This window comes from Methylobacterium sp. M6A4_1b (genome assembly GCF_053345175.1).
Genome location: NZ_JBKEZQ010000006.1, coordinates 1 through 55,055 on the forward strand (window position 1 = coordinate 1; position 55,055 = coordinate 55,055).

Genomic DNA, 55,055 nt, shown 5'->3' on the forward strand with positions numbered 1-55,055 from the left:
CAACGCCAAGGCGCCGAGCTTCGACTACGGCCACGATGGCGGCGGCATCGAGCTGTTCGGCACGATGGACAACATCAAGATCCATAACAACTGGATCGAGAACACCGTCGGCTTCATCGAGGCCGGTGGTTACAAGAGCTCGCTGACGAACATCTCCGTCTCGAACAATGTCAGCTTGAACAACAATGGCTTCCTCGTCCTGCACAATGGCGGCGGCAACTTCGCCAGCACGTTCAGGAATGTGGATCTGTCCCACAATACGATCGTCGAGCAGAAAAACAGCACCAAGAGCATAGCGAGCGTTTTCCTGGATGAGGCCTACAAATCGGGACAGCTATCTTTCCATAACAGCATCATCTACCTGAATACTGGCGACTCCTTCTTCAAGCAGTCCGGCGCTTATCACAGCAACAACGTCTTCTATAAACTTTCGAGCGCAACGCATCTCTACAACGATTGGGGCATGACGCTCGGGAGCGGCGAAAAATTCGCGACGCTCGCATCCGCCGGCGCGTCCTCGATCGTCCAGGCCCTCGCGGCGCAGTCGGGCGGTGCCGGGTCGACGCTCGTCGCAGCGACGCAAACGGGGCCGGCCTCCGCCGCATCGCATGCCGCGACGGGGACGACGCTGACAGCCGCCTCGACCCAGATCGCCACGTCTGTCGCCGCCCTCGAGCCCGCTCTCAAACCGGCCGCGGCACCGGCGCCGATCCCGGGCGAACTGGCCCGAACGGAGCATGCGCTCGTCGACGGGGACCGGGTCACCTCCACCTACGACGCCTCCGGCAAACTCGCCAGCAAGGTCGTGCAGCACGCCGATGCGTCCTACGACGTCTATGTCGACAACCTGGCCGGCAAGGCCTACGCCTCGGCCCACACGCGCTACGACGGAGCCAGCAAGATCGTCCTGCAGGAGCAGTTCCGCGACGATGGCAGCCTGATGATGCGCAAGGTCATCGGGACGGACATCACCAGCCAGACCTACGATGCCGACGGTGCGACCATCAGAACGGTGGTCCAGCACCCGGACAAGACCTTCGATGTCTATCGGAGCGGCATCACCGGCAAGGACCATGTCGCCGAACACGCCAGCTACGCGGCCAATGGCAAGATCGGCTTCGTCGATCGGACGAAACCGGACGGTTCGCATAGCCAGACCGCCTATCAGACCGACCAGACGCTGGTTTCCACGCCCGGCGCGAGCGACACCCTCAAGAGCGCCGGCGGCGATACCTTCGTGTTCGCATCCGGCTTCGGACAGGACACGGTCACGGGATTCCATGCGGGCTCGGGCAGCGGACACGACATCCTGCGGCTGGACCGGGCTCAGGTCTCGAGCTTCGCGGCGCTTCAGGATCATATGACGGATGCGGGAGCCGATACCCTGCTGACGCTGAGTGCCCACGACACCATCCTGCTCAAGGGCGTGGAGAAGGCTCTGCTGACGGCCGAGAACGTCCACATCCAGGATCACGGCCTGCTTCACGGCTGAGCCCGGGGGTCGGCAGGCGGGGGCGCGGCCCGCGCCGACTTCGCCGGAGGGTGACGCCGATCCCACCATGGCATCCGGCCTCTGATCCGGTACAGGTTGCGCAGCGGGCCGATCGGCCCGTCAGCGTATCCGACCGTGGGGAGCGACGGGTGAATCTGCAGGAACGGCCCCCGGAGCCGGCCATCCGCCCCGGTTCGGCCGCCGGCCGGACCGCCGAGGTGTTCCGCGTGTTCCTCAAGCTCGGGCTGACGTCCTTCGGCGGTCCGATCGCGCATCTCGGTTACTTCCGGGAGGAGCTGGTGCATCGGCGGCGCTGGATCGACGAGGCGGGCTATGCCGACCTCGTGGCCCTGTGCCAGTTCCTGCCGGGGCCGGCCTCCAGCCAGGTCGGATTCTCCCTCGGGCTGCTGCGGGGCGGCGGCCTCCTCGGCGGACTCGCCGCCTGGACGGCCTTCACGCTGCCCTCCGCCCTGGTGCTCCTCGCCTTCGCCCTCGGGGCCGGTTCCCTGACGGGCCCCGGGGCCGAGGCCGTGCTGCACGGCCTCAAGCTCGTGGCCGTGGCGGTGGTGGCCCAGGCCGTCTGGGGCATGGCCCGCGCGCTCACCCCGGACCGGCCCCGCGCCGGCATCGCCGTCGCGGCGCTGATGGGGGTCGTCTTCCTGCCCGGGGCCATCGGTCAGGTGCTGGTGATCGCCCTCGGCGCGATGGCGGGACTGCTCCTGTGCCGGGCCGAGCCCGCGGCGAGCGGCGGTGGCCGCCTGGCGGTGCCGGTTTCGCGCCGGGCGGGCGCGGCGGCGCTCGTCCTGTTCGCGGGGCTGTTCGTCGCCCCGGCTCTCCTCGCGCCGGCCCTGCTCGCCCAGGGCGGCGGCGCGGGTCCGGCGGGCCAGGGGCTCGCCCTGTTCGACGCCTTCTACCGCTCGGGCGCCCTGGTGTTCGGCGGCGGCCACGTCGTGCTGCCGCTGCTGCAGGCGGAGGTGGTCGGCCCCGGCTGGATCGACCCGGCCCGGTTCCTGGCCGGCTACGGCGCCGCCCAGGCGGTGCCGGGGCCGCTCTTCACCGTGGCGGCCTATCTCGGTGCCGCGGTCGGGCCGGCGCCGCACGGCCTGCCCGGGGCGGCCATCGCCCTCATGGCGATCTTCCTGCCGGGCCTGCTCCTTGTCTACGGCGCCCTGCCCTACTGGAACGGCCTGCGCGCCCGCCCCCTGGCCCAGGCGGCGATGCGCGGCACCAACGCCGCCGTTGTCGGCATCCTCGGAGCCGCCCTCTACGATCCCGTCTGGGTCAGCGCGGTGGGCAATGCCCGCGACTTCGCCCTCGCGGTCCTGGCCTTCGTGCTGCTCACCGCGGGGCGGGCGCCGCCCTGGATCGTCGTCCTCGTCACGGCGGCCGGCGGGCTCGTGCTCGCCCAGCTCCGCTGAGGCTCACGGGCGCACCGCCGGGGTCTCGACCGGCAGGGGCGCGGCCCGGTCCATGAGGTAGCGCTCCAGGGCGACGAAATCCGCCGCGCCGTAGGCGAAGGGCTCGGCCCGCATCCCCGTCATGCAGTTGCGCAGCCGCCGCTGCACCGAGCCGACCCCCTGCCATTCGAGACGGTAGAGCGGGTAGCCGGTGGGATGTCCCTGCGGGATCAGGGCCGCGCCCAGGCGGCGCCCGTGATGGTCGTCGTGGCAGGCGGCGCAGGACAGGCCGAGCTGGCCCATGCGCTGCGTGAACAGCGCCCGGCCGGCCGCCCGGGCGGGGCCGAGGCGGGAATCGTCCGGGACCGTGATCGGCAGGCCCGCGGATTGGGCGGCGACGTAGGCGGTGAGCCCGAGGAGCTCGCGGCTCTCGTACGGGTAGGGCTCCGCGTTCTGGTGGCGCCGGCGGCAGGCATTGATCCGGCCCTGGAGGTCGATCGGGGCCGCGGTCTCGGCGTCCCAGGCCGGGTAGCGGGCGCCGACGCCGCGCATCGCGGTCGCCGCCTCGCCGTGGCAGCCGGCGCAGGCGGGCCGGTCCGGGGCCGGCGGCTTGCCCCACAGGTCGGCGCCGTCCTCGAGCCAGAGCAGGGCCGGGTTCGCCATCCCGTCGCGCTGCATCGCCTGGATGTCCGGGCTCATGGCGTCGAAGCCCGAGCGCCGCTCGGCCCCGGGGATTTCGGCAGCCCGCGCCGGTCCCGCCGCCAGAGCCGCGAGCATGAGGAGCGCGAGCCGCCTCACGTCACCGTCAAGGTCGCGGTCTCGGTCTGCGAGAAACCGTTGTCGCCGTGCCAGGTCAGGGTGAGCGTACCCGTCCGCGTCGCCCACAGGGTGAAGGTCAGGTAGGGGTTGGCGGCGGTCGCGGGAAACAGCTCGGCCCGGAACACCGTCTCGCCGTCGTAGAGGCAGGTGAATTCGGTGATGATGTCCCGCGGGCGGATGCGCCCGTCGGCCCCCGGCCGGAAGCCGGTCTCCATCGGATGCGAGATCAGGGTCTTGATCGTGACGACCTCGCCGGCCCGGGCGGTCTTCGGAACGTTGATCAGGGTGCGGGCCATGGCGTCTCAACCCTCCAGGCAGGCGGCGAGGGTGACGATGGCGTCGGCCGTGGTCGACCAGTAGCGCCCGTCGCTGGTCTCCGCGATGGCGGTGATGCGCTGCGTGTCGGCCAGCCGGATGCGGGTCGTGATCGCGGCGCGACCTCCACGCGACCCCAGGTATACGGTGATGACATTCGGCTGCGGATTCTTGTCGTTGAACACCGCGATGCGGCGGACATGGTCCTCCGGGGTCATCGGGCTGTCCACCGTCACGGTGATCGTCACCGCGTTGCCGTTCTCGACCAGCGGCGGCAGGTCGAGCCGGATGCGTCCCGCGTGGATCTCGGCCTCGCCCGCGAAGCGCCGGATGGCCTCGGCCGTGCTCTCGGTGCGGATGGCGGCCCCGGCCGCCACCGGGCGCAGGGCGAGCGTCGCGGCGAGGCCGGGCCCGAGGGCGAGAAGGCGGCGGCGGCTCGGGGCGTGTGGTGTCTGCGGGCTCACGGCGCCGGCCTTTCCGAAGGGGTGTCGCGCAGGGTCGCCAGGAAGGCGACGACGTCCTCGATCTCCTGAGGTTCCAGCACCGGCTTGCCGCGCCAAACCGCACTGACCCGCGTGGTCCCCGCAAGACTGAAATAGGAGGGCATGATGGTGTCCGGATTCAAGGCCCGGCCATCGACGAGGCGCAGGCGAAGGGCCCCGGGCGCCAGCCGGTCGCCGACGCCCGTGAGATCGGGGCCGAGATTGCCGGGGAAGCGCTCCTCCGGGAACGGTCCGGCATGGCAGAGCAGGCAGAGCCCCTTGGTGCGGTCGACGACGAGGGCGCGGCCTCGCGCGGGATCGCCCGGCATCCCGGTCAGGCTCGCGGGGATGGCGTGGTCGACGATGGCAAGGGACCGCAGGCGCTCCGCGCCCGGCTCGGCCTGCTCCCCGGCCTCCACCCGCACCACCAGGATCGCGCAGCCGATACAGGCCCAATGCAGCCTCCGCCTCACCCGAAGACCTGGCGGGTGATGGTGCGGTACCAGTCGGCGGCGTAGAGCGCTTCCTGCTCGCGCAGGGCCATGGGCGCATCGACCGGACTGATCCCGCCAGCGCCTTCCACATCGGCGAGGACACCGCCGGCCGGGTGGTAGACGCCCGCGATCGAGATCCCGTAGCCGGGCGCCACCAGGCTGTAGCAGGTGTTGATCAGCTTCGGCGTCCCGGGCGCCCGGCCGGCCAGGAGGTCGATCACCGCATCGGCACAGACCTTGGCCTGGGCGTTGGCCGAGAAGGCGGATTTCGGCATCGCCCCGGCGATGGCCGCGTCGCCGATGACGTGGATGCCCGGCACCAGCCGGGATTCGAAGGTGACGGGGTCGATCGGGCACCAGCCGCTGCGGTCGGCGACCCCCGCAACATCCGCGATCCGGCCGGCCCTTTGGGGCGGGATGATGCAGGCCACGTCAGCCTTGTACTCCGAGAAGTCGGTCCGGACGATCATGGCATCCGGGTCGACGGCCGAGACCTGCCCGCCCTCCGCCAGCGGCACGTATTCGAGCTGGGTCGGATAGAGCGTTTTCCAAGCCGACTGGAACAGGCGCTGCTTCGAGAAGGTGTCCTTGGCGTCGAGGAGAATCAGCTTGGCGCGCGGCTTGGTGGTCTTGAGCACATGGGCGATCAGGCTCGCCCGCTCGTAGGGGCCGGGCGGGCAGCGATAGGGATTGCCCGGCACCGACAGCACCACGGTGCCGCCCTCCGGCATCGCCGCGAGCTGCCGGGCGAGGAGCAGCGTCTGCTCCCCCGCCTTCCAGGCATGAGGCATGCGGTCGGCGGCGGCCGCGTCGTAGCCGGGAATGGCGTCGAACCTCAGGTCGATCCCCGGCGAGAGCAAGAGGCGGTCATAGGCGAGCGCGGTGCCGTCAGCGAGGGCGACCTGGCGCGCACCTGCCTCGATTCCGGTGGCAGCGGCGTGCACCACCCGGATACCCGCGCGGGCGAGCCCTTCGTAGCCGAAGCGCTGCGCCGCCATGGGCTGAAGGCTGGCAATCACCTCGTTGCTGAAGGGGCAGGAGACGTAGGTCGGGTTCACCTCCACGAGCGTCACGTCCAGGCCACCACGGTGGAGTGCGCGCGCCGCCGTGGCACCGCCGAAGCCGCCGCCGATCACCACCACCTTCGCGGCGGCCTGGGCCAGAGCCGGCCGCGCCAAGGCGAGGGCTGCCCCGGCGGCGAGAAGCGCACGGCGCGTCGTGGTCATGGCTGCCCCTGCCGCGCGAGATAGGCCGCGATGGCCCGGCTCTCTTCGTCCGAGAAGCCCTTGGCGATGCGGCTCATGACGCTTGCGGGTCGCGCGCCCGAACGGTAATCGGCCAGCGCCGCCGCGATATCGGCCTCGGGACGGCCGTCGATCGCCCCCATCGCGGCGCCCTCGCCATGGCACCCGGCACAGGAGGTCGCCCCCGGTGGCGGGCGCTCCGCCGCCGAGGCCAACCCGACCGGGCCGGCCAGCAGCCAAGCCGCGACGACGGCGACGCGCATCACGCCCGCCGAAGGTCCGTGTTCTTCACGGGCATCTGGCGCACGCGCTTTCCAGTGGCCGCGAAGATGGCGTTCAGCACGGCAGGAGCCGCCACCGCGATGGTGGGTTCTCCGACGCCGCCCCAGAACCCGCCCGACGGCATCACGATGGTTTCGACCACCGGCATTTCTTGGAGGCGCATCACCGGATAGGTGTCGAAGTTCGTCTGTTCGATGCGGCCGTCCTTGACCGTGCATTCCTGGTAGAGGGCCGCCGACAGCCCGTACACGAAGGAACCCGCGATCTGGGCATCGATCTGCTGCGGATTGAGGGCGTGGCCCGGATCGGTCGCCGCGACGATGCGGTGGACCTTGACCGCCCCGTCATCGCCGACCGAGACCTCGGCCACCGCCGCCACGTAAGAGCCGAAGCCCATCATCTGGGCGAGGCCGCGGTGGATGCCTTGCGGAAGCTTTGATCCCCAGCCGACCTTGTCCGCCACCGCCTGCAGCACCGCCCGGTGCTTGGGATGCTTGTCCATCAGCTTCAGCCGGAAAGCCAGGGGATCCTGCCCCGCCGCATGGGCGAGTTCGTCCATAAAGCATTCGAGGTAGATGGCGTTCGGGTTCATGTTCACGCCGCGCCAGAACCCCGGCGGCACGTGCGGATTGCGCATCGCGTGATCGACCAGGATGTTCGGGATGGCATAGCCGATCGCCGCCTCGGCGCCGCCGGGGTTGAGGCCCTGGAACACCACCGGGTCCTTGCCGTCCACCATCCGGTTCGGCGCCACCGAGACCAGGATCGATTGGCCCGAGATGCGCATGTGCAGCCCGGTGAGGTTACCGGCCTCATCGAGGCCGGCGCGCATCCGGCACCGGGTGATGGGATGGTAGCGCCCGTGGGTCATGTCCTCCTCGCGGGTCCAGATCAGCTTGATCGGGGTCCCGGGCATTTCCTTCGCGATGAGGACGGCCTGGCGCAGCCAGTCGTGGGTGGCGCCGCGCCGGCCGAAGCCGCCGCCGAGCAGGAGCTTGTAGACGTCGCACTGGTTCGCCGAGAGGCCGGCGGCCTCAGCGACGGCGGCGAGTGCAGCCTCGCCGTTCTGGGTCGGTGCCCAGGCCTCGCAGCGCTCCGGCGTCCAGCGCACCGTAGCGTTCATCGGCTCCATGGTGGCGTGGTTCTGGAACGGCACGCCGTAGGTCGCCTCCACGACCCGGGCCGCTCCCTTCAAGGCGCTCGCGACGTCCCCACCCTTGTTGCCCACATAGGCTTCCTCGGCGTCGAGGCCCACACGCAGCGTCGCCGCGATGGTCTCGCTCGAGACCTGACCGTTCGGGCCCTCGTCCCAGACGATCGGTAGGGCCTCCACCGCGGTCTTGGCACGCCAAAACGTATCCGCGATCACCGCCACGCCGGAATCGTCCACCGCCACGACCCTCTTCACGCCTGGCATGCCCTCGACCGCCTTGGCGTCGAAGCTCTTCACCGTGCCGCCGAAGACCGGGCAGTCGCGGATCGCCGCGTTCAGGAGGCCGGGCATCGTCAGGTCGATGCCGTAGATCTGGCTGCCATCCGTCTTCTCGACGGTGTCGAGACGCTTCACCGGTTTGCCGGCGATGGTCCAGTCCTTCGGATCCTTGAGGACGATGTCCTTCGGCGGTGTGCCCTTGGCTGCCTCCATCGCAACCGCGCCGAAGGTGGTGGTGCGGCCGGAACCCGTATGGCTGATCACGCCCTTCTCGACTCGGCACTCAGACGGGGCGACGCCCCAGCCCTTGGCAGCGGCCTCGACCAGCATGATGCGGGCGGCCGCGCCTCCCTTGCGGACGTAGTCCTGCGATTCGCGAATGCCGCGGCTGCCGCCGGTGCCGAAATCGCCCCAGACCCGGCCGCGGGCGACGTTCTGGCCCGGCGTCGGGTACTCGGTGACCACCTTCGACCAGTCGCAGCCGAGTTCCTCGGCCACGAGTTGGGCGAGGCCCGTCAGGGTGCCCTGCCCCATCTCGGAGCGGGCGATGCGGATGACTACGGTCTCGTCGGGCTTGATCACCACCCACGCATTGACCTCGGGCGTGAGCGCAGTGGCGGCGGCTTCGGGGAAGGGCACGTGGAAGCCGAGGCTGAGGCCTGCAGCGGCCGTGCCGGCCACGAAAGCGCGGCGGGAGAGGTTCTTCATGGGGGCGTTCATCGCTCTCTCCTCAACCGGCCTGGCCGCCATCGGCGGCGAGCTTGATACCGGCCAGGACGCGGCTGTAGGTGCCGCAGCGGCAGATATTGGTGATCTCGGAGCGGATCTGCGCCTCGCTGGGGTGCGGGTTCTGGGCCAACAGCGCCGCCGACGCCATGATCATCCCGGATTGGCAAAAGCCGCATTGCGGCACATCGAGTTCGGCCCAGGCCTTCTGCACCGGGTGCGAGCGATCCTTCGACAGGCCTTCGATCGTCACGATCTTCTGGTCCGGTGTCACGCTGGACACCGGCATCGAGCAGGAGCGCACCGCCGTGCCATCGATATGCACCGTGCAGGCGCCGCACTGGGCGATGCCGCAGCCGTACTTCGTTCCGGTCAGGCCCGCCTGTTCGCGGATGACCCAGAGAAGCGGGGTGTCAGGCTCGGCCTCGACCTCGCGGACGGTGCCGTTCAGGTTCAACCGGATCATGCGTTTCCTGCCGTTTCGCCTAGTCGTGAGCCGTGCTCCACCAGATCTCCGCGGCGGCGGCTCCGTCATTGGAATGGTTGTACGGTGCCGTGGTCGACCAAGTCCACAGCCATTTCTCGCGACAGGACGCGCGCGGATCGAGCCGTGGTACGGCAACGTTTCCGAACGGCATAAACCTCACCTTCTCCGTCATCCGGATCATCTTCATTAATACTCAAATCCGACAGGTCAGATCTGATATGAAATTCGATGCTGGATCCAGTAACGCAGGCTTCGGCTTCGGCGAAGACTGAATTCTGCGACGCGCCGGTCTCAGTCATGGCCTAGCCTGGCCTCAAGAGCGGTTGAATTCGGCAACCCCGATGCCGACATCCCAGAAGACACCCGGATTTCGCGTGCTCAAGCGTGCGGATCTTCCATTCCCTGATCGAAGTGCCTCCTTCCCAAGGTCAGCGCTCCGATAGGGGCCGGGCGGCTCACGTCTCAACAGCTGCAACGGCCCGGCCCTGCCCTGTTGTCGGAAGCCGGCGCGACGGCACCCGTCGGACTCCCGTGCTCAGCCCGCAGTGATTGGGCGAGGAACGTATGAGCCGCAGACATCCCATCGCCACTCACGCGACCGGAGACATCAAGATCTAGCGCGCCAGCCGAACCTGCAGTGGCAGTGTCGCGTGCCCGCAGGCAGTCTGTCCGAGTTGAACGATCCGGACTCGGACGAAGCGCAGGAGAGGGGTGTGAAGGGAGGACGCGACATCCATTGCAGCCATGAGGCGATCGGCGTTGATCGCCGGCATTGCCCCGGAACCGGGACAAAGGTGTGGTGGGGCGTCCGGTCGCTTCCAAACAGCACCGGTCAGGCCCTCGGGTCCGATGAGGCCGACCTCAATTCAGCCCCCGCCCGCGCCGGTCACGACCAAGGCGTAGCCAGGCCGTGGAAGGCTCGGCTGAAGTCCGGCAAATTCGTCGGATGGCATCCCCTCAAAGATGGCATCCCCCAGGGGACGATTGTGCGCCGAGGCCAGTTGCAGTTCTCCCACCCGCTCCACCCCATCCTCCAACGAGGTCGGGAATCGCTTGCCTGAGCCCGAGACCGATTCACATCCGCGTGACAACTTCCCCTTCATCGACAGGCATCCATTTGTCGTCGCGATTTGCTAAGGCATCGGCTTTCGTGCTGTTAATGCAGGGGCATTCGGGCGCTGCCACCCCGTCGCGCCACGGATCGTACCGCCCACGACGGCGATGGCCAAAGTTCGCGCCTCCCCATCTTTCTTCGTGCTACAAGGTGACGGCGGTACAGCCTGGCCGATCCATGGGGTTCCGATGCGCCGTCCCTGCCCGCTTTGGACGGCCCGAGGCTTAACCTCGAACGGCCGGACTCGCCGGCATCAGACCCGCCAAAGAAAGGCATCTTCGCAATGAGCCTCGCCGCTGGCGCCGATCTCAGCATGCTCATTCGGAAGTTGGAGACGATCATCACCGTCTCCGACGCGGAGCGTCGCGCGATCGAAGGCCTGCCCGTGACGCGCCGACAGCTCGGCGCCCACCAGGACATCGTGCGCGACGGCGACCATCCCAAGCAGTGCTGCCTCCTGCTGGATGGCTGGGCTTTCCGGTACAAGCTTCTCGACGAGGGCAAGCGCCAGATCCTGTCGGTGCACATCCCGGGCGACATCCCCGACCTGCAGAGCCTCCACCTGCCGGTGATGGACCACAGCCTCAGTACCCTGACGGCCTGCACCCTGGCCTTCATTCCGCATGAGGCGCTGCTCGAACTTACCCGCACGCATCCCGGCATCACCGCCGCCCTCTGGCGCGATACCCTGGTGGATGCCGCGATCTTCCGGGAATGGATGACCAATATCGGCCGGCGCTCGACCCTCGGCCGGATCACTCACCTGTTCTGCGAAATCTACCTGAAGCTCCACGCCGTGGAGCTGGCGCGGGACTTCACCTGTGAGATGGCTCTGACGCAGGGCGACATCGCCGACGCGATCGGCGTCTCGAACGTTCACGTCAACCGCGTCCTGCAGGAACTGCGCGGGCAGGGCCTGCTGACGCTCCAGGGGCAGCGCCTCGTCATCCACGACTGGGACGCACTGACGAACCGCGCGGAGTTCGACCCGGCCTATCTGCATCAGAAGAAGCCCGCCGTGCCATGACCCTGAGCCTCCAGCCCGTCCGGATCCGGACCGAGAGCCAGGACGAGGAAGGCCGGCTGGTGCTGGCCGGAGGAAGCCTCGTCGCGATCCTGGTCCGGCTCTCGTCCGACCACGGCGCCGAGGCGGGCTGCTGGTTCCTCGAGGTGGGTTTCGGCAGGCTCGGGTCGCCGCGGCCGGCCCCCTTCCTCGATCTGGCCGAGGCACTGACCTGGATCGCGGCGCAGGACGTACCCTCGACCGGCTAACGGCCACGCGACGGCGTGGGACGCATTGCAGACGAGAGCGAGGGGGACGGCGCGTCCGAGGAGCGTCGCGCCTGATGTCCGGCCAACCGGAGCGGGGCCTCAGGTCAGCCGCAAGCGGTGGCCGTCCGGATCGCGGATCTGGCGGGGCATCGTACCGGTGCCGGCGAAGACCAGGACGGTGGCGGCGATGTCGTGGTCGCCGCAAGCATGGCCGTCGCGAGAAAATTCCCCTGCATAGTCAAGGAGTTCGACGTGCGGCGCCGGCGCCCCCGGCGGGTGCAGGCCCGTCACGGTGACGTGCGGGTCGGGGACGCGATCGAGCCGGGCCTGCTCGGGACCGACATTGATGGAGCACGCGCCGATCGTGAAGCCGAGGCCCGCGTAGAAGACGAGGCTCGCGACGGTGTCCGCCGCCGAGAGGGCCGAGTGGTCGATGCCGAGGCAGGGACCCGCCCCCGCCGGGCGCCGGGCCTCGCTTGCTCCGCCGGCAGGAAACTCAAGGAACTCAAGGGGATGCCCCTCGGGGTCGCGGAACTTGAAGGCGCTCACACCGCCCGAGGCTGCGGGCAGGCGCTCCGGTCCGGCCGTGGAGATCGGGTGCCAGCCGGGGCACGCGGCGAGGCGGGCATGGGCGGCGGCCATGTCGGAGACCACGAGGGCGATGTGCTGGAACAGAGGGCTCCAGCCCGGCACGTCGTCGGGATAGGGCCGGCCCGGCCGGTCGAATCCGACGAGGTCGACGGCCTCGGCGCCTATTCGGAGGGACACGACGGTTTCGCCCGAAGTGGTTCGCCGGTCGACCAGAGGTCGTGTCGAGGTCACACGGGTGAAGCCGAGCGCCGTGGTGAAGAAACCGGCGAGCGCCTCGGGATCGGCACTGACGAGGCGGATGCGGCTGAGGCGAAGGGATCCGGCGCTCACGGCGTCTGCGCGCCGCGCCGGTCGAGGAAGATCGCGTAGAGGGTCTGCGAGCCGCCGATGAACAGGCGGTTCTTCATCCGGCCGCCGAAGGCGAGGTTCGAGACCCGGTGGGGCACGAAGATCTTGCCCATCAGGTGGCCGTCGGGGTCGATGCAGTGGACGCCGTCGGCGGCGCTGCTCCAGACGTTGCCGTCCTCGTCGACCCGCATCCCGTCGCAATAGCCCGGCGAGACGGTGTGGAAGACCCTGCCGCCCGAGAGCGCGAAGTCCGGCCCGACATCGAAGACGCGGATGTGCTGGCGCGGGTTCGGCCGGCTCTGGTCGCCGGTCTCGGCCACGTAGAGCCGGCGCTCGTCGGGGGAGAAGGCGAGCCCGTTCGGCCCGTCGAAATCGGTCGCCATGGCGCGGATCGCGCCCGAAGCCGGGTCCAGGCGATAGAGGGCGGGCGGCTGCTCGGAGGTCTGGCGGCCGCCTTCGTAGTCGTTGGAAATGCCGTAGACCGGATCGGTGAACCAGATCCCTCCATCGGAGGCCACCACCACGTCGTTCGGGGCGTTGAGGCGGCGCCCGGCATGGTGGGTGACCAGGGTGGTGACGGCGCCGTCATACTCGGTGCGCGACAGGCAGCGGTTCCGGTGCGAGCAGGCGATCAGCCGGCCCTGGCGGTCGCGGGTCTGGCCATTGGCGAAGTGCGAGGGCGCCCGGTAGACCGACAGTCCCTCGGCCTCGCTCCAGCGCATGGTGCGGTCGCGGGGCAGGTCCTGGAACAGGAGGCAATCGGCATCCCCGAACCAGACCGGCCCCTCGATCCAGCGGAAGCCGGTGGCGATCTCCTCGAGTTCGGCATTGCCGAGCAGGTACCCGGCAAAGCGCGGATCGACGATCTCGAAGCCCGACACGACGCTACCGGAACCGGCACGGGGTGGCGACGGTCGGCGGCGAATCGAACTGCACCACCATCAGCACGGCGGGCTCGGACCCGACGGTGCCGGAGAGGTGCCCCTGGCGCCCGTCCCGCGGCCTCGTGTTCTGGTCCTCCCCGAAGGAGATCTCGCCGGGTCCCATCTCGACGCGGGTGCCGTCCATGGATTCGACGAACCAGCGGCCCGAGAGCGGGATGATCCATTGGGGCTTCGGGTTCTCGTGCCAGGCGCCGGTCCAGCCCACCGGCTGCACCGTGACCATCACGGTGGCGCCGTCATGGGTCTTGGTGCCCTGCCATTGCGGGTCGGCCGGCGGCTGCATCGACTTCATGTCGAAGTCGGTCAGCGCGCAGCGGGTCTGGTGGCTGACGCCCTCGGCGTCGGTCCAGAGGTGCCAGTAGGGCACGCGGGGTTTCTCAGGGGCAGTCGCGTCACTCTCGGCGTCACTCATGGGATCACTCACGGAATCGCCCGGGCGGGCTCGGGGACGGGGGCGGTGCGGTAGGGCTGCGACGAGGCCAGCGGGTCGGAAAGGAAGAGCCGCACGGTATCGGCCCCGGTGCCGAAGGTGATGAGGAGGAAACCGCCGGCGAGCGCGAAGTTCTTCAGGAAGTCCCAGAACAGGCCCCGGCCCTTGCTGTCGCCGCCGGCCCAGAAATCGCCCGGGCGCCAGAACTGCTTCCACAGGAGGGCGGTGACGCCGCAATAGCCGGCGAGCACGAAGGCGGCGGCCCGGTCGGCGATGCCGGTGAGGATGCCGGCCGACATCACGATCTCGACGAACAGCCCGGCGAGGATGAGCGCCCGGGCGAGCCCGGTGCCGGCGACGCGCTCCCGCGCCTGCCCCACCGCGCCGCGAAAGTTCAGGATCTTGTCGAGCGCGCTGAAGGGCAGGAACAGCAGCACCAGGAGGAGCCGGACCGCGAAGGCGACGACGAGGCTGAATGCGATCACGGAGCGGTCCAGACCTGAGACGGGCGCGAGGAGCGGCCCCGGAGACGCCGGGATCGCCCCGGCGACGGTGACGGCGCCCCGGAGCGGAGGCCGGCCCCCAGCGAAGGCTTCCCAAGCGAACGTGATGCCATCGGCGGTTGAACGCGGCACCTGCGCGCCGGTTCAAACGTTCGAAGCGTCGGAGGCCTCCCGCCGGCGGCCCCCGCCCGGCGGCCGGCACGACGCTGGCATCCGTGGCCCGCCCGGGCCGCGACACGGACTCTCGAAGGACCCGCGAAGGACCCCATGAGCCCAGACCATTACGACGTCGTCATCGTGGGCTCGGGGCCGGGCGGCGGCACCATGGCCTGGCGCCTCGCCCAGACCGGCAAGCGCGTGCTGCTGCTGGAGCGGGGCGGCTACCTGCCGCGCGAGCGCGAGAACTGGGATGCCCGAGCGGTGTTCGTGGATGCGCGCTACCAGGCGGCCGAGACCTGGTACGGCGCCGACGGGCGCACGTTCCGCCCGGGCCTGCACTACTACGTGGGCGGCAACAGCAAGGTCTACGGCTCGGTGCTGCTGCGCCTGCGAAGCCAAGACTTCGAGGTGGTGCGCCATCCCGACGGCGACGCGCCCGAATGGCCGGTGAAGTACGACACCTTCGCGCCCTACTACCAGGCCGCGGAAGACCTCTACCACGTGCACGGCCTGCGCGGGGAAGACCCCACCGAGCCGCCGGCGGACAAGCCCTACGCCTACCCGCCGGTCTCCCACGAGCCGCGCATCCAGGAGCTCTTCGACGGGCTGAAGCGCGAGGGCCACCGGCCCTTCCACCTGCCGGTGGGGGTGCTGCTCGACGAGCGCGACGGGCAGGCCCTGCCGCACTCGGCCTGCATCCGCTGCGATGCCTTCGACGGCTATCCCTGCCTCACCAACGGCAAGGCCGATGCACAGGTCATCTGCGTCGACCCGGCCCTGGCCCGGCACCCGAACCTCACCCTCTGGACCGGCGCCTACGTGGAACGCCTCCTCACCGGCCCGAGCGGGCGCGCGATCACCGGGGTCGAGCTCGTCCGCGACGGGCAGCGCCGCACGGTGACGGGCGACATCGTGGTGGTGGCCTGCGGCGCCCTCTCCTCGGCGCTGCTGATGCTGCGCTCGGCCAACGACGCGCACCGCCAAGGGCTCGCCAACGCCTCGGGCCAGGTCGGGCGCAACTACATGCGCCACAACAACGCCACCGTGCTGGCGGTCTCCAGGACCCCGAACCCGACGAAGTTCCAGAAGACCCTCGGGCTGAACGACTTCTACTTCGGTGCGGACGACTGGGACTTTCCGCTGGGCCACATCCAGATGGTCGGCAAGTCCGACGGCACGCAGGTCCACGGCGAGGGCCTGCCGGGCCTCCTGCAATGGTTTCCCGAAAAGCCCTTCGACTGGATCGCCAAGCATTCCCTCGACTTCTGGCTGACCTCGGAGGACCTGCCCCGGCCGGAGAACCGGATCTTCTACGAGGGCGGCCGGGTCCGGCTCGACCTCACCGAGAGCAACATGGAGGGGCATGCCCGGCTCAAAGCGAAGCTGCGCGACCTCTGCGGCAAGCTCGACGTGCACCCGCACCTGTTCGACCGCTCGCTCTACCTCGGCAAGGACGTGCCCATCGGCGGCACGGCGCATCAGGCCGGCACCCTGCGCTTCGGCGAGGACCCCGCCACGTCGGTGCTCGACCTCGATTGCCGGGCGCATGGCATCGACAACCTCTACGTCACCGATGCGAGCTTCTTTCCCTCGATCGGAGCCGTGAACCCGACGCTGACGATCATCGCCAACGCCCTGCGGGTGGGCGACATCATCGCGGCCCGGCTGTGACCAGCCTGCCCGCGCGCCTCGTCGCCCTGGCGATCCGCCTCACCGGGCGCCGGCGCGGCCTCGCCCGGGCGGACCGTGACCCCGAGGCGACGGTGGCCGAGCGCCCGCGCCCGGCCCGGCCGACGCCCGCCCTGCGCCGGACCCTGACGGTGACCTGGGAGACCCGCGACGGCTTCGAGGTCTTCCATCTCGCGCCGCGCACGGGAGCCCGGGCGGGCCGCGTGATCTACCTGCACGGGGGCGCCTATACGAGCCCGATCACCCGCATCCACTGGCGCTTCGTCGCCCGGCTGGTCGCCGCCACCGGCCTCACGGTCACGGTGCCGCTCTACCCGCTGACGCCGGAGCACGCCTGCGCCGACATCTGTGCCTTCGCGGCGGCGGTCTACCGGGCCTGCGCGCAGGCCGATCCCGCGGCGCCGATCGCCCTGATGGGCGATTCCGCCGGGGGCGGCCTCGCCCTGTCCCTGGCGATGCAGCTCCGCGACGGGGCCGGGCAGACCGGTCCCGCCGGCCTCGTCCTGATCTCGCCCTGGCTCGACGTCACCACCTCCGACCCGTCCCAGGCCCGGATCGAGCCCCTGGACGTGATGCTGATGCGCCCGGGCCTGCGGACCCTCGGGCGCTGGTACGCGGGCGACCGGGACCCCGCGGACGAGCGGGTGAGCCCCCTCTTCGGCACCCTGCGGGGCCTGCCGCCCATCGAACTGTTCTGCGGCACCCACGACATCCTGGTGGCCGATGCCCGCCGCCTCGCCGCCCGCGCGAGGGCGGAGGAGGCCCCCCTCGCCTATCACGAGGAGCCCGGCCTGATGCACGTCTACCCGCTGCTGGGCCTGCCGGAATCCCGCCGGGCCGAGGCGCGGATCCGCGCGTTCCTGCAAGAACGGATGGCGCGGGGGTGACGGTCCGGGGCTGCGCCGAACGGCCCCCCTATGAATCTCTCACCAAACGCCCCTCCCACCGCCGTGCTCAGGGCTGGAACCGGTCGTGGCCGGGCGTTTTTGAAGCACTTCAAGACGCGTCAGCGACGAACCTGATGATGATCGGGTGATCCGTGACCCATAGTGTCAGATGGTCGGTTTCAGCGGCCGTCTCGATGGGCTCGGCCCCGAGGGTGGGGTCATAGATCCGGACCGATTTCATCTTGGATGGCATTCTGATCTGGACATCCTCTCCGCCGGACGTGCGTTCGCCCCAGACGACCAGGAAGAACTCGTTCGGCTTCGCCTGCAGGAGGAGGTCATGGGTCGTCGGGGATGCGTTCTCGATCCGATAGCGGACTGCGCGCGGCGTCTTGATCTCTTCCTTGTCGGACAAGATGGAGGTGAAGTTATGTATGTAATGCGCAGCGCGTTTCGGACTGGAATCGGCATTGTAGACCCCCTGATTTCCGGCTCCGCCCTCCCCATCCCTGAGCATGTATAGGAACGTGTATTTCCAGCCTCTCTTGTATTGAGCCAGATAGGTGTTCAGGAGCACCGTTCCCTGGACCTTTTCGCCGCCGAAGTCCGAATTCGAGTCCCAGCCCGTTTCGGTCGTGACCTTCGGAACGTGAGGCAATTCCGCGTTGCCGTAGCCACGATACCCGTGCCCCCACAATCTGCCGTGGTTCCCGAAGAGACCATCCCAGCCTGCATTCAGCAGCGGATCGGCGGCGTTCCATGCCTGATTGTCGACGTATCGTTTCTGGGTCCCGATGACATAGTTGTGGACATTCAGGTAATCGGCAAATCTCGTGCCCGCGGGAAAGACCGTCTCCGCGCCCGGCGGGATCTCCAGGAATTGAAGGCCGAGGTTCGGGCTCTGTGCGCCGACCTCCGAAACATTGAAGACGGGATACTTCGCAAGCAGAGCATCGGTCTTGACCGCATGGTAGAGATCCCTCTGGAAGCTTGCGACGGCGGTCCAGTCCGCCGGCTTCCCGAACAGCCTTTGAAAGCCGCCACCCGTCTTTCCCTGATAGATTATCGGGAAGTTATTCGGCTCGTTTGGCCCCTCGATCGAGAGCAGCGCATCGTCGCGGGCGACGTATTTCAAGCCTTCGATCGTGACGCCGAGATCCTTCGAGCTTGCAATGAGGTTCGCTTTCACGCCGGTCTGTTTGTTCAGGTAGACGTAGCCCTGGGGTTTTCCAAAATCGTCTCGAATGTTTCGAACGCCGAGATACTTCAAGGGCGCGACATAGGATTGCGCATCGACGCCCTGCGCGTGGTGGATGCAGATCCCGAGAGAATTCAGAAAATCATCGGCCGGAACCGCGACGATTCCCGTCGTTGCCTCGGCTTGTTCGACCGCTCGCGCGATCGAGGTATTCGAGACGAAAATTCCCAGCGCCACGATCGCGAGGATCGGTGTTTTTCCTGCGATGGAGCGCAACCGTGAGGATTCACAAGCGGACATACCGGCTCCATCGTTGAGACAATCCTCGGCAGGAATTCCGACCGAGCCTTCGAATACCCATGGTTTCCGGCGCCGGTCCGGACGGCGATGGAGAAAGCGGCCCTCGATCGCGCAATGCTGGTTCATCAGGTGTGTCACGCCGAGGCCATGAGAAGGATCGGAATCGCATCGATTCTCGCAGCGCTGTATCCGTCTCGTCGGTCGGCGTGCGGGCAAGGATCGCCCCGATCCGCTCGGACGGTCCGTATCGCACGGGGTCGCGTATCCCGAGACCGAATCGGCGCGCGCCCGGGCTGCCGGGAAGCGGGGCGACCGGGCGTCCGCCGACGGGTGCGCGAGCGGCCGGGCCGGATGGCTTCCTGCCGATCCGCCGGCGGGACCCGGGAGCGGACCCCCGTGGCGCGCCGGGATCGCGCCCCTAGGCCGCGGCGGGCCAGTCGCGGGGAGCCGCGGCCTCGATGCGGTTCCGGCCGAGGAGCTTCGCCTGGTAGAGTGCGCCGTCTGCGCTCGCGAGCAGTTCGGCGAGGTCGCCGCCGTCCGGGGCGGCGAGGCCGATGCTGACCGTGGCGGGGATTCCGGGGCCGTCCGTCCGCGCGGCCGCGGCGGCGAACCGGCTCGCGATCGCCGTGCCGCGGCTGAGCGCCTGCTGGCGGTCGCATCCGGGCAGGAGCGCGGCGAATTCCTCGCCCCCCAGCCGGACCAGGAGCGCGTCGGGTCCCGCCCCGTCGCGGGCGGTCTCGGCGAACAGCTTCAGGATCGCGTCGCCGGCCGGATGGCCGTAGCGGTCGTTGATCGCCTTGAAGTGGTCGAGGTCGAAGGCGAGGAGCGAGACGGGGCGGCCGGGCCGCCCGGCGAGCATCCGGGCGCCCTGCGCGAAGAAGGCGTGACGGTTCGCGAGCCCCGTCAGATGGTCGGTGTGCGACAGGCGCAGGAGGTGCCGCTTCTCCTCCTCGCGGACCAGGGCCAGGAAGGACATCGGCATCGCCACCGAGTAGAGGACCGCCTCGTACATCGTCGCCTTTGCGACGACCAGGAGCATGTCCGGCCCGTAGCGCTGCACCAGGATGGGGGCGATGAAGGCCCGGCCGAGGTAGAACACGGCGTGGACGGCCGAGATCGCCGCCGCGACCGGCCGGGATCGCAGGCCCCGCACCGTGCGGCTGCGCAGCAGACTCCACGCCGCCAGCCCGCAGGCCAGCGCGATGGGCAGGGCCGAGACATGGTTCCAGAAGGCGGCCGGGAACTGCGTGCCGGCGACCGCCCAGACGAGGGCCAGGACGCCCAGCGCCGCGACGGAGGACCGGACATGCCGCCGGCCGTCGAACCCGGCCATGGCGTTGAGGACCAGGAGGTAGCCCGTCACCATCAGGAGGTTGGTCGCCCCCATGCCGAGGGCGACGGGGAAGCGGCTGCGGTTCATCGCGACGAGGCAGCCGAGGACGAAGGCGAAGAGCCCCGCGGCCAGGAGGCCGAGGAGGCCGGCCCGAGCCGGATGGGCCTGCCGCTCCCAGAGGAGAAGCGAAGCCGACACCAGCAGCGTCCCGACCGTCAGGTACCAGAGGGTTTGAAGATCGATCTGCATAGCTCTGCCTGTCTCGGCTCAGAGCTTACCGGCCGGCGGTTGCAAGATCTCCTACGGTTCCATCCGAGTCTTCGACATGGTTGGCGCAACGTTAAGCGTCTCTCGTCCGCCCGTCCTCGGCCCGCCGCAGGCGTGCCGCGGCAACGGAGCGTCAACGCCTCTCGGGCTTCAGTGGCGGGATGGCATACCCCGCACCCGGCCCGTCCCCGCTGCCCGCCGACGCCCTGGCCTTTCCGGGGGATGCGGCCCTGCGCGCCGAGGCCCTGGCCTGGCGGGACGAGCTCGCGCGGGAGCGGCGCCTCTCGCCCAACACCGTCGAGGCCTATGCCCGGGACCTGCGCCAGTTCCTGGCCCATCGCGCCGGGCGGCACGGCCCCCCCGGCATCGGCCAGCTCGTCGCCCTCAAGCCCCGGGACGTGCGCGCCTTCATGGCCGCGCGCCGAGCGGACGGGGTCGGCGGGCGCTCGCTGATGCGGGCCCTGGCGGGCCTGCGCTCCTTCGCCCGCCACCTCGAGCGCCAGGGCCACGGCACCGTGGCGGCCCTGGGCGCCGTGCGCTCGCCCAAGGTGGAGCGGCGCCTGCCGCGCCCGATCCCCATCGCCGCCGCCCGGGCGATGACCGGGCCGGAGCTGCGGGCCGGCGAGGCCCGCGAGCCCTGGATCCTGGCCCGCGACGCGGCCGTGCTGGCCCTGCTCTACGGCTCGGGCCTGCGCATCTCGGAAGCCCTCGGGCTCAGCGCCCGGGACGCGCCGGTGCCGGGGGTCGATGCCGTCACGGTGCTGGGCAAGGGCGGCAAGATGCGGATGGTCCCGGTGCTGCCCGTGGTCGCCGCGGCGGTGGCCGCCTACCGCGCGGAATGTCCCTACGATCTGGCGCCGGACGGCCCGCTCTTCGTCGGCGCCAAGGGCGGCCCGCTCTCCCCGCGCATCATCCAGTACGCGGTGGCGGCGATGCGGGGCGGCCTCGGCCTGCCCGAGAGCGCGACGCCGCACGCCCTGCGCCACTCCTTCGCCACCCACCTGCTGGCGCGCCAGGGCGAGTTGCGGGCGATCCAGGAGCTTCTGGGCCACGCCTCGCTGGCCACGACGCAGCTCTACACGAAGATCGACGCCGCCCGCCTGATGGAGGCCTTCGACGCCGCCCATCCGCGCGCCGGCACCGGCCCCGTCCGGGCGGCCCTGCGCGAGAAAAGCCGTGCGCCGGAGCCGGTGCCCGCGCTAGGACCGGCGGCATGACCCGACGCTCCGCCGCCCCGCGATGACCCGAGACCTGCTGGCCGCCCTGCGCCGGGGCGACTGCGCCGGCGCCCGGGTGCTGCGCTTTCCCCCCGGCCTCGCCGAGTTCCCGCGCGAGATCCTCGGGCTCGCCGACACCCTCGAACTCCTGGACCTGAGCGGCAGCCACCTCGATGCGCTGCCGGCGGAGTTCGGGCGCCTCCGGCACCTGCGCGTGCTGTTCTGCTCGGGCAGCCGCTTCACCCGCCTGCCGCCGGTGCTCGGCGAATGCCCGGCCCTGAGCCAGGTCGGCTTCCGCGGCACCGGGCTCGTGGAGGTGCCGGGCGAGGCCCTGCCCCCCGCCCTGCGCTGGCTCACGCTCACGGACAACCGCATCGCGACCCTGCCCGACGCCCTCGGGGCGCGCCCGCGCCTGCAGAAGCTCATGCTCTCGGGCAACGCCCTGGCGGCTCTGCCCGAGAGCCTGGCGGGGGCGCCGAACCTCGAACTGGTGCGCCTGGCCGCCAACCGCCTGGAGGCGCTGCCGCCCTGGCTGACCGGCCTGCCCGCCCTGGCCTGGACCTCCTTCGCCGGCAATCCCCTCGACGACGCGCCCGGGCAGCGCGACGTGCCGGGCGTCCCCTGGCGCGATCTCGAACCCGGCGCCCTCCTCGGCGAGGGCGCCTCGGGGCGCGTGCACCGGGCGCTCTGGCGCCGCGACGGAGCCCCGGCCGAGGCCGTCGCCCTGAAGCTGTTCAAGGGCGCCATGACCAGCGACGGCCTGCCCGAGCGCGAGATGGCCGCCTGCCTCGCGGCGGGGGCGCACCCGCACCTCACCGGCGCCCTCGGGCGGATCGTCGATCACCCGGAGGGCATGGAGGGGCTGCTGATGCCGCTGCTGCCGGCGGATTGGCGGGTGCTCGCCGGCCCGCCGAGCCTGGAGAGCTGCAGCCGCGACGTCTACGCGCCCGGCCTCGCCCTGTCGCCCGCGACGGCCCTGCGCATCGCCCGCGGCGCCGCGGAGGCCTGCGCCCATCTTCACGCCCGCGGCATCCTGCACGGCGACCTCTACGGCCACAACATCCTGTGGGACGGCACGGACGGGCGGGCCGTCGTCAGCGATTTCGGCGCCGCCTCGATCCTGCCCGGGGGCTCGGCCGGCGCGGCCCTGCGCCGGGTCGAGGTGCGGGCCTGGGGGCTGCTGCTGGGCGAACTCCTCGGCCTCGCGAACATCGGTTCCGGCCCCTGGCGCGACCTGGAGCGGGCCTGCACCGGGCCTCGGATCGAGGCGCGTCCGGAATTTCCGGACATCCTCGCCCTTCTCCCGACGATCGCGGCGAAGGGCCAGCGCGCCGGGCAAGACGAGTGATGCACGCAAAGCACAGACCCGGCGTGTCGTGAGCATCCGATCCGCCGAAACCCCGCCCGCGCCGGGTGCGGCCCCGATTTCGTCACGGTGGACCGCCAGGGACCACGGCCGGAATCAAGGGGTTACGGGTACCATGAAGGGATTCACCTCCGCGCTGCTGCTCATCGGCGTCCTCGCGGCGCCGCAGGCGGCGATGGCCGCGAGCAAGACCACGGTGGGCGTCGGCACCGGCGCGGTGGCGGGCGCCCTGGTCGGCGGCCCGGTGGGCGCGGTCGTGGGCGGCATCGTCGGCGGCTATATCGGCGCCACCTCCGAGAGCCCGCGTCCGCGCCGCCGCCGGGTCCGCGCCGCCCGGCGGGCCGCGGTCGCGCCGCGCAAGCTGCGGATGGCGGAGGAGCGCGCCGCGCCGGTTCGCCCGGCCGCCCCGGTCGCCACCGGCAGCCTCGCCCCGGTCACGACGGCCCCCGCCGCGACCACCTGGCAGAACCCGCGCTAGAAGGCGCCGCCCGCCCCGCGCCGGCCGTCGGCCGCGGGTCGCGGCGGGATCGTCCGCCGAGATCGGCACAGGCAGGGGCAGCGCGTGCGTGCCAGGCCGACACGCCGCGCCGTAATCACGGGCGCCCGTGCGGCCCCTCGCGCCTCAGGTGATGACGCTCGGCTCGGAGCGGCCGGTGAGCGCGGCGATGTCGGCGAGGGCGTTGGCGACCGCCACCACCGGGGCCAGCACCTCCGCCACCGGCAATTCGAGGCGGTCGGGCGCGGCTTCGTAGCGCTCGACATAGACCCGCAGGGTCGCGCCCGCGGTGCCGGTGCCGGAGAGGCGGTAGACCACCCGGGCATCCTCCGCGAAGGTGACGCGCACGCCCTGCTGCTCGGTGACGGAGCCGTCGACGGGATCGACGTAGCGGAAGTCGTCCGCGGCCGCGACGGTGAGGTCGCCGAGCCTCTGGCCCGGCAGGCCGGCGAGCTTGGCGCGCAGACCCTCCATCAGGCGCTTTGCGGCCTCCGAATCGATCTCCTCGTAATCGTGCCGGGTGTAGTAGTCGCGCCCGAACGTCGCCCAATGGCCCCGCACCACGGCGTCGGCCGGCTTGCCCGTGACCGCCAGGATGTTGAGCCAGATCAGCACGGCCCAGAGCCCGTCCTTCTCGCGGACGTGGTTCGAGCCGGTGCCGGCGCTCTCCTCGCCGCAGAGGGTGATCAGGCCGGCATCGAGCAGGTTGCCGAAGAACTTCCAGCCGGTGGGTGTCTCGTAGGCCTTGATGCCCAGCGACGCCGCCACGCGGTCGAGGGCCCGGCTCGTCGGCATGGAGCGGGCGACGCCCGCGAGGCCCTTGGCGTAGCCCGGGGCGAGGTGGGCATGCGCCGCGAGGATCGCGAGGCTGTCGCTCGGCGTCACGAACAGGCCGGGCGCCACGATCATGTTGCGGTCGCCGTCGCCGTCCGAGGCCGCGCCGAGATTCGGTGCCTGCGCGCTCAGCATCAGTTCGTAGAGGTCGTGGGCGTGGACGGGGTTCGGGTCCGGATGGTGCCCGCCGAAATCCTCCCGCGGCGTGCCGTTGAGGACGGTGCCGGGCTCGGCGCCGAACACGCCCTCGAGGATGGCGTGGGCGTAGGGACCCGTGACCGCGCTCATGGCGTCGAAGCGCATGCGGAAGCCGCTCGCGAACAGGCGCGTGATCGCGTCGAAGTCGATGAGCTCGCGCATCAGCGCGAGGTAGTCCGCGACGGGGTCGATCACCGCGACGGTCATGTCGCCGATCCGGGTCTCGCCGATCGTGTCGAGGTCGAGATCGGGACCCGCGACGATCCGGTATTCGGTCAGCGCCCTGGTGCGGGCGTAGATCGCCGCCGTGACGGTCTCGGGGGCCGGGCCGCCATTGGCGGTGTTGAACTTGATGCCGAAATCGCCCTCCGGCCCGCCCGGGTTGTGGCTCGCCGACAGGATGATGCCGCCGATGGCGCCGTGCTTGCGGATGACGCAGGAGGCGGCCGGGGTCGAGAGCAGGCCGCCCCGGCCCACCAGCACGCGGGCGAAGCCGTTGGCGGCGGCGATCTTCAGGGTGGTCTGCACCACCTGGCGGTTCAGGAAGCGCCCGTCGCCGCCGAGGACCAGGGTCGTGCCGGCCCGGTCGGGGATGCAGTCGATGATCGCCTGGACGAAGTTCTCGACGTAGCGCGCCTGCCGGAAGACCGGCACCTTCTTGCGCAGGCCGGACGTGCCCGGCTTCTGGTCGTCATAGGGCGTCGTCGGGACGGACGTTACGGACATCGGTCGAGCACTCCTGAATCGCCGCGCTCAAGAACGCGGTTTGCCCGCGCGGGTCAATCGGCCACGGCCCGCGGGGATGGCGGTCGAGGCACCGGCAGGGATCAGCCGGCCGCCGCCGGGGGTCGGGCGAAGCATCGCGCCGACGGGCGTGGGGATCGCACAGCATAGCGGCGCGGCACGGACCGGATTGATCTTCATCCTCCGCTAACGGACTTGGCACGCCCAAGATATCACCCGCTTGATTCACCGCGAGATCCATGCTTGTTGGTTTTCGGCCAGGTGGGTGAGTGTAAAGCCAGGATCCCTGCAAGGATTCGCACGTCCGGTTCAAATCCGGACCCCGGCCTCCACTCCGCGATGCGGCCGATCATCCTCGTGGTCGATCGGATCGTTGCAGGGCGGCGCAGCGTCCACGGTCACGACATCTCCGGTGACGGGTGCGAACGACTTTCGGCCGGGATGAACGCCGGCGCTGAGACGTGTTGCCCCGGGAACGATCGCAAACGGTCAAGATTTGTCCTTCACGAATTCGCGTGTGAGGACCGTGCATGGACTGCCCCCAGGATGTCGGCCTTCGCGTCGACGAGTCGAGCGTGACCGAGATCCGGCAGGAGGCCGAGGACATCCTGCTGGCGCCGCTCGCCGACATCCCGCGCATCAACCTGCGCGAGGCGGGCGAGCCCTGGGACAGGCGCCGGCACGCCGGCAAGGCCCTGCGCGCGGTCGTTCCCCACGCGGCCCACGCCGCCTGGACGCCGCCCGGCGACCGGCCGGACCCCGTCTCCCTGATCGAGGCGGCGCATCGCGGACGCCAGGAGCAGCTGATTCCCCTGCGGGTCGCCCGCATGGCGAGCTCGCCCTTCGCCTTCCTGCGCGGGGCCGCCCACGTCATGGCCTGGGACCTCGCCCACACGCCGCGCAGCGGCATCGCGGTGGTGATGAACGGTGACGCGCATCTGGCCAATTTCGGCCTGTTCGGCACGCCCCAGCGCGACATCGTCCTCGACCTCAACGACTTCGACGAGGTCACGATCGGCCCCTGGGAATGGGACCTGAAGCGGCTCGTCGCCAGCATCGAGGTGGCGGCGCGCACCGACGGGGTCGACAAGGCCGAGCGCCGCGAGGCCACCCGCGCGGCGGTGGCGGGCTACCAGCACACCATGACCGAGCTGTCGCCGCAGGGACCCCTCGACGTCTGGCACCAGGCGGCCCGGGCCGACCAGCTCGACTTCGCCGGCCTCACCATCGACGCCCATTCCGAGGCGGTCATCGCCAAGGCGGTGGAGAAGGCGCGCCGGAAGCACAACAAGAGCCTGCTCGCCCGGGTCGGCGAGCGCCGCACCGACGGCGGCTGGCGCTTCAAGGAGGAACCCCCGATCCTCACCGGCGTCGATGCGGAGACCCGCGAGGCGGTGATCGGCGGCCTGGAGCACTATGCCGAGACCCTGCCGCGCGAGCGCCGGTTCATGCTCAGCCGCTACCACGTGGTGGACGTCGCCCACCGGGTCGTCGGGGTCGGCAGCGTGGGCACCCGCGCCTATGTCGCCCTCCTGTGCGGGAATTCCGACCAGGACGTGCTCTTCCTCCAGGTCAAGGAGGCGGTGACGCCGGCCCACGCCCCCTACCTCGCCGGCATGCCCGACGCCTACGGCGACCACGAGGGCGAGCGGGTGATCTACGGCCAGCGCCTGCTCCAGGCGGTGGGCGACCCGCTGCTGGGCTGGACCACCATCGCCGATCGCCCGTTCTACGTGCGCCAGATGAAGAACATGAAGGGCGACATCCCCGTCGCCGGGCTCACGGGGCAGCCGCTGATCACCTTCTCCTGGGCCTACGGCGCCCTGCTGGCGCGGGCCCACGCCCGCACGGGGGATGCGGCCGCCATCGCGGGCTATTGCGGTCGCGACCGGCATTGCGACCTGCGCGAGGCCCTGGCGGACTGGGCCTTCGCCTACGGCGACCAGAACGAGGCCGACTTCGTCGCCTTCCAGGCCGCCATCGCCCAGGGCCGCCTTGAGGCGGCGCCCGACCCGGAGATGTGATCCACAGGCCTGCGACAAACTGGGGACGGACGGCGAAAGCGCGGAGCCGGGGAGGCGTCGGCCGCGTTTCCGGAATCCCATCCTCGAGCCGGGCAGCGCACACCCCATATGGCAAAACGCAGGACTGCGTCGTCTCCCGCTCCGACCGCGACGGCCAAGGAGCCGGCCAAGGGCAAGGCCAAGCCACCCGCTGAGGCCAAGCCTCCTGCCAAGGCCAAGCCTCCTGCCAAGGCCAAGCCTCCTGCCAAGGCCAAGCCGCCTGCCAAGGCCAAGCCGCCTGCCAAGGTCAAGCCTCCTGCCAAGGTCAAGCTCTTTGCCGGGGCGGCGCCGAAGCCGGCATCCGCGCAGGTATCCGCGAAGGCATCCGCGAACGCCCCCCGCCCCGTCGTCGCGCCGGCCCCCACCCCGGAGATCGTCGCTCCGCTCGTGCCCACCGGCGCCCTCGCGGTCGCTCTCCTGGACCTGACGCAGACCGGCAGGCCCCTGGTCCACATGGCCCGCGAGAGCCACCGGCTCGACCGGATCGCGAAGATCCTGCGGGCGCTCTCGCCGGAGCGCAGCGTCGCGATCTACCCGGAATGGGACTGCCTGCCCTACGACCGCGCCTCGCCGTCGCGCGGGGTGATGGGCGCGCGCGCCGGCGTGCTGCGCTGGCTCACCGACACGGCGGCCCTGCCCGACATCGTGCTCACCACCGCCCCGGCCCTGATCCAGCGCGTGCCCCCGGCCGGGACCTGGGCGCAGGCGCGGCTGGAGCTTCGCGTCGGCGACGCCCTCGATCCCTCCGCCGTCTCCGCCTTCCTGCAGCGCCTCGGCTACATCCTCGACGACCGGGTCGACGAGCCCGGCGAGGTGGCGGTCTGGGGCCGCACCGTCGACGTCTTCCCGGCCGCCGCCGACCGGCCCTGCCGCATCGAGTACGAGGAGGGCCGGGTCACCGCGATCCGCTCCTACGACCCGGTCTCGCAGCGCTCCCTGGCCGATGCCGACGTGCTGGTGATCGATCCCGCCACCGAGATCGTGCTGCCCGAGGGCTCGGAGAGCCGGCTCGTGCCCTTCACCGGCCAGGAACACGGCCTCGCCCGGTACTACCCGTCCCTCGTCACCGTCCTCGATCAGGTGCCCGCCGCGCGCCTCGTCGTCGAGGACGGGGCGGAGGAGCGGGCGCAGGCCTTCTTCGAGCAGATCGCGGAAGGCCGCGAGGCCGCGGCCCGGTCCCGGCGCGGCGGGGCCGACGATGGCGGGCTCTACCTCAGCCCCGAGGACTGGGCGGCGCAGCTGGCCGCGCGCCGGGTCGCCGAGGCGCAAGGTGGCGGCGGCGCGGACCTCACCATGCCGGTCTTCGTGCGCAAGGCCCGGCCGAACACGGCTTTGGCCGAGACCCTGCGCGAGCGCCTGAAGGCGGGCGACCGCATCCTCCTCACGGGGCCGGTCGAGCCGCTGGCGCGGCTGGTCCGCATCGCCGAGCGGGCGCTGGGACGCAAGGCGCGGCCGGTGCGGGCCTGGGCCGAGGCCGTCGCGGCCAAGCCCGGCGCGCTCCTCGCCCTGGAGGCCCCGATCGAGGCGGGCTTCCGGGTGCCCGGCGCGGGGATGGCGGTGATCGCCGCCGCCGACCTCTTCGGCGGGAACGTCGCCACCGCGCCGGCCGGAGGCCCGAGCGCCATCCTGCCCATCGGCGAGGTCGAGCTGCGCATCGGCGACGTCGCCGTCGATCGCGACAACGGGCTCTGCGTCTTCGAAGGCCTCGCGGCGGTCGGGACCGGCGACGGCGGGACCGAGGACGCCCTGCGCCTGCGCTTTGCCGGCGACGGCATCCTGATGGTGCCGGTCTCGCAGGCCGACCGGATCTGGCGCTACGGCTCCGAGGTCGAGGCCGTGACCCTCGACAAGCTGGAGGGCGGAAGCTGGGGGCGCCGCCGCCTCGAGGCGGAGGCCTGCATGGCCCGGGCCGCCCGGGTGATGCTGGCCGATGCCGAGAAGCGCCGGGCGATCCGGGCACCGGTGCTGGTGCCGCCCGACCGCGCGATGGAGCGCTTCGCCGCCGGCTTCGGCTTCGCGCTGACCGCCGACCAGGCGAGCGCCGTCACCGGCGTGATGGCGGACCTCGCCTCGGGCCGTCCGATGGACCGCCTCGTCTGCGGCGATGTCGGCTTCGGCAAGACCGAGGTGGCCCTGCGGGCCGCCGCCGCGGCCGTGTTCGCCGGAAAGCAGGTGGCGATCGTCGCCCCGACCACGGTGCTGGCGCGCCAGCACGTGCAGACCTTCGCCCGGCGCTTCGCCCGCTTCGGCATCGCGGTCGCCCACCTCTCCCGGCTCGTCTCGGCCCCCGAGGCCAAGCGGGTGAAGGCGGGGCTGGCCGACGGGTCGATCCGCCTCGTGGTCGGCACCCACTGCCTCGCGGCCAAGGGCGTGGGCTTCGCCGATCTCGGCCTGATGGTCATCGACGAGGAGCAGCGCTTCGGCGCCAGGATCAAGCAGGGGCTGCGGGAGGCGGCCGGCGACGGCCACGTGCTCACGCTGACCGCGACCCCGATTCCCCGCACCCTGCAGAGCGCGCTGGTCGGGCTCCAGAGCCTCAGCGTCATCGCGACGCCGCCCTCCGTGCGCCAGCCCATCCGCACCGTGATCGCGCCCTTCGAGGAGGAGGCGATGCGCGACGCCCTCACGCGCGAGCACCGTCGCGGCGGCCAGAGCTTCGTGGTCTGCCCGCGCATCGAGGACATCGCCCCGATGGCGGCCCGCCTCGCCAAGCTCGTCCCGGACCTGCAGACCCGGGTGGCCCATGGCGACCTCAACGCCGCCGAGATGGACGACGTGATGGTGCGCTTCGCCGACGGCGAGGGCGACGTGCTGCTCGCCACCAGCATCATCGAGAGCGGGCTCGACGTGCCGCGCGCCAACACCATGCTGGTGTGGGACGCCGAGCGCTTCGGCCTGTCGCAGCTGCACCAGCTGCGCGGCCGGGTCGGGCGCGGCCAGCGCCGCGGCGTGGTCTACCTCCTCAGCCGCCCCGACCGCCCGCTGACGCCCGCCACCGAGAAGCGCCTGCGGACGCTGGAGGCCCTCGACCGCCTCGGCGCGGGCTTCGCCATCAGCGCCCGGGACCTCGATCTGCGCGGGGCGGGCGACCTCGTGGGCGAGAACCAGGCCGGCCACGTCAAGCTGATCGGCCTCGGGCTCTACCAGCACCTGCTGCACCTGGCGCTGCGCGCCGCCAAGGGCGAGCCCGCCGAGGACTGGAACCCGGAGATCCGTCTCGGCCTCTCCGGCGCGGTGCCGGCCGATTACGTGCCCGAGCCGGAGGTCCGCTTGAGCCTCTACACCCGCACCCTGCGCCTCACGAACCCGGAGGAGGTCGAGGCCCTGCGCAGCGAGGTGGTCGACCGCTTCGGCCCGCCGCCGGCCCCCTTCGAGGACCTGATCGCGCTGGCCCGCCTCCGGGTCGGCTGCCTGGCGCTGGGCATCCACCGCCTCAGCGGCGGGCCGCAGGGTCTGGCCGCCGACCTGCGGCCGAACGCGCCGCCGCTGCAGGTGCCCGTCCACGCCCATATCCTGCGCAAGGACAACCGGGTGCTGCTGCGCCAGGGCAGCGACGACCCGGCGACGCGCGGCCGACTCGCCGCCGCCTTCCTGGAGCGGCTTCGGGCACAGGGGGAGCGCGCGGCAACGGCTTCGATCACCGCTTGCCCTTGAACGCATGATTCGGCGTGATGTGATTGGGAGGCGTCGGATCGCGAAGGCGCGTGACCAGAACGACGGCGAGCGCGCCGGTCACCGCAATCACGGCGACCGTCGTAAGTCTGTCGGACCGGCCGCGCTTCACAGGCAGGTCGCGCCCTGGTCTCCCGTCGCCGTGACGAGATGGCCGTCCCGCGCCTGCCAGCGCACGCGCCACGTGACGACGCAGGCCGACATCGGCAACCGGACAAAGGCCCATCGCGTCTCGGGCGTGTCCGAAGCCCCGGTGGAGTGCTGGGCGAAGCCCTCGGCGCTTAGACGCCGGATCAGGTCGGCCTCGGGAAACCCGGGCGGAAAGATGTCGGCGACGCGCGCCCGGAAGGCGATGTCGGCCTCGGCGAAACGATCCGGCAGCCCTTGGACGAGGGGTGGCTTCGTGATCGCCGGCGCGGCGGCCTGGAGCGCCCATAACGGTACAGCGATCAGGGTGTCGAGCGTGACCAAGACCACTCCCACGAACAGGAGGACGAATGTCCGACCCTTCACGTGCCCCCCGTGGATTGGATGCCGTCGGTTCACGTCGGAACCGACGGCACGGTAGCGCTCGACCCACGAAATCTCAATCCAGAGATGTGCCGCCCGACGTGGCCGGAACCACGCCGCTCTAGCTCCCGGGCTTCCTCACCGCCGAGGCCACGTCCACGGGCTTCGGCAGCAGGCCGAGGCGGTGGAAGGTGTCGGCGACCTTCTGCTGGTCGGCGGTGGTCTCGGCGTTCAGGGGCGTGACCCCGTAGGTGAGGCGGCGCAGGGCCACCGTGAGGATCGGCGCCGGGATGCCGACGGAGGGGGCGAGCTCGGCCGCCACCGCGTCGGTGTTCTCCTTGGCCCAGGCGTCGATCTCGCCGATCGCCGCGAGCGTGGCGTCGAGGGCCGGGCCGTTGGCCGCCGCGTAGGCGCGGGTCGAGAGGTAGAACTGTCGGTTCGGCACGAGGTCGGTGCCGTCGACGAGGATGCGCCCGCCGGTGCTGCGCTCGCCCGAGGCGAGGTAGGGGTCCCAGATCGCCCAGGCATCGACGGCCCCCCGCGCGAAGGCGGCGGCCCCGTCGGCCGGCGCCAGGAAGGTCGGGGTCACCGCCTCGTAGGGCACGCCCGCCTGCTCCAGGGCCCGGACCAGGAAGTAGTGGACGTTGGAGCCCTTGTTGAGGGCGATCTTCTTGCCGCGCAGGTCGGCGACCGTCCGGATCGGGCCGTCCTTCGCCACCAGGATCGCCTCGCCCTTGGGGGCGGCCGGCTCGTGGCCGACATAGAGCAGGTCCGGGTTGGCGGCCTGGGCGAAGATCGGGGGCGCCTCGCCGGCCGAGCCGAGATCGACGGCCCCGGCGTTCAGCGCCTCCATCAGGGGCGGCCCCGAGGGGAACTCGGCCCAGGTGACGCGGTAGCCGAGCGGCTTCAGGCGCTGCTCCAGCAGGCCCTTGCCCTTGAGGAGGACCAGGGTGCCGTATTTCTGGTAGCCGATCCGGATCACCTTCTCGTCCGCGCGGGCGTGGAGCGCGCCGACGGTCAGGAGCGCCAGGGTGGTGAGGAGGATCCAGGCGCGGCGGGTGCCGTCGGAGCGCAGGGACAGAACGCGGGTGGCGGCGGGCATGGGGGAAATCCTCCTCGTGTCGGGACCCTCCTCCCCCCTGTGGGGAGGCGTTGGAGGTGGGGGTGGTCGGGTGACGCTCGAGGGGCGGAGGCCAGCGGCGGCGCCCCCACCCTCGGTCCCTCCCCACGAGGGGGAGGGAAGGCGGCTCGTTCTGCGAGGAGAGGGCTCGCTCAATGCGCCGCGATGCGGCGGCTGGGCACGATGTCGTTGGCGATGACCTCGCCGAACGGACCGTTGTTGCGGGCGTTGCTCGGGCCGACGCCGGTGGTGGCGCGCAGGGGGAGCTTGGGGAAGACCAGCTCGGCGAAGCGGTAGGCCTCCTCCAGGTGCGGGTAGCCCGAGAGGATGAAGCGGTCGATGCCGAGGTCGATGTACTCCTTCATCCGGTCGGCGACCTGATCGGCCGAGCCGACCAGGGCGGTGCCGGCGCCGCCGCGCACGAGGCCGACGCCGGCCCAGAGATTCGGCGAGACCTCGAGCTTGGTGCGGTCGCCCCCGTGCAGGGCCATCATGCGGCTCTGGCCCACGGAATCCTGGCGCTTCAGGGTCGCCTGGGCCTTGGCGATGGTCTCGTCGTCGAGGCGCGAGATCAGGTTCTCGGCAGCGGCCCAGGCCTCCCCTTCCGTCTCGCGCACGATGACGTGCAGGCGGATGCCGTAGGAGAAGGTCTTGCCCCTGCGGTCGGCGGCCTCCCGCGCCTTGGCGATCTTCTCGGCCACACCCGCCGGGGGCTCGCCCCAGGTCAGGTAGACCTCGCAATGCTCGGCCGCGACCTCGATGCCGGCCGGCGAGGAGCCGCCGAAGTACAGCGGCGGATAGGGCGTCTGCACGGGCGGGAAGATCACCCGGCCCTCCTGCACCTTGAGGTGCTTGCCTTCGTAGGACACCGTCTCGCCGGACATCAGCCCGCGCCAGATGTGCAGGAACTCGTCCGTCACGACGTAGCGCTCGTCGTGGTCGAGGAAGACGCCGTCGCCGCGCAGCTCGACGGGGTCGCCGCCCGTGACGACGTTGATGAGCAGGCGCCCGTCCGAGATCCGGTCGAGGGTCGCGGCCATGCGGGCGGCCATGGACGGCTCCTGCAGGCCGGGGCGGACGGCGACGAGGAAGCGCAGGCGCTTCGTGAGCGGCGCCAGGGCCGAGGCCACCACCCAGGAATCCTCGCAGGAGCGGCCGGTGGGCAGGAGCACGCCGTAATAGCCGAGCTCGTCGGCCGCCTGGGCGATCTGGCGGAGATACGAGATCGAGACGTCGCGGGCGCCTTCCTGGGCGCCGAGATAGCGGCCGTCGCCGTGGGTCGGGAGGAACCAGAGTACGTCGGTCTGTCCGGTCATGGGAAAACTCTCTTGCGGTTAGAGGCGGCGCTCAGGACGGCGCGCGCTCGGACAACAGGTGGTCGAGGATGCGGCCTTCCAGGGCCGCGAGGTCGGCATCGCCCCGCCGGCGGGGGCGCGGCACGTCCACGGCGACGTCGAGGGCGATGCGGCCGGCCTCCACCACGAGGATGCGGTCGGCCATCGCCACGGCTTCGGCGACGTCGTGGGTGACGAGGATCGCGGTGAAGCCCTGCGCCTGCCAGATGCGCTCGATCATCGCCTGCATGTCGATGCGGGTCAGGGCGTCCAGCGCGCCGAGGGGTTCGTCGAGGGCGAGGAGCCCCGGGTGGCTGACGAGGGCGCGGGCCAGCGCCACCCGCTGGCGCTGGCCGCCCGACAGGGTCGCGGGCCAGTTGCCGGCCTTCTCGGTGAGGCCGACCTCGGCCAGCGCCGCCTCGGCCCGGGCGCGGCGCTCCGCCCTGGGGCCGCCCTCGCCGAGGCCCACCGCCACGTTGTCGACGACCCGGGCCCAGGGCAGCAGGCGCGGCTCCTGGAACATGATCCGCTTCGGCGGCGTGCGCACCGCGCGCGATTCGAGGGCGATGCGGCCGGCGCTCGGCTGCTCCAGGCCGAGGATCAGGCGCAGCAGGGTGCTCTTGCCGCAGCCCGAGCGCCCGACCACGGCCACGAACTGCCCGGCCGGGATGTGCAGGTCGAGTCCCTCGATCACCGTGTGGCCGTCGAAGGCCTTCCTGAGGTCCCGGATGGTGACGCCGATGCCGGTCGAGGACGGCGCGGGCGGCGCCGCGGCGCGGGTCGCCTTCGGCGCGGCGACGGCGCGGGCGTCCGGCTCACGGGTCCGGGTGTCCTCGAGGACGCGATGGGCGGTGGCGAGCATGGAGGGGACCGTCGGATCTGGAGATGGGATCTGGGAGAGGGGGGTGCGGGCTCCCGGCGCGGCGCCGCCGGCGCCTCACGCGTTCCGGTAGGCCGGGTTCCAGGCCAGGAACCGCCGCTCCAGCAGCCGGGTCACGGCGTCGGCGGCCTTGCCGAGGCCGGCATAGATCACGATGGCCAGCACCACGACGTCCACCAGCATGAACTCGCGGGCCTGCATGGCCATGTAGCCGAGGCCGGAGGAGGCCGAGATCGTCTCGGCGACGATCAGCGTCAGCCACATGATGCCGAGCGCGTAGCGCAGGCCCACGAAGATCGACGGCAGCGCGCCGGGCAGGACCACGCGCCGGAACAGGGTGGTGGGCGACATGCCGTAGACCCGGCCCATCTCGACGAGCTGCGGGTCCACCGAGCGGATGCCGTGCAGGGTGTTGGCGTAGACGGGGAAGAACACCCCGATGGCCACGAGGAAGAGCTTGGCCTCCTCGTCGATGCCGAACCACAGGATCACGAGCGGGATCAGCGACAGGTGCGGGATGTTGCGGATCATCTGCAGCGTCGTGTCGGTGAGGCGCTCGGAGAGCCGCGACAGCCCGTTGGCGAGGCCGAGCGCGAAGCCGATGCCGCCGCCGATGAGGAAGCCGACGGCCGCCCGGGCGAAGCTGATCGAGAGGTTGGTCCAGAGCTCGCCGCTGCGCGCGGCCTGCCAGCCCGCCGCAAGGACGCCGGAGGGCGCCGGCATGAACCGGGTGGAGACGAGGCCGGTGGAGGCGGCGACCTGCCAGCCGAGCAGGATCGCGGCCGGCACCAGCCAGGGCGTCAGGCGCTCGAGGGTGCGGATGCCGAGGGATGGGGTCATGGCAGGGTCAGCCCTTGCTCGCCGGGGGAGCCGGCGGGGTCCACACGGCATCGCGGACGCGGATGGGATTGGCGATCAGGCCCAGGGCCTGGAAGCGGTCGGCCACGCGCTGCTGGCCGGCGATGACCGGCTCGGAGAGCGGCGCGATCACGTAGACGCTGCGGTCGACGGCCCGCCGGGTCGCGTCGAGGGGCACGCCGGTGCCCTTCGAGAGCAGGGCGGCGACCTCCGGGCGATGCGCCTCGCACCAGGCCGCGACCTCGGCCAGGGCGGAGACCGCCGCCTGGACCACGGGGGCGTTCGCCTGCGTGAAGTCCCGGTTGCCGAGGAAGAAGTTGGTGGGCTTCTCGATCTCGGCGGCGCTGGCCAGGATGCGGGTGCCGGGCTGGCGCTCGGCGATGGCGAAGTAGGGGTCCCAGATCGCCCAGGCGTCGACGGCGCCGCGCGCGAAGGCGGCCGCCGCATCGGCGGGCGCCAGGGTCACGGGCTCGATGTCCGCGTAGGTCAGCCCGGCCTTCTCGAGCGCGCGGACGACGAGGTAATGCGCGCTCGACCCCTTGGCGAAGGCGACGCGCTTCCCCTTGAGATCGGCGAGCGCCGTCAGGGACGAGCCCTGCGGCACCAGGATGGCCTCGCCGGAGCCGCCGGCATCCTGGGCCGCCACGTAGAGCAGGGTGTTGCCCGCGGCCTGGGCGAAGACCGGGGGCGGCGCGCCGGTCTGGCCGAAATCGATGGCGCCCATGCCCAGAGCCTCGAGGACGGGAGGTCCGAACGAGAACTCGGTCCAGCGCACGGACACGCCGAGCGGCTTGAGCGCCTGCTCGATGGTGCCCTGCTGCTTGGCGACGACGAGGATGCCGTTCTTCTGGTAGCCGATCCGGAAGGTGCCGCCCTCGGCGGCCCGGGCCGCCCGGATCGCCGGTCCGGGCAGGGCGGCCGCCGCGAGGGCGCCGGCGACGAGGTGGCGTCGGGAGAGCATCGCCGGACCGCCTTCAGCCGGCGCTGGCGAAGGCGGCGACGGGGGCCGCGGCCTCCGGCGTCCCGGCGCGGGCGGCCCGCGCCTGGAGCAGGTCCGCGAGTTGGCCCGCCGCGTCGCCGATGCGGGCCTTCACGCCCGGGTCGACGAGGACGCCGTCGCGAAAATCCGCGTCCGAGCCGTAGACCGCGCTCGGGATGGTGTGGGCGCTGAAGAACCCGAAGAGCGGGCGCAGGGAATGCTCGACCACGAGGGCGTGGCGCGGACCGCCGCCGGTGGCCGACAGGATCACGGGCTTGCCCACCAGGGCCGCCGGGTCGACGAAGTCGAACAGGTGCTTGAACAGGCCCGTATAGGCGCCCTTGTAGACCGGCGAACCCACGATGAGCGCGTCGGCGCCCTCGATGGCCTCGACGATGCGGCGGGCCGGGAGCGGCAGCAGGTCCCGCGACCAGGCCGCGCCGAGCCCGGTGCCGGCATCCAGCATGTCGAACAGGCGGATGTCGGCCCGCAGATGCGCGCCGACCGCCTTGGCCAGGGATTCGGCGAGCGCACGGGTCTTGGAGGGGCGCTGGAGATTGGCGGTGAAGCCGACGATGCGGGGCAGCGACATGGGACGACTCTCGTAAGCGCCAAGACATCCGGACGTGCCTGCACCACCGCTCAAGACGAGCGTCGGTCGGCACTGGACATTCCGAAGATCTTCGCTCTGGAAAAACAGGTTGGGCCACGGATTTCCCGTGGCTCCGATCTGTCGAAAACGTGCCCGTTGCACGCCCGAGAATCAATGAAACGTTCTTTTGAATGCGCGGCACCCGGGAGAGGATCTCTCCGGTCTGCACCGCATCGGGAGATGATCCCGTTCGACAGGCATTATGATGCCAGGATTTTCACCGCCCGGCTCGATCCGGACCGCGGACCGGTCCCGGGGCGCGGGCCTCAGGCGACGGCGTCGTCGAGCACGCCCTGGAGCACCATGCGCCGGAACGCCCCCAGGAGGTCGGCGTCGAGCTTGGGCAGCATGCCCTGCATCAGGGCATAGGCCTCCGCGTGGGGCAGCGGATCGCGGTAGGGGCGCCGCTCGGTCAGGGCCGAGTGGATGTCGCAGATCGTGACGAGGCGCACGAGGTCGGGGATCGCCGCCCCCTTCAGACCGTCGGGATAGCCGCTGCCGTCGAGCATCTCGTGGTGGTAGCGCACCACCCCGAGGGTCGCCTCGTCGAAGCCGCCCTGGGCCGCGAGGAGGTCGGCGCCGATCACTGGATGCGTGCGCATCACCGTCATCTCTTCGTCCGTGAGGCGGCCGGGCTTGTTCAGGATCGCCAGGGGGATCTTCGCCTTGCCGACGTCGTGCAGCAGGGCGGCGCGCGCCAGGCGCTTCTGGTCGGCGCGGGCGAGGCGCAGGCCGGCCCCGAAGGCGGCGGCATAGCCGGCGACGCTGAGGGAGTGCTGGTAGAGATGCTGGTCGTGGCTCTGGATGACGTCGAGCCAGGTGCGGATGCCGGAATCCGAGACGGCCTCCAGGATCAGCTCCGTCCCGGTATCGATCTCCTCGGGGCTGAGGGGGCGTCCGGTTCCGGCGGCCTGGAACGCGCCCGCCACCAGGCCAACGGCGGCCCGCGCCCGTTCGGCGATGTCGCGGACCTTCCGGACCGGGGCGGCGACGGCGTTCCGGCGAGCCGCCTGCCAGGTGTCCACGAGGGCGAACAGGGTGGCGAGGACCGTCGTGCGGGGCGCGTCCGCCGGCAGGGTGCGCGTGGCCGCGGCGGCCCGGCCGCGGGTGGCGGGCGCCTGGTTGGTCAGTTGCAGGCTGGCGATTCGGAAGCCGTGGAAGCGGGCGATCCAGGTGGCGGCGAGGCGCGGGTCACCGTTGACGTCGACCACCGCGACGAGGGGCAGCGTCGCCGGCAGGGCCTCGCGCGGCTCGATGCAGCGGCAGGCGATCACGTTCTCGACGGCGCGGCAGAGCAGGGCCGCGAGCTGGGGCCTGTCCGAGACGATGAGAACGGAATTGTCCTGGGTCACGTGAGGGTCCGTCAACGTGGTGTGCGGTCCGGCTCCCGAGCCCGACCCTCAACATTTGACACCAATTCATTATCGAACAATTCACGACAAATCATCAGCCAGTCGGAATGCACTATCTACGTGGTCTCTGCGGAGGGGCGAAGACCGCGGCCCTCTCGAAAACCCTTTTTGGCACAGACCAGTCCGCCGGGGCGGCGAGAAACATTGTAAACAGCCTCGAATCGCGCGCCGGCTCGGGTTCGGAGGCGAGCCCGCCTGCCGACCGGGCGGCGCCGCGCGGGTCCGATCGGCGGGCGTGGACTTTTCCGGCGTCGTCGCGCACCCCGTGGCCGAGCGGTGCGGGCGGAGGATGGCGCGGATGAGAGACGGGCGATGAACCGGCGGGAAGCCGTGACGGCGGTCCTGGCGCGGCTCGCCCCGCGCCTGCCCGAATTCGAGACGGAGGCCGTGGTCGACCGCGCCCTGGCGAGTCCCGGCCTGCGCAACGCGCGTCCGGACAACGCGGCCTGGCTCGCCCTCGTGGCCTATGCGCGCCACGTCTTCACCGAATACGACACCCTGCTGGACGAGGGCTACGACCGCGACAGCGCCCGCCACTTCGTGCTCGACGACCTCAATGCGGTCCTCGCCGAATGGGGTTCGCGCCGCCGGGTCTCGGAGGAGGAGAGCGCGCCGGAGGCGGACGAGGCTCCGTGAGCCGATCACGGTCGCGTGGGCTCCGGTGCTGGGTTGCATCCGGACGGCTTGCACCGCGCCGGCCCGGACGGCATCGTCCCGCCGCGCCGGCCCCATTCGTCCGGGCCGGGACCAAGAACAGGGAATCCGTCGCCATGAAGATCAGCGCACGCAACGTCCTCAAGGGCAAGGTCGTCTCGGTCGAGAAGGGCGCCACCACGGCCCACGTGAAGATCGAGATCGCCGGCGGCCAGCTGGTCACCGCCTCGATCACCAACGAATCCGTCGACAGCCTGAAGCTGAGCGTCGGCGGCGAGGCCTATGCCGTGGTGAAGTCCTCCGACGTGCTGGTCGCGGTGGATTGAGGACGATGCGCCGTCTCACCGCGATCGCGCTCCTCACCCTGTCCGCCCCCGTGGCCTGGGCGCAGGAGCCGCCATCCCGCGAGCCCGGCGCCCTGCCGGCCGCGGACCCGACGGCCTGCACCCGGTTCGACTGGTCGCTCCTGCGTGAACAGGCCTGGTTCTCGGCCGCGAGCCTGCCGCGGGTCGAGGCCGGCGGCACCTTGCCGGCCGCGATGCCGGCCGCGATCCTCGTCCTGAAGCCGCAGGGCGAGGTCGCCCCGCCCTTCGCGCCCTCGCGGGAGCCGATGCCCGGCTCCTACGGCGGCGCGCTGCACCTCGAGGCGCCGCTCGCCCCCGGCGCGTATCAGATCACCCTGTCGGACCGGGCCTGGATCGATGTCAGCCAGGACGGCCAGACCACGCGCCCCGCGACTGCCAGCACGATGCGCCCCGGCTGCCCGATGCTCGCCAAGAGCGTGCGGTTCCAGCTCGGCACCGCGCCGATCACCCTCCTGGTCAGCGGCGCGCCCGCCGACACGATCCGGATCGCCGTGGCGCCGGTGGAGTAGGGCGGCGCCGCGGACCCTCGACGGGGCGATCCCCGATGGACTAGCGTGGGCGCGAGACTTCGACTCCTCGCCTGTCCTCGATCCCTCGCCTGTCAAAGATCCCTCGCCTGTCAAAGATCCTCGCCTGTCAAAGATCCTCGGCGCCCCGCCCGGCGGGGACGCGATCCCGGGAGCCCTCCGCTGACCCTTCGCCTTCGCCTCGCGACGTTCCTGCTTCTCGGCCTCTGCCTGCCCGCCCAGGCCCAGGACCGGGGCAGCGTCAACCCGAAGCCCCTGCCGCCGCTCGCCAACCCGGACGCGCCGGACACGCCGGCGAAAGCCCTGTTCGGCCGCGCCTCCACCCCGGCGCCGGGCCCCGCCCACGCCTACGGTTCCTATGCCAAGGGCTGCTTCTCCGGCGGCGAGGCGCTGGCCGTCGACGGGCCGAACTGGCAGGTGATGCGCCTGTCGCGCAACCGGATGTGGGGCACCCCGCCCCTCGTGGAGTTCCTGGAACGCCTGGCCGCCAAGGCGCCCCGCATCGGCTGGAACGGCCTCCTCGTCGGCGACATGTCGCAGCCCCGCGGCGGCCCGATGCTCACCGGCCACGCCTCCCACCAGCTCGGCCTCGACGCCGACATCTGGCTGACCCCGATGCCCGACCACCGCATGAGCCGGGCCGAGCGCGAGGAGACCTCCGCCACCAACGTGGTCCGTCCCGACCGCCTCGACATCGACCCGCAGGTCTGGACCCCCGAGCACCTCAAGCTGATCCGGATGACGGCGCAGGAGCGCGAGGTGGCGCGCATCTTCGTCAACCCGGCGATCAAGAAGGCCCTGTGCCGCGAGGCCGGCGGCGACCGCGCCTGGCTCTCGAAGGTCCGGCCGATGTACGGGCACAACTACCACTATCACATCCGCCTCGCCTGCCCGGCGGGCCAGGACCAGTGCGGCGACCAGGCGCCGCCGCCCTCCGGCGACGGTTGCGGCGAGGAGCTGGCCTACTGGTTCAGCGACGCGATCATGAACCCGAAGCCCGCGACGAAGCCGCCGCGCCCGAGGCCGCCGATGACGATGGCGGCGCTTCCCGCCGCCTGCCGGGCGGTACTGAAGGCACGCTGAGGACCTCATCCCGCCGCCCTCGCGCTGGGGGCGGCCAGCCGGACGACAGGACGCAGATGGGCGAACGGATCACGATCACGGCCGGCGACGGCACGCGGGCGGTCATCGACGCCGACGGGGCCGAGCCCGTCTCCTGGCAGGTCGGAGGCCGCGAGTATCTCTGGAGCGGCGACCCCGCGCACTGGAACCGGCACGCGCCCTGGCTCTTCCCGGTGGTCGGCGCCTCGACCGACGGCGCGGTCCATGTGGGCGACGCGGCCTACCCGATGCCCCAGCACGGTTTCGCCCGCGACCTGCCCTTCACGGTGATCGAGCGCTCCGAGGATGGCGTGAGCCTGCGCCTCACTGACAGCGAAGAGACCCGGGTGCACTACCCTTACGCCTTCCGCCTCGACATCACCGCGCGGGTCGGCCCCGGGCTCCTCGATTTCGAGATCTGGATCGAGAACACCGACACGGTGCCCCTGCCCTACGGGCTCGGGTTCCACCCGGCCTTCCCCTGGCCCTTCGCCGGCGGCACCCGCGCGGCCGGAGGCGGCTACGCGGTCCGCTTCGAGCACCCGGAGCGCCCCTTCGCACCGGAGGTCGGGCCGGGCGGCCTGCTCCTGCGCGACGAGCGGCCGATTCCCCTCGAGGGCGACACCCTGCCCCTCGATCCGGCGCTCTTCAGCGAGGCCCTGGTCCTCCGGGATGCGGCCAGCGCCTGGATGCGCTTCACCGGACCCGACGGCACGGCGATCCGCCTCGCGGTGTCGGACTTCCCCCACCTCGCGATCTGGACCAAGCCGACGGCCCCGTTCCTCTCGCTGGAATGCTGGACCGGGCACGCCGACTGGGCGGGCTTTGCCGGCGACCTCAAGGATCGGGATTCGCAGCGCCTGCTGGCGCCGGGAGCCCGCGTCCGCCACGGCGTCGCCCTGTCCTTCGAGCGGGAGAGCCGGACATGACGACGTTCTCGTCCGAAGCCTGGACGCGCAACGCGGAGGCCTACGAGGCGATCCGCACCATGCCCTTCAACGCCGAGCTCGCCGCCGGCACCCTGACCCGGGCGCGCTTCATCCACTACATCGTGCAGGACGCGCACTACCTCGTGGGCTTCGGCCGCGCCCTGGCGCTGGCCGCCGCGAAGGCGCCGAACCCGGACCGGATGGTGCAGTTCGCCCGGGCGGCCGAGACCGCCATCGTGGTGGAGCGCTCGCTCCACGGCGGCTTCTTCCGCGATTACGGCATCGACGCCGAGACCTTCGCCAAGACCCCGCTCTCGCCGCCCTGCGACCACTACGTCTCCTACCTCGTCGCCACCGCCTATGCGGAGCCCTACGAAGTGGTGCTCGGCGCGCTGCTACCGTGCTTCTGGATCTATGCCGAGATCGGCCGGGACATCGTCTCCCGGGCGCGGGCCGACAACCCGTACCGCGCCTGGATCGACACCTATGCGGGCGAGGACTTCGCCCAGGCGGTGGCCGCCATGATCGCGGCCACCGACGAAGCGGCCCGGGGCGCCTCGTCGGAGGTCCGGGCGCGCATGCACCACGCCTACGCCCAGGCCACCCGCCTCGAATACCTGTTCTGGGACGGGGCCTACCGCGACGCGGCCTGGCCGGTCTAAGGCGGGCGGCCCGACCCCGTCAGACCGCCTGGAACCGGGGCGCCCGCCCGCCGGCGGCGGGACGGGTCCGGCTGCGGAACCGGTCCCGGGCGGCGCGGGCCGCCTGCTCGACGCTGCGGAAGACCGTGCCGTCGAGGGGGGCGAAGTCGCGGCTCGACGAGAAGAAGCGCACGCCGCCGGGTTCCGGGACGGCGATCCCGGCGGTGACCTCGCCGACCTCGATGATCCGGGCCGGGGCGGGCTCGGCATGGAGGCGGTTGCGGGCGCGCTCCGCCCGGTGATCCACGAAGCTGGGGACCGCGTGCAGGCGATTCAGCGCCCGCTCGGCCTCGATCTGAAGATGGGGCATGACAAGGACTCCGGTGGCCGGCGCGGAGCCGGCGAAAGACGAACGGTGGGACGCGACGGGGCGGTCAGCCTCGACAGCAGCCGCGTTGGGACCGGAGATCCGAGGTTCGGAGGAGCACGACATCGCTCCACAGCAAGGGTGCGTTGCAGACAGTCACGGCAAGTCATCCTTTCCAAGAAGGACCACGAGGCGCGAGCGCATCGCGGTGCTTTAGCGTTTGATGACGCGGCGCAAGCTACACAGTTCAAATCACCGCGGCCCGGCGACGCGAACTGGCGTCACCGAACGTCTCAAAGATGCTCATCCCGCTGCGTTTCGTCAACGGATCGATCTTCCGAATGCAGCACAGTCCGTGGCAGAAACGGCCCCGCTCGGTTCCCGGCGCGCGCGCTTCCTTCGCAACCCTCTTCAGGCAGCCGCGATGACGGCGGCGAGGTCCCGGTAATCGCGAAAGATCCGGGCCGCGCCGGCCCGGGTCAGGTCCGCGGCGGCCGGGTCGTGCGTCCAGTGGCCGCCGCCGCTGAAGCCGACGACGCGCATGCCGGCGGCGCGGGCCGCCGTGACTCCGGGCACGCTGTCCTCGATGACGAGGCAGGCCTCGGGCGCCATGCCCATCGTGGCGGCGGCGTGCAGGAACAGGTCCGGCGCCGGCTTGCCCCGCGCCACCATGGTCGAGGAGAAGATCCGTCCCTCGAACAGGGGCAGCAGCCCGGTGAGCCCGAGGGAATGGCGCAGGCGCACGGGGTCGCTGCTGGAGGCGACGCAGGTGGGCAGGCGGAGGGCGGACACCGCCGCGGCGACGCCCGCGACGGCGCGCAGTTCCGTGTCGAAGGCGCGCAGGGTGTCCGCCTTCACCGCCTCGACGAAGCCTTCCGGCGCCGTGATCCCGTAATCCTGCGCGATGTGCCCCATGATCGAGGCCATCGAGGTGCCGGCGAAGCGCGCCCGCACGGTCTCGACGTCGATGGGGACGCCGATGCGGTTGAGACCGGCCGTCAGGCGCGCCAGGCTGATCGGCTCGCTGTCGACGAGCACCCCGTCGCAATCGAAGATCACCAGACCGAGGGGCGGTGCGGTCTCGCCGGGTGCCGGCAAGGGATCGACGGAACTGGGGTCGAAGGAATCGGGGTCGAAGGAATTGGGGAGCGTGGAGGCGTCGCGCATGGGCTCGGGTCGGGTCTCGGGTTGCGGCCGGACCCCGCCTGCCGCGCGGCCCCCTGCCCGCATATGGCGCGATCGCGAGCCGGCGCAAACCGCGCGGCCGGCAGGCCCGGCCAGCGGGGCACCCGCGGCCTGGAGATCGGTGGCTTGCGCCCGTCGGCGCGCCCTCCTACTCAGCCCTTCAGCCGGCGCGGATGCCGGCGGGTGCGATCGGGTGCGATGGTCCGTTTCCTCAGCCGCTTCCTCGGCCTCGTCTTCCTCGCGGCGGGCTTCGTCTGCCTCGTCTACGACGGAGCCCGCTCCATCGCGAACAACAGCCTGCGGGTCACCAGCGTCAGCGACCTCGCCTTCACCCTGTTCAAGGACCGGGCGAACGCGCTCCAGGGCACGGTGGAAAGCGTCGCCCCCTGGCTGTGGAAGATCCTGGTCCTGCCCCTGACCCTGGCGCCGGCCGCCCTGATCGCCCTCGTGATCGGCGCCGCCCTGCTCTGGCTCGGCCAGCCGGCGCGGGAGCGGATCGGCTTCCTCAGCGGACCGTGATCACGGTCCGATCCGATGTCGCCCGGGGCGGGTGCCATTTCGCACGCGCTGCCCGGCCCGTCCTTCGCGCCGTGCGGCCGAGATGCCATAATCCTGAGCGGTCCCCGTCGTAGACGCATGGGATCAGCGGGTCGCGGGACTCGTCACGTTCGGTCGTCCCGGCACCGCGTCACCTGTCAGGGATTCCCCGCCATCATGTCCCGCATCGTCGCCGCCTCCGTCCTGGCCCTCGTCCTCGGCGCCGCACCGGTCCTGGCTCAGCCGTCCTCGGGCACGCCCCAGCGCAACGTCGCCCCGACCGGCGTGACCAAGCCGCCGGGCCGCGCGGATTCGGGCAAGGCCCCCTATACCCGCGCCTCCACCGAGGGCGACATGGCCAAGGCGCAGCGCGCCTCCGCCGCCCGCGACAAGGCCTGGGACACCAAGATGCGCACCACCATGGGCTCGATCTGCAAGGGCTGCTGAGTGCAAGGGCTGCTGAGGGGCCGGCCGCCGGACCGCGCGCCGGCCAGGGCCCCGTGATCCGCCTGGAAGGTGTCAGCAAGCGGTTTCCCGGCGCCGAGCGCCCCGCGGTCGACGCCCTCGATCTCGCCGTCGCCGAGGGCAGCGTCTGCGCCCTGATCGGCCCGTCCGGCTGCGGCAAGTCCACGACGCTCCGCATGGTCAACCGGCTGGTCGAGCCGGATGCCGGCCGCGTCCTGGTCGCCGGCCAGGACGTGATGCAGGGCGATCCCGTCGCCCTGCGCCGGCGCATCGGCTACGTGCTCCAGGGCGTCGGCCTGTTTCCCCACCGCAGCGTCGCCGACAACGTCGGCACCGTGCCGGGCCTGCTCGGCTGGACCCGCACCCGGATCGCCGAGCGGGTCGACGCGATGCTCGACCTCGTCGGTCTCGATCCGGCGCAGTACCGGGGGCGCCGCCCGCACGAACTGTCCGGCGGCCAGCGCCAGCGCGTCGGCGTCGCGCGGGCCTTGGCGGCCGACCCGCCGGTCCTTCTCATGGACGAGCCCTTCGGTGCGGTGGACCCCGTCGCCCGCGATCGCCTGCAGGCCGAGATCGGGGCCATCCTGCGCCGCCTCGGCAAGACCGTGCTGATCGTCACCCACGACATCGACGAAGCGATGCGGATGGGCGACCGCGTCGTGCTCATGCGCGCGGGCCGCATCGTCCAGGCCGACCGCCCCGAACGCCTCCTCGCCGCCCCGGCCGACGCCTTCGCCGCCGGCTTCGTCGGGCAGGACCGGGCGCTGCGCCGCCTCGCCCTCCTCGCCGCCGGGAGCCTGGCGAGCCCCGGCGCCCTGGCGGACGCCCCCGCGATCGCGTCCGGGGCCTCGCTGCGGGAAGCGCTGTCGCTCCTCCTCGCCACCGGGGCCGACGGGCTGAACCTCGCCGGCGACGGCCCGCCGGCCCATCTCACCCTCGCGGCGATCCGGGCCGAGGCGGCCCGGGCGGTGACGTAGTCCCCTTTACTTGCACTCCTCGCGGGCGCGCTTCATCGCGTCGCCGAACCCCGCCAGGGCGTAGTCGTCCTGGGTGGGATTGCCGCGCAGCGAGGTGGCCTTGATCTGGAGCTTCGGCGTGCGCGTCATCTCGGTGACCACGCGGGTCTCCTCCGCCGGGTTCTGGAGCCAGGCGTTGTTGTCCTTGGTGACGAGGCCGTAGCGGGTGGCGCCGAGGTTCAGGGTCGGGTCGGTGGGCGCCGGGCCCGCATTGGCCTTGGCCTGGCTGCCGGCGGGCTTGGCGGGGAAGCCCAGCATCACCGCGACCTCGTTGGCGACGTTCTCGGCCTTGCGCACGGTGACGAAGAGGTAGGCCGTGTCGCGCTTCAGGGTCTTGGGCGAGCGCGTCTGCGGCTGGGCGATGGCGTAGCAGACGCGGGTCTTGCCCTGGCCGTTGGCGAAGACGTTCCAGTCGCCGAAGATCGCCACCGGCGTCGCCTGCTGCATGCCGGGCGCCGTCACGGCAGCCTTCGACGCCCGCTCGCGCCCCCGGCGCGATTTCTTGCGTCCCGGAGCCTCCGCCTCCTCGGGGGCGGCCTCCTGGGCCTGTGCCTGGGTCTGTGCCCGGGCCTGGCCGAGCGCGAGGGGATGGGGGGCGCCGACGAGGGCGGCGGAACCGGACAGGACGAGGAGGGCGGCCCCGAGCCGGAGGCCGTGTCGCAGAACAGGAATCATGGAAGACCCTTCGGGACATCGCCGGGCCGGGAGACCCGGCCGGCCGTCCGGATGTGCGGCGCCGCGGGGCGCCGGTTTCAGGATTGCGCGTCCCGCAGCCCTCAGGCGGCGTGGGGCTCGGCGGAGAAGACGCCCGGCAGCGCCGCCATCACGCTCGCGAGGGCGGGGGCGGCCAGCGTCGACAGGGAAGGACCCACCGTGGGGGCTGGACCCGCCGCCTCGGTCGCTTCGGACACCTGCAGGCGCGGCAGCGCGCGGGGCTTCGGGTCGTTGTAGGGCGTGTTGTAGCACTTGCGCACCGAGGCCCAGAACGCGGCCCGGTCGGCTTCGGGCAGGCGGCTCAGGGCCGCGTCGATCAGGGCCGTGGCCTCGGCCGCGAGGGCGGGCACGTCATCCGGCGCAATCCAGCATTCAGACGGCATGGGAAGATCTCCGAGGGGCTCGGGTCAGGGTCCTACACAGCATCACATAGCTGAGCCGTGAACGCACCTGCCCCGAGCCCGGTTCTTTTCGCCTCAGGCCTGCCCGAGCGCCGCGATCCAGCTTCTCGCCTGCGAGCGCACGTTGTCCGGCGCGGTGCCGCCGTAGCTGGTGCGGCTCGAGACCGAGTTCTCGACGCCGAGCACGGCGTAGACCGCCTGCGTGATCCGCGGCTCGGCCGCCTGCATCTCGGGCAGCGAGAGCTCCTCCAGCCCGACATTGCGGGCGGAGGCCGCGCCGACGAGGCGGCCGGTGACGTGGTGCGCCTCGCGGAACGGCAGGCCGAGCTCGCGCACCAGCCAGTCGGCCAGATCCGTCGCCGTGGCGTAACCGGAGCCGGCGGCGCGGGCGAGCACGGGAGCGTTGGGCTCGAGGTCGCGCACCATGCCGGTCATGGCGGCCAGACACAGGGAGAGCGCCTGGAGGGCGTCGAAGGTGCCCTCCTTGTCCTCCTGCATGTCCTTCGAATAGGCGAGCGGCAGGCCCTTCATCACGATGAGCAGGCCCGTGAGCGCGCCGATGACCCGGCCGGATTTCGCCCGCACCAGCTCCGCCGCGTCCGGGTTGCGCTTCTGGGGCATGATCGACGAGCCGGTGGTGTAGCCGTCGGAGAGCTTCACGAAGTTGAACTGGGCCGAGGTCCAGACCACGAGCTCCTCGGCGAAGCGCGAGAGATGGACGGCACAGATCGAGGCGGCGGCGAGCGATTCCAGGGCGAAGTCGCGGTCGGCCACGGAATCGAGGGAGTTCGCGGTCGGCCGGTCGAAGCCCAAGGCCGCGGCCGTGGCGTGCCGGTCGATGGGGAAGGAGGTGCCGGCGAGCGCCGCGGCGCCGAGCGGGCACTCGTTCAGACGGGCGCGGGCATCGCGGAACCGGCCGCGGTCGCGGGCCAGCATCTCCACGTAGGCGAGACAATGGTGCCCGAAGGTGACGGGCTGGGCCGATTGCAGGTGGGTGAAGCCCGGCATCACCGTGCCGGCATGGGCCAGGGCCTTCTCGGCGAGCGCCCGCTGCAGATCGGCCGCCTGCGCGTCGAGGCCGTCCAGGGTGTCGCGCACCCACAGCTTCATGTCGGTGGCGACCTGGTCGTTGCGCGAGCGCGCCGTGTGCAGGCGCCCGGCCGCCGGGCCGACGATCTCGGTGAGGCGGCTCTCGACGGACATGTGGATGTCCTCGAGTTCGCGCCTGAACACGAAGCCGCCCGACTCGATTTCCGCGCGCACGGCCTTGAGACCGTCCTGAATCGCGGCCACATCGGCGGTTGGCAGGATGCCGGCCTCGCCCAGCATCGCCACATGCGCCAGCGAGCCGCGGATGTCCTGGGGCGCGAGGCGCTTGTCGAACCCGATGGAGGCGTTGATCTCCTCCATGATCTCGGCGGGACCGCTCGCGAAGCGCCCGCCCCACATCCGGTTGCTCATGTTCTCAAACGTCCTTCCAGCCGCCCTGCCCGCCCGTCCCCGGACGCAACGATGATGCCCGGCCGCCGATCCGCGCTGATCGCCGGGGCCGTCCTCGTCGCCGCATCCGCGGCGGGGCTTGCCGTATACGGGACCGGCTCGACCGGCGGCAACTCCGCCGGCCCCTGCGCGGACTCGGCCGCCGCGGCGGCCCGGATCGCGCCCCTGGCGCGGGGGGAGGTCGCCGCCCTCCAGGTCGCGGCCCCGCCGGTGCCCGCGCCCGCCCTCGCCTTCCGGGGACCGGAGGGCGCCGAGGCCACCCTGGCGGGCGTGACCGGCCTGCGCCTCGTGAACCTGTGGGCGACCTGGTGCGCGCCCTGCAAGGCCGAGATGCCGGCCCTCGACCGGCTCCAGGCCCGCCTCGGCGGACCGGATTTCGCGGTGGTGGCGATCAACGTCGACACCCGCAACCTCGACGCGCCGCCCGCCTGGCTCAAGCAGAACGGCATCGCGCGGCTCGCCTACTACGCCGATCCGGGCGGGCGCGTCCTGCCGGCGGTCCAGAAGGCCACAGGGTCGCTGGGCCTGCCCACGACCCTGCTGGTCGACGGGCGGGGCTGCACCCTCGGGGTGATGAAGGGACCGGCCGAGTGGGACAGCGCCGACGGCGTCCGGCTGATCGAGGCCGCCCTCGGCCGATCCTGACCCACGGAACGGTCCGGCCGAATCCCGCAAAGATTGCCGCTAGGACAGAACACCCGCTGCGCGCTCATCGACAGTGTCGAGCAGGGAGATAAACCTGTTTTCGAGTACAGGATCCGAACTTTTCAGTTGTCATGTATTTCCATCGCGATCATGATCGCTCGACATCGAATCGATGCGAGTGTCTCTGCGCCTGTTCTCAGACGGAGGCTTGATCAACATGTCACGACATCGGGTCTTTTTGTCCGCGGCCGTGCTGGCCGCGCCCTTGCTGGCCGCGCCCTTCGCGCATGCCGCCGAATTGCCACGCAGTGGCACCGACAGCTACTCGACCACCTACGTCACCTCCTCCTTCGTCACGATGAAGCTCGGGGAGCGCACGGTGACGACCTACGACAGCTCCGGAATCACCCGGAACGACGCCGGTGGCCCGATGTTCGACAACATGGGCACCCGCTGCATCGGGATGCGCGAGGTCGTTGGCAGCGAGGCGCTCAACCGCGGCTCCTGCATCGACAGCGACGCCGACGGCGATCAGATCTTCTCCACCTACGAGGCCAAGGGCACCAAGGGCGCGCATGTCTTCATCGGCGGAACGGGCAAGTACGCCGGGATTTCAGGGACGGCGGATTATACGAGCCAGTCGGTGAAGAGCCCGGACGGCCGTGGAATGACGCTGGTCATCCATCAGTCGAACTGGAGACTATCACCCTGACTATTCAATCTAAAACGCCCGTGAAGGATGGTCACTCGCGGTGAACTTCGCTCTTGTCAGGCGGATTCGGGGAAATTTTTAACGCCTGTGCAGAATGATGCGAGGCCTTCCTCCAGTCGGGCTCCTCGCCGCATGTCCCTCCGCGCGCTCTCCATACGTACCAAGCTGTTCCTCAGCTTCGGCCTCGTCTTCGGTCTCGTGGCGGTGATCGGAGGATCGGCGCTGATGCAGCTGCGGGCCGTGAACGCGGTGGCGCGGGAGATGCGCGACGAACGCCTCCCGAACGTGCAGCTGCTGGGCAAGATGCAGGTGCTGGTGCTGCGCACCCGGACCAACGGCGCGCGGCTGATCACCGCCGATACGCCGGAGCTGCGCAACGAGGTCTCGGCGACCCTCGCCAAGCGCGAAGCCGAGATGAACGGCGTCCAGAGCGCGTTCGCCGCGCGGCCGAAATCGCCGGAGGCCGCCGCCCTCTATGACGGCTTCCGGACGAACTGGACCGCCTACAAGGCGCTGCAGGAATCGGTGATGGCGCTGGTGAAGGCCGGCGACGGCCCGGCGGGCCAGCGCATCTACAACATCGAGATGTCGACGGGCGTGAACGCGGTGCTCGGCCCGCTCCAGAAGCTCGTCGAATACGAGGAGCGCAAGGCCGCCGCCAGCGGCGCGCAGGCTCAGGACACCTACGACACGGCCCTCCTCACCACCGCGATCCTGGTCGGCGTCGCCCTGCTGATCGCGGCCGGCGCCGCCGTCGGCCTCGCCCTCGGCGTCAGCCGCCCCTTGCGCCGCATGACCGACGCCATGGGCCGCCTCGCCGACGGCGACGCGACGATCACCGTGCCGGGCACCGGAAGCCGCGATGAGATCGGCGCGATGGCGGGGGCCGTCCAGGTCTTCAAGGACAACATCATCCGCACCCGCGCGCTCGAAGCCGAGACCGAGGCGGCCCGGGCCGGGGCCGAGACCCTGCGCCGGCGGACCATGCACGACCTCGCCGACCGGTTCGAGGCGGCGGTGGGCGGTGTCGTGGCCCAGGTGGGCACGGCGGCGACGCAGCTGCAGGCCACCGCCGGCAGCATGTCGGCCAATGCCGGCGAGACCGCTCACCGCTCCGTCACGGTGGCGGCGGCGGCCGAGGAAGCCTCCTCCAACGTCACCACGGTGGCGGCGGCGGCCGAGGAGCTCGGCTCCTCGGTGGACGAGATCGGCCGCCAGGTCCAGGGCTCGGCCACCCTCGCCCGCGAGGCGGTGTCCGAGGCCGGCCAGACCGCGACCTTCGTGCGCGACCTCAGCGAGGCGGCCCAGCGCATCGGCGACGTCGTCGCGATGATCAGCACGATCGCCGGCCAGACCAACCTGCTCGCCCTCAACGCCACCATCGAGGCCGCGCGCGCCGGCGAGGCGGGCCGGGGCTTCGCCGTGGTGGCGGCGGAAGTGAAGGAACTCGCCAACCAGACGGCCCGGGCCACCGACGAGATCACGGGCCAGATCGCCCGCATCCAGGCCTCCACGGGCCAGGCGGTGGAGGCGATCGGCGGCATCACCGGACGCATCCGCGAGATCAGCGACGTGGCGACCTCGATCGCGGCGGCCGTCGAGGAGCAGGGCGCGGCCACACAGGAGATCGTGCGCAACGTCGCCCAGGCCTCGATCGGGACCGGCGAGGTCACCCAGAACGTCGCGGGCGTCGCCGGGGCCGCCGAGCAGACGGGGACGGCCGCCGCCCAGGTGCTGGCCTCGGCCTCCGCCCTCGCGCGCCAGTCCGACGCCCTCGGCGGGCAGGTTGCGCAGTTCCTCGCGACCATCCGGGCGGCCTGAACGCCGCGATCCGGGCGGCCCGAACGCCGCCCGCGGCACCTCCTCAGGGCAGGGCCGCGAGGTTTGCGACCACCCGCCCGGGTGGATGATCGGGGTACTCCTCGGGCAGGCCCTTGCGGTTGACCCAGACGGGCCGGAAGCCGAAGGCGGCCGCGCCGGCCACGTCCCAGCGGTTCGAGGAGCAGAACAGCACGGCGCCGGGCTCGACCCCGAACCGGTCCGTGGCGATGCGGTAGGCGGCCGGGGCGGTCTTGAAGGTGCGGGCCGTCTCCACCGAGAGCACCGCGTCGAGCCGGTCCGCCAGCCCCGCGGAGGCCACCGCCCGCTCGAGCATCGCTGCGTCGCCGTTGGAGAGGATCGCGGTCCGCCAGCCCGCCGCGCGCAGGGCCCGGAGCGTGCCGGGCACCTCCGGATAGGCGTCGAGATCGCGATAGGCGTCGAGGAGCCGGGGCCGCAGCGCCCGGTCGACGTCCGGATGGCGCGCCAGGGCGTAGTCCAGGGCCTGCTCGGTCAGGTCCCAGAACGGGGCATGCCGCCCCATCAGCCCCAGCACCCAGGAATATTCCAGCTGCTTGGACCGCCAGGTCTCGGACAGGGCCGCGGCGTCCGGCCCGATCGCGGCCGCATGGCGCGCCACCGCCGCATGGACGTCGAACAGGGTGCCGTAGGCGTCGAAGACGGCGATGCGGGGGGATTCGGCCATGCGGGCTCCTCAGGCGCGCCGCAGGCGGACCCCGAACAGGCGCAGCGTCGCCAACAACAGTCCCGCGTAGACCAGCGTTCCGGCGAGCCCGAGCAGGCCCAGCACCGCGATCTCGCGCAGGTGCGGCAGGGCCGGCACCACGGCCTCGGCCAGGGGCAGGCCGTAGCGGGCGGTGGCGGCGAGGGCCAGGCAGGCCACCACCACGCCGAGGGCGGTGACCCCGAGGGTGCGCCCCGGCGCCATCCAGCCCCGCCCCCAGGCCAGGGCCACGAGGATGCCGAGATTGACCCACTGGCCGATGGCGGTGGCCATCGCGAGGCCGGTGACGCCGTAGGGTCCGGTCAGCACCACCTTGAGGACGACGTTGATGGCGATGGCGGTGAGAGAGGCGACGAGCGGGGTCATCGTGTCCTGCCGGGCGTAGAAGCTCGGGAGCGCGCTGCGCAGGAGCACCACGGCGGGCAGCGCCAGACCGTAGGCGGTCAGGACCGAGGCCGCGCGCGCCGCATCCTCGGCCCCGAAGGCGCCGCGCTGGAACAGCGCCGTCATGACCAGGGCCGGCAGGGTGAGGAAGGCCACCGTGAAGGGCGCCGAGAGGGCGAGGGAGAAGCCCGCCGCCCGGTTCTGGGCCGCGTGCGCCCCGGCGACGTCGCCCCCGGCGATGCGCCGGCTCATCTCCGGCAGGAGCACCGTGCCGGCCGCGATGGCGATGACGCCGAAGGGCAGCTGGTAGAGCCGGTCGGCGTAGTACAGGGCCGAGACCGCGCCGATGGGCAGGAAGCTCGCGATGATGGTGTCGGCGAAGGAGGCGATCTGGAAGCCGGCCGAGCCGATCACCGCCGGCCCGAGCACCGTGAAGAAGCGCCGCATCGCCGGGTCGCGAAGGGTCGGGGACGTCAGGGTCGGGGCGATGCCCGCCCGCCGGCAATCCCACCAGACCAGGGCGAACTGCAGCACGCCCGAGACGGTGACGCCCCAGGCGGCGGCGTAGGCGGCGTTGGGAAAGAGCGCGGCGAGCCCCAGGGCGACCAGCATCGACAGGTTCAGCAGCACCGGCGCGCCGGCCGCCACCGCGAAGCGCCGGTGGGCGTTGAGCATGCCGGAGAACAGGGTCACCAGCGTCATGAACAGGAGGTAGGGGAAGGTGATCCGGGTCAGCGACACGGCGAGCGCGAAGCGTTCCGGGTCCTCGGAGAAGCCGGGGGCCAGGACCCGCACCACCCAGGGCATCGCCGGCATGGCGAGCGCCAGGAAGGCGATCTGGACGAGGAGCATCAGGGTGAAGATGCGGTCCGCGAAGCGCCGGGCCACACCGGCCTCGGCCGCTTCCCGCTCCGAGAGGCTCGCATAGCTCGGCACGAAGGCGGTGTTGAAGGCGCCCTCGCCGAAGATCGCCCGGAAGTGGTTCGGAAGGCGGAACGCCACCACGAAGGCGTCCGCGAGCGGCCCCGCCCCCAGGATCGCGGCCATGACCACGTCCCGGGCAAAGCCGGTGACGCGGGAGACCAGCGTCCAGCCGCCGACGGAGAGGATGCTGCGGATCATGAAATTCGGATGATCATGGGGTTGGGATCAGGCGCTCGCTCGACGGGCATCGCGCCCCCTTCCCCCCTCCGCGGGGGAGAGTGGCCCTCGCGTGAGCGGGGGTCGGGCGAGGGGAGCGCGCGATCCGAAGAGGTCGGCCCCGCTCCCGGTCGCTCCGCGCCCCCCTCCCCCGCAGAGGGGGGAGGGTCACGCGCGGGCCGCGATGACGACTTGAGAGGAAACTGCCCGGATCCTCGCATCGGATCCGGTCGGCCCGGCATGGCGACGCCGCGAGCCGGACGACCCGCGGCGCGAACGTCTGCGTCTTCGATCTTACTTGGTGGCTTCGCCGTACATCGTCTCGACGTGCTCCCAGTTCACCAGGTTCTCGATGAACGCCTTGAGGTAGTCGGGCCGGCGATTGCGGTAGTCGATGTAGTAGGAGTGCTCCCAGACGTCGACGCCGAGGATCGGCTTGGCGCCGTGCACGAGGGGGTTCTCGCCGTTCGGGGTCTTCATGATGGCGAGCTTGCCGTCCTTGACCGCGAGCCAGGCCCAGCCCGAGCCGAACTGGCCGATACCGGCCTGAATGAAGTCGGCCTTGAACTTCTCGAAGCCGCCGAGGTCCTCGTCGATCTTCTTGGCCAGCGCGCCGGGGGCGGCGCCGCCGCCATTGGGCTTCATCCACTGCCAGAAGTGGATGTGGTT

The 55,055-nt window shown here is 71.4% G+C and carries 54 protein-coding genes, 1 tRNA gene and 1 pseudogene (1 of these 56 running past the window's edge); 24 read left to right on the top strand and 32 right to left on the bottom strand.

Annotation, left to right across the window (positions count from 1 at the left end):
* Both ACLBWX_RS08010 and chrA read left to right on the top strand, forming a co-directional pair.
* Positions 1-1,492, top strand: a pseudogene (locus tag ACLBWX_RS08010) (hypothetical protein); the annotation flags it as partial.
* 155 nt (positions 1,493-1,647) lie between these two features.
* On the top strand, positions 1,648-2,910 hold the full coding sequence (gene chrA, locus ACLBWX_RS08015) for a chromate efflux transporter (RefSeq protein ID WP_447676743.1): 1,263 nt from the start codon (positions 1,648-1,650) through the stop codon (positions 2,908-2,910).
* 3 nt (positions 2,911-2,913) lie between these two features.
* On the opposite strand, the gene soxA is transcribed toward chrA, so the two are convergent.
* The 9 genes from soxA to ACLBWX_RS08060 all read right to left on the bottom strand — a co-directional run bounded on the left by soxA (position 2,914) and on the right by ACLBWX_RS08060 (position 9,469).
* Entirely contained in the window at positions 2,914-3,666 is a 753-nt protein-coding gene (gene soxA / locus ACLBWX_RS08020) for a sulfur oxidation c-type cytochrome SoxA (RefSeq protein ID WP_447676744.1), read from the bottom strand.
* Between the two features lie 17 nt (positions 3,667-3,683).
* Positions 3,684-4,004: a thiosulfate oxidation carrier complex protein SoxZ gene (gene soxZ, locus ACLBWX_RS08025; RefSeq protein ID WP_447676545.1), complete on the bottom strand. Its 321-nt coding sequence runs from the start codon at positions 4,002-4,004 to the stop codon at positions 3,684-3,686.
* 6 nt (positions 4,005-4,010) lie between these two features.
* On the bottom strand, positions 4,011-4,487 hold the full coding sequence (locus ACLBWX_RS08030; protein ID WP_447676546.1) for a SoxY-related AACIE arm protein: 477 nt from the start codon (positions 4,485-4,487) through the stop codon (positions 4,011-4,013).
* Positions 4,484-4,978 (bottom strand): sulfur oxidation c-type cytochrome SoxX, encoded by a 495-nt coding sequence (gene soxX / locus ACLBWX_RS08035; RefSeq protein WP_447676547.1) that lies wholly within the window; start codon positions 4,976-4,978, stop codon positions 4,484-4,486. Before soxX ends, ACLBWX_RS08030 begins: the two co-directional genes overlap by 4 nt.
* Positions 4,975-6,225, bottom strand: coding sequence for an FCSD flavin-binding domain-containing protein (locus ACLBWX_RS08040; RefSeq protein WP_447676548.1), 1,251 nt, complete (start codon positions 6,223-6,225; stop codon positions 4,975-4,977). The genes soxX and ACLBWX_RS08040 overlap by 4 nt, the downstream gene beginning before the upstream one ends.
* On the bottom strand, positions 6,222-6,506 hold the full coding sequence (locus tag ACLBWX_RS08045) for a c-type cytochrome (RefSeq protein WP_447676745.1): 285 nt from the start codon (positions 6,504-6,506) through the stop codon (positions 6,222-6,224). The genes ACLBWX_RS08040 and ACLBWX_RS08045 overlap by 4 nt, the downstream gene beginning before the upstream one ends.
* Entirely contained in the window at positions 6,506-8,677 is a 2,172-nt protein-coding gene (locus tag ACLBWX_RS08050) for a molybdopterin cofactor-binding domain-containing protein (protein WP_447676549.1), read from the bottom strand. Before ACLBWX_RS08050 ends, ACLBWX_RS08045 begins: the two co-directional genes overlap by 1 nt.
* A gap of 10 nt (positions 8,678-8,687) precedes the next feature.
* Entirely contained in the window at positions 8,688-9,149 is a 462-nt protein-coding gene (locus tag ACLBWX_RS08055; RefSeq protein WP_447676550.1) for a (2Fe-2S)-binding protein, read from the bottom strand.
* A 65-nt stretch (positions 9,150-9,214) separates the two neighbouring features.
* Positions 9,215-9,469 (bottom strand): hypothetical protein, encoded by a 255-nt coding sequence (locus ACLBWX_RS08060; protein WP_447676551.1) that lies wholly within the window; start codon positions 9,467-9,469, stop codon positions 9,215-9,217.
* A gap of 1,128 nt (positions 9,470-10,597) precedes the next feature.
* Here ACLBWX_RS08060 and ACLBWX_RS08065 point away from each other — a divergent pair.
* Positions 10,598-11,311: a Crp/Fnr family transcriptional regulator gene (locus ACLBWX_RS08065; protein ID WP_447676552.1), complete on the top strand. Its 714-nt coding sequence runs from the start codon at positions 10,598-10,600 to the stop codon at positions 11,309-11,311.
* Positions 11,308-11,556 carry a hypothetical protein gene (locus ACLBWX_RS08070; protein WP_447676553.1) on the top strand — a complete coding sequence of 83 codons (249 nt, stop codon included), beginning with the start codon at positions 11,308-11,310 and terminating at the stop codon, positions 11,554-11,556. The genes ACLBWX_RS08065 and ACLBWX_RS08070 overlap by 4 nt, the downstream gene beginning before the upstream one ends.
* 99 nt (positions 11,557-11,655) lie before the next feature.
* On the opposite strand, the gene ACLBWX_RS08075 is transcribed toward ACLBWX_RS08070, so the two are convergent.
* From ACLBWX_RS08075 to ACLBWX_RS08090, 4 genes are read right to left on the bottom strand one after another with little or no spacing between them, the layout of a single operon-like run.
* Positions 11,656-12,477, bottom strand: coding sequence for a VOC family protein (locus ACLBWX_RS08075; RefSeq protein ID WP_447676554.1), 822 nt, complete (start codon positions 12,475-12,477; stop codon positions 11,656-11,658).
* Positions 12,474-13,376, bottom strand: a complete 903-nt coding sequence (locus tag ACLBWX_RS08080) for an SMP-30/gluconolactonase/LRE family protein (RefSeq protein ID WP_447676555.1) — start codon at positions 13,374-13,376, stop codon at positions 12,474-12,476. Before ACLBWX_RS08080 ends, ACLBWX_RS08075 begins: the two co-directional genes overlap by 4 nt.
* Positions 13,377-13,380: 4 nt before the next feature.
* Positions 13,381-13,806, bottom strand: coding sequence for a cupin domain-containing protein (locus ACLBWX_RS08085; protein ID WP_447676556.1), 426 nt, complete (start codon positions 13,804-13,806; stop codon positions 13,381-13,383).
* 53 nt (positions 13,807-13,859) lie between these two features.
* Positions 13,860-14,354 carry a DoxX family protein gene (locus ACLBWX_RS08090; RefSeq protein ID WP_447676557.1) on the bottom strand — a complete coding sequence of 165 codons (495 nt, stop codon included), beginning with the start codon at positions 14,352-14,354 and terminating at the stop codon, positions 13,860-13,862.
* Positions 14,355-14,639: 285 nt separating this feature from the next.
* Here ACLBWX_RS08090 and ACLBWX_RS08095 point away from each other — a divergent pair, with 285 nt between their 5' ends.
* Both ACLBWX_RS08095 and ACLBWX_RS08100 read left to right on the top strand, forming a co-directional pair.
* Positions 14,640-16,202, top strand: a complete 1,563-nt coding sequence (locus ACLBWX_RS08095; RefSeq protein ID WP_447676558.1) for a GMC family oxidoreductase — start codon at positions 14,640-14,642, stop codon at positions 16,200-16,202.
* A complete protein-coding gene (locus tag ACLBWX_RS08100; protein WP_447676559.1) occupies positions 16,199-17,107 on the top strand; it encodes an alpha/beta hydrolase fold domain-containing protein in 909 nt (302 codons plus the stop codon). The genes ACLBWX_RS08095 and ACLBWX_RS08100 overlap by 4 nt, the downstream gene beginning before the upstream one ends.
* 109 nt (positions 17,108-17,216) lie before the next feature.
* On the opposite strand, the gene ACLBWX_RS08105 is transcribed toward ACLBWX_RS08100, so the two are convergent.
* Positions 17,217-18,731: a glycosyl hydrolase gene (locus ACLBWX_RS08105; RefSeq protein WP_447676560.1), complete on the bottom strand. Its 1,515-nt coding sequence runs from the start codon at positions 18,729-18,731 to the stop codon at positions 17,217-17,219.
* Between the two features lie 292 nt (positions 18,732-19,023).
* Complete coding sequence (locus ACLBWX_RS08110) at positions 19,024-20,187, bottom strand: GGDEF domain-containing protein (RefSeq protein WP_447676561.1); 1,164 nt, start codon at positions 20,185-20,187, stop codon at positions 19,024-19,026.
* Positions 20,188-20,366: 179 nt separating this feature from the next.
* On the opposite strand from ACLBWX_RS08110, the gene ACLBWX_RS08115 reads away from it, so the two are divergent.
* From ACLBWX_RS08115 to ACLBWX_RS08125, 3 genes are all read left to right on the top strand, one after another.
* Entirely contained in the window at positions 20,367-21,422 is a 1,056-nt protein-coding gene (locus ACLBWX_RS08115) for a tyrosine recombinase XerC (protein ID WP_447676562.1), read from the top strand.
* 22 nt (positions 21,423-21,444) lie between these two features.
* Positions 21,445-22,770: a leucine-rich repeat-containing protein kinase family protein gene (locus ACLBWX_RS08120; RefSeq protein ID WP_447676563.1), complete on the top strand. Its 1,326-nt coding sequence runs from the start codon at positions 21,445-21,447 to the stop codon at positions 22,768-22,770.
* Between the two features lie 133 nt (positions 22,771-22,903).
* The gene (locus tag ACLBWX_RS08125; protein ID WP_447676564.1) at positions 22,904-23,266 is read left to right on the top strand and encodes a hypothetical protein; all 363 of its coding nucleotides are present in this window, start codon (positions 22,904-22,906) and stop codon (positions 23,264-23,266) included.
* Positions 23,267-23,410: 144 nt separating this feature from the next.
* Here the strand turns inward: ACLBWX_RS08125 and ACLBWX_RS08130 are convergent, their stop codons facing one another.
* The gene (locus ACLBWX_RS08130; protein WP_447676565.1) at positions 23,411-25,042 is read right to left on the bottom strand and encodes an alpha-D-glucose phosphate-specific phosphoglucomutase; all 1,632 of its coding nucleotides are present in this window, start codon (positions 25,040-25,042) and stop codon (positions 23,411-23,413) included.
* Between the two features lie 273 nt (positions 25,043-25,315).
* Here ACLBWX_RS08130 and ACLBWX_RS08135 point away from each other — a divergent pair.
* From ACLBWX_RS08135 to ACLBWX_RS08145, 3 genes are all read left to right on the top strand, one after another.
* A tRNA-Cys gene (locus tag ACLBWX_RS08135) sits at positions 25,316-25,392 on the top strand.
* A gap of 198 nt (positions 25,393-25,590) precedes the next feature.
* Positions 25,591-27,084, top strand: coding sequence for a DUF2252 domain-containing protein (locus ACLBWX_RS08140; protein WP_447676566.1), 1,494 nt, complete (start codon positions 25,591-25,593; stop codon positions 27,082-27,084).
* Positions 27,085-27,192: 108 nt separating this feature from the next.
* Positions 27,193-30,777, top strand: coding sequence for a helicase-related protein (locus ACLBWX_RS08145; protein ID WP_447676567.1), 3,585 nt, complete (start codon positions 27,193-27,195; stop codon positions 30,775-30,777).
* Between the two features lie 126 nt (positions 30,778-30,903).
* On the opposite strand, the gene ACLBWX_RS08150 is transcribed toward ACLBWX_RS08145, so the two are convergent.
* The 8 genes from ACLBWX_RS08150 to ACLBWX_RS08185 form a co-directional block, all read right to left on the bottom strand.
* A complete protein-coding gene (locus ACLBWX_RS08150; protein ID WP_447676568.1) occupies positions 30,904-31,266 on the bottom strand; it encodes a hypothetical protein in 363 nt (120 codons plus the stop codon).
* Positions 31,267-31,426: 160 nt separating this feature from the next.
* A complete protein-coding gene (locus tag ACLBWX_RS08155; protein WP_447676569.1) occupies positions 31,427-32,407 on the bottom strand; it encodes a sulfonate ABC transporter substrate-binding protein in 981 nt (326 codons plus the stop codon).
* A gap of 170 nt (positions 32,408-32,577) precedes the next feature.
* A complete protein-coding gene (gene ssuD, locus ACLBWX_RS08160; protein WP_447676570.1) occupies positions 32,578-33,741 on the bottom strand; it encodes an FMNH2-dependent alkanesulfonate monooxygenase in 1,164 nt (387 codons plus the stop codon).
* 31 nt (positions 33,742-33,772) lie between these two features.
* The gene (locus ACLBWX_RS08165; protein WP_447676571.1) at positions 33,773-34,621 is read right to left on the bottom strand and encodes an ATP-binding cassette domain-containing protein; all 849 of its coding nucleotides are present in this window, start codon (positions 34,619-34,621) and stop codon (positions 33,773-33,775) included.
* A gap of 75 nt (positions 34,622-34,696) precedes the next feature.
* The gene (gene ssuC, locus ACLBWX_RS08170; protein ID WP_447676572.1) at positions 34,697-35,479 is read right to left on the bottom strand and encodes an aliphatic sulfonate ABC transporter permease SsuC; all 783 of its coding nucleotides are present in this window, start codon (positions 35,477-35,479) and stop codon (positions 34,697-34,699) included.
* A 7-nt stretch (positions 35,480-35,486) separates the two neighbouring features.
* Positions 35,487-36,458 (bottom strand): aliphatic sulfonate ABC transporter substrate-binding protein, encoded by a 972-nt coding sequence (locus ACLBWX_RS08175; RefSeq protein WP_447676573.1) that lies wholly within the window; start codon positions 36,456-36,458, stop codon positions 35,487-35,489.
* Positions 36,459-36,471: 13 nt separating this feature from the next.
* Complete coding sequence (gene msuE / locus ACLBWX_RS08180) at positions 36,472-37,068, bottom strand: FMN reductase (protein ID WP_447676574.1); 597 nt, start codon at positions 37,066-37,068, stop codon at positions 36,472-36,474.
* 326 nt (positions 37,069-37,394) lie between these two features.
* The gene (locus ACLBWX_RS08185) at positions 37,395-38,480 is read right to left on the bottom strand and encodes an HD-GYP domain-containing protein (RefSeq protein WP_447676575.1); all 1,086 of its coding nucleotides are present in this window, start codon (positions 38,478-38,480) and stop codon (positions 37,395-37,397) included.
* A gap of 372 nt (positions 38,481-38,852) precedes the next feature.
* Between ACLBWX_RS08185 and ACLBWX_RS08190 the strand changes: the two genes are divergently transcribed.
* The 6 genes from ACLBWX_RS08190 to tenA all read left to right on the top strand — a co-directional run bounded on the left by ACLBWX_RS08190 (position 38,853) and on the right by tenA (position 42,778).
* A complete protein-coding gene (locus tag ACLBWX_RS08190; RefSeq protein ID WP_447676576.1) occupies positions 38,853-39,176 on the top strand; it encodes a DUF2293 domain-containing protein in 324 nt (107 codons plus the stop codon).
* 134 nt (positions 39,177-39,310) lie between these two features.
* The gene (locus tag ACLBWX_RS08195) at positions 39,311-39,520 is read left to right on the top strand and encodes a TOBE domain-containing protein (RefSeq protein WP_447676577.1); all 210 of its coding nucleotides are present in this window, start codon (positions 39,311-39,313) and stop codon (positions 39,518-39,520) included.
* Positions 39,521-39,525: 5 nt separating this feature from the next.
* Complete coding sequence (locus ACLBWX_RS08200; protein WP_447676578.1) at positions 39,526-40,068, top strand: hypothetical protein; 543 nt, start codon at positions 39,526-39,528, stop codon at positions 40,066-40,068.
* 180 nt (positions 40,069-40,248) lie between these two features.
* On the top strand, positions 40,249-41,169 hold the full coding sequence (gene mepA, locus ACLBWX_RS08205) for a penicillin-insensitive murein endopeptidase (protein ID WP_447676746.1): 921 nt from the start codon (positions 40,249-40,251) through the stop codon (positions 41,167-41,169).
* A 56-nt stretch (positions 41,170-41,225) separates the two neighbouring features.
* Positions 41,226-42,116: an aldose 1-epimerase family protein gene (locus ACLBWX_RS08210; protein ID WP_447676579.1), complete on the top strand. Its 891-nt coding sequence runs from the start codon at positions 41,226-41,228 to the stop codon at positions 42,114-42,116.
* On the top strand, positions 42,113-42,778 hold the full coding sequence (gene tenA, locus ACLBWX_RS08215) for a thiaminase II (RefSeq protein ID WP_447676580.1): 666 nt from the start codon (positions 42,113-42,115) through the stop codon (positions 42,776-42,778). Before ACLBWX_RS08210 ends, tenA begins: the two co-directional genes overlap by 4 nt.
* A gap of 19 nt (positions 42,779-42,797) precedes the next feature.
* Here tenA and ACLBWX_RS08220 read toward each other — a convergent pair whose 3' ends face one another.
* Together ACLBWX_RS08220 and ACLBWX_RS08225 are read right to left on the bottom strand one after the other, a co-directional pair.
* The gene (locus ACLBWX_RS08220) at positions 42,798-43,127 is read right to left on the bottom strand and encodes a hypothetical protein (protein ID WP_447676581.1); all 330 of its coding nucleotides are present in this window, start codon (positions 43,125-43,127) and stop codon (positions 42,798-42,800) included.
* Positions 43,128-43,535: 408 nt separating this feature from the next.
* Complete coding sequence (locus tag ACLBWX_RS08225) at positions 43,536-44,291, bottom strand: HAD family hydrolase (protein ID WP_447676582.1); 756 nt, start codon at positions 44,289-44,291, stop codon at positions 43,536-43,538.
* A 216-nt stretch (positions 44,292-44,507) separates the two neighbouring features.
* Between ACLBWX_RS08225 and ACLBWX_RS08230 the strand changes: the two genes are divergently transcribed.
* The 3 genes from ACLBWX_RS08230 (at position 44,508) to ACLBWX_RS08240 (ending at position 46,288) form a co-directional block, all read left to right on the top strand.
* Positions 44,508-44,828: a PetM family of cytochrome b6f complex subunit 7 gene (locus ACLBWX_RS08230; RefSeq protein WP_447676583.1), complete on the top strand. Its 321-nt coding sequence runs from the start codon at positions 44,508-44,510 to the stop codon at positions 44,826-44,828.
* A 195-nt stretch (positions 44,829-45,023) separates the two neighbouring features.
* Positions 45,024-45,293, top strand: a complete 270-nt coding sequence (locus ACLBWX_RS08235) for a hypothetical protein (RefSeq protein ID WP_447676584.1) — start codon at positions 45,024-45,026, stop codon at positions 45,291-45,293.
* Positions 45,294-45,346: 53 nt separating this feature from the next.
* The gene (locus tag ACLBWX_RS08240; protein ID WP_447676585.1) at positions 45,347-46,288 is read left to right on the top strand and encodes an ABC transporter ATP-binding protein; all 942 of its coding nucleotides are present in this window, start codon (positions 45,347-45,349) and stop codon (positions 46,286-46,288) included.
* A gap of 6 nt (positions 46,289-46,294) precedes the next feature.
* Here ACLBWX_RS08240 and ACLBWX_RS08245 read toward each other — a convergent pair whose 3' ends face one another.
* The 3 genes from ACLBWX_RS08245 to argH form a co-directional block, all read right to left on the bottom strand.
* Positions 46,295-47,002 (bottom strand): invasion associated locus b family protein, encoded by a 708-nt coding sequence (locus ACLBWX_RS08245; protein ID WP_447676586.1) that lies wholly within the window; start codon positions 47,000-47,002, stop codon positions 46,295-46,297.
* 101 nt (positions 47,003-47,103) lie between these two features.
* On the bottom strand, positions 47,104-47,424 hold the full coding sequence (locus tag ACLBWX_RS08250) for a hypothetical protein (RefSeq protein WP_447676587.1): 321 nt from the start codon (positions 47,422-47,424) through the stop codon (positions 47,104-47,106).
* A 93-nt stretch (positions 47,425-47,517) separates the two neighbouring features.
* Entirely contained in the window at positions 47,518-48,903 is a 1,386-nt protein-coding gene (gene argH, locus ACLBWX_RS08255; protein ID WP_447676588.1) for an argininosuccinate lyase, read from the bottom strand.
* 54 nt (positions 48,904-48,957) lie between these two features.
* Between argH and tlpA the strand changes: the two genes are divergently transcribed.
* The 3 genes from tlpA (at position 48,958) to ACLBWX_RS08270 (ending at position 52,120) form a co-directional block, all read left to right on the top strand.
* A complete protein-coding gene (gene tlpA, locus ACLBWX_RS08260) occupies positions 48,958-49,587 on the top strand; it encodes a thiol:disulfide interchange protein TlpA (protein WP_447676747.1) in 630 nt (209 codons plus the stop codon).
* Positions 49,588-49,804: 217 nt separating this feature from the next.
* The gene (locus tag ACLBWX_RS08265) at positions 49,805-50,299 is read left to right on the top strand and encodes a hypothetical protein (RefSeq protein ID WP_447676589.1); all 495 of its coding nucleotides are present in this window, start codon (positions 49,805-49,807) and stop codon (positions 50,297-50,299) included.
* 132 nt (positions 50,300-50,431) lie between these two features.
* Positions 50,432-52,120: a methyl-accepting chemotaxis protein gene (locus ACLBWX_RS08270; protein ID WP_447676590.1), complete on the top strand. Its 1,689-nt coding sequence runs from the start codon at positions 50,432-50,434 to the stop codon at positions 52,118-52,120.
* Between the two features lie 43 nt (positions 52,121-52,163).
* Here the strand turns inward: ACLBWX_RS08270 and ACLBWX_RS08275 are convergent, their stop codons facing one another.
* The 3 genes from ACLBWX_RS08275 to ACLBWX_RS08285 all read right to left on the bottom strand — a co-directional run.
* Complete coding sequence (locus tag ACLBWX_RS08275; protein ID WP_447676591.1) at positions 52,164-52,823, bottom strand: haloacid dehalogenase type II; 660 nt, start codon at positions 52,821-52,823, stop codon at positions 52,164-52,166.
* 9 nt (positions 52,824-52,832) lie between these two features.
* On the bottom strand, positions 52,833-54,368 hold the full coding sequence (gene murJ / locus ACLBWX_RS08280) for a murein biosynthesis integral membrane protein MurJ (RefSeq protein WP_447676592.1): 1,536 nt from the start codon (positions 54,366-54,368) through the stop codon (positions 52,833-52,835).
* Between the two features lie 312 nt (positions 54,369-54,680).
* A protein-coding gene (locus tag ACLBWX_RS08285; protein ID WP_447676593.1) for a superoxide dismutase crosses the window boundary here: on the bottom strand, positions 54,681-55,055 show its 3' portion. It continues 225 nt past the right edge of the window; 375 of the gene's 600 nt are visible here — the last part of the coding sequence; its start codon lies off the right edge, out of view; it ends in the stop codon at positions 54,681-54,683.

Coding starts and splice junctions, on each gene's coding strand:
- ACLBWX_RS08265 (WP_447676589.1), top strand. CDS start 49,805: ATGTCACGACATCGGGTCTTTTTGTCCGCGGCCGTGCTGGCCGCGCCC.
- ACLBWX_RS08125 (WP_447676564.1), top strand. CDS start 22,904: ATGAAGGGATTCACCTCCGCGCTGCTGCTCATCGGCGTCCTCGCGGCG.
- ACLBWX_RS08110 (WP_447676561.1), bottom strand. CDS start 20,187: ATGCAGATCGATCTTCAAACCCTCTGGTACCTGACGGTCGGGACGCTG.
- ssuD (WP_447676570.1), bottom strand. CDS start 33,741: ATGACCGGACAGACCGACGTACTCTGGTTCCTCCCGACCCACGGCGAC.
- ACLBWX_RS08115 (WP_447676562.1), top strand. CDS start 20,367: ATGGCATACCCCGCACCCGGCCCGTCCCCGCTGCCCGCCGACGCCCTG.
- ACLBWX_RS08165 (WP_447676571.1), bottom strand. CDS start 34,621: ATGCTCGCCACCGCCCATCGCGTCCTCGAGGACACCCGGACCCGTGAG.
- ACLBWX_RS08200 (WP_447676578.1), top strand. CDS start 39,526: ATGCGCCGTCTCACCGCGATCGCGCTCCTCACCCTGTCCGCCCCCGTG.
- argH (WP_447676588.1), bottom strand. CDS start 48,903: ATGAGCAACCGGATGTGGGGCGGGCGCTTCGCGAGCGGTCCCGCCGAG.
- ACLBWX_RS08095 (WP_447676558.1), top strand. CDS start 14,640: ATGAGCCCAGACCATTACGACGTCGTCATCGTGGGCTCGGGGCCGGGC.
- ACLBWX_RS08130 (WP_447676565.1), bottom strand. CDS start 25,042: ATGTCCGTAACGTCCGTCCCGACGACGCCCTATGACGACCAGAAGCCG.
- ACLBWX_RS08175 (WP_447676573.1), bottom strand. CDS start 36,458: ATGCTCTCCCGACGCCACCTCGTCGCCGGCGCCCTCGCGGCGGCCGCC.
- ACLBWX_RS08145 (WP_447676567.1), top strand. CDS start 27,193: ATGGCAAAACGCAGGACTGCGTCGTCTCCCGCTCCGACCGCGACGGCC.
- ACLBWX_RS08245 (WP_447676586.1), bottom strand. CDS start 47,002: ATGATTCCTGTTCTGCGACACGGCCTCCGGCTCGGGGCCGCCCTCCTC.
- ACLBWX_RS08055 (WP_447676550.1), bottom strand. CDS start 9,149: ATGATCCGGTTGAACCTGAACGGCACCGTCCGCGAGGTCGAGGCCGAG.
- ACLBWX_RS08210 (WP_447676579.1), top strand. CDS start 41,226: ATGGGCGAACGGATCACGATCACGGCCGGCGACGGCACGCGGGCGGTC.
- ACLBWX_RS08195 (WP_447676577.1), top strand. CDS start 39,311: ATGAAGATCAGCGCACGCAACGTCCTCAAGGGCAAGGTCGTCTCGGTC.
- ACLBWX_RS08060 (WP_447676551.1), bottom strand. CDS start 9,469: ATGACTGAGACCGGCGCGTCGCAGAATTCAGTCTTCGCCGAAGCCGAA.
- ACLBWX_RS08040 (WP_447676548.1), bottom strand. CDS start 6,225: ATGACCACGACGCGCCGTGCGCTTCTCGCCGCCGGGGCAGCCCTCGCC.
- ACLBWX_RS08050 (WP_447676549.1), bottom strand. CDS start 8,677: ATGAACGCCCCCATGAAGAACCTCTCCCGCCGCGCTTTCGTGGCCGGC.
- ACLBWX_RS08220 (WP_447676581.1), bottom strand. CDS start 43,127: ATGCCCCATCTTCAGATCGAGGCCGAGCGGGCGCTGAATCGCCTGCAC.
- ACLBWX_RS08225 (WP_447676582.1), bottom strand. CDS start 44,291: ATGCGCGACGCCTCCACGCTCCCCAATTCCTTCGACCCCGATTCCTTC.
- ACLBWX_RS08070 (WP_447676553.1), top strand. CDS start 11,308: ATGACCCTGAGCCTCCAGCCCGTCCGGATCCGGACCGAGAGCCAGGAC.
- murJ (WP_447676592.1), bottom strand. CDS start 54,368: ATGATCCGCAGCATCCTCTCCGTCGGCGGCTGGACGCTGGTCTCCCGC.
- ACLBWX_RS08065 (WP_447676552.1), top strand. CDS start 10,598: ATGCTCATTCGGAAGTTGGAGACGATCATCACCGTCTCCGACGCGGAG.
- ACLBWX_RS08250 (WP_447676587.1), bottom strand. CDS start 47,424: ATGCCGTCTGAATGCTGGATTGCGCCGGATGACGTGCCCGCCCTCGCG.
- tenA (WP_447676580.1), top strand. CDS start 42,113: ATGACGACGTTCTCGTCCGAAGCCTGGACGCGCAACGCGGAGGCCTAC.
- msuE (WP_447676574.1), bottom strand. CDS start 37,068: ATGTCGCTGCCCCGCATCGTCGGCTTCACCGCCAATCTCCAGCGCCCC.
- soxZ (WP_447676545.1), bottom strand. CDS start 4,004: ATGGCCCGCACCCTGATCAACGTTCCGAAGACCGCCCGGGCCGGCGAG.
- ACLBWX_RS08155 (WP_447676569.1), bottom strand. CDS start 32,407: ATGCCCGCCGCCACCCGCGTTCTGTCCCTGCGCTCCGACGGCACCCGC.
- ACLBWX_RS08235 (WP_447676584.1), top strand. CDS start 45,024: ATGTCCCGCATCGTCGCCGCCTCCGTCCTGGCCCTCGTCCTCGGCGCC.
- ssuC (WP_447676572.1), bottom strand. CDS start 35,479: ATGACCCCATCCCTCGGCATCCGCACCCTCGAGCGCCTGACGCCCTGG.
- ACLBWX_RS08045 (WP_447676745.1), bottom strand. CDS start 6,506: ATGCGCGTCGCCGTCGTCGCGGCTTGGCTGCTGGCCGGCCCGGTCGGG.
- ACLBWX_RS08190 (WP_447676576.1), top strand. CDS start 38,853: ATGAACCGGCGGGAAGCCGTGACGGCGGTCCTGGCGCGGCTCGCCCCG.
- ACLBWX_RS08120 (WP_447676563.1), top strand. CDS start 21,445: ATGACCCGAGACCTGCTGGCCGCCCTGCGCCGGGGCGACTGCGCCGGC.
- ACLBWX_RS08105 (WP_447676560.1), bottom strand. CDS start 18,731: ATGAACCAGCATTGCGCGATCGAGGGCCGCTTTCTCCATCGCCGTCCG.
- ACLBWX_RS08270 (WP_447676590.1), top strand. CDS start 50,432: ATGTCCCTCCGCGCGCTCTCCATACGTACCAAGCTGTTCCTCAGCTTC.
- ACLBWX_RS08275 (WP_447676591.1), bottom strand. CDS start 52,823: ATGGCCGAATCCCCCCGCATCGCCGTCTTCGACGCCTACGGCACCCTG.
- ACLBWX_RS08140 (WP_447676566.1), top strand. CDS start 25,591: ATGGACTGCCCCCAGGATGTCGGCCTTCGCGTCGACGAGTCGAGCGTG.
- ACLBWX_RS08230 (WP_447676583.1), top strand. CDS start 44,508: ATGGTCCGTTTCCTCAGCCGCTTCCTCGGCCTCGTCTTCCTCGCGGCG.
- tlpA (WP_447676747.1), top strand. CDS start 48,958: ATGCCCGGCCGCCGATCCGCGCTGATCGCCGGGGCCGTCCTCGTCGCC.
- soxA (WP_447676744.1), bottom strand. CDS start 3,666: ATGCTCGCGGCTCTGGCGGCGGGACCGGCGCGGGCTGCCGAAATCCCC.